The following is a 57,671-nucleotide window of genomic DNA, read 5'->3' as shown; positions in this document are numbered from 1 at the left end:
GTGGTTTGCCGTTAGAATATAACTGTAAAAATAAATAATTGGTTCATCTTCAGGGCAGGGTGTAATTCCCGACCGGCGGTAATAACCCGCGACCTATGTTTAGGCATAGTGATTTGGTGCGATTCCAAAGTCGACAGTAAAGTCTGGTATAAAGAAGATCGAGCTTATTTGCTGAACGTTGCAAGTAAGACCGCCCGGATGACAAAGTGTGTTATTGGACGGTCTTTTTTTGTGAAAAAGTGGCAATGAGGTTCATTGAAGATGACCCATAGGAGGGTACGTTTTATGCAACATACAACGTTACACCGACTAGTGGGCATAGCCTTACTCGGTGCTTGTGCGTATATTTTAATGTTACTGGAGTTTCCAATCTTACCGGTAGCGCCATGGATGAAGATTGATTTTTCGGATATTCCGATTCTAATTGGTCTATTTCTTTTTGGGATGGGTGGGGCCTTTGTGATCACCCTGATCAAGTTGGTGCTCCATTCGGCCATGCTCGGATTCGCGGTTTATGATTTGATTGGCTCACTGGCCAGCTTCTTGGGTTCAGCGGTACTGATCATTGTCTTTGCATTGATCCTACGTTACTACCATGGTAATCCTAAGTGGCGGATGCCACTTGCGATTGGTCTAGCGACTTTGGGACTAGTAGTGGTGGAGTCGTTAGCTAACGTAACATTTGTACTGCCATTCTATTTGCAAGTTATGGGTATGAAGCTGAGCATGTCAATGAACACATTGGTATTAGTTGCGGTAATTCCGTTTAACCTGATCAAAGGATTACTGGTTGGCGGTGTCTTCTGGCTAGTTTACCAACGACTAGCAAAATGGCTGGGTGATCACAACCAGTTAATGAGTCGAATTTAAACGATTATCATGAGGAGCTTCACTAATTGCGTAATTGCTTAGTGAAGCCCTTTTTATTTGGCATCGCATGTGCTATGCTACAAAAATTAAAGGGGTGACAACGTGCTAGCAGACTATGTGTTATTACTATTCAGTACCACACCGCGCCGGGCAAAAGGAGTCTTCAACGTGTTACGCGGTCGGCGGACAGTTTCAACCCTGTTTGCAGGCTTAACGGCTAACTGTCTGGAATTGTTAGATAGTTGGCATGGTGTCGATTTAGAAACCTTGATGGCTGTAGTAGCGACGCTTGAAGCTGATCAATTGCTAGTTAGTACAACGGAAGGTAGCTGGCAATTAACGCTGGCTGGCCAGAAACGGCAGCAACAGTTGCAAACGACACTATATCAACCCCAAGCCTTTCAAGCCTTTCAGACGATTGATGTCCGGCGTTTTGAGCGAGTGAGTCAGCTGGCGTTACAAGTTATTTCTGAAGGTGCTCACGCAGAGAAACGGTATTATCCGGTAACTTCTGATCCGGGTGTTCAAGCGACGGTTAAACAGTGGTTGCGGTCATCTCGTCAACCGATGACTGTACTTGGAAAACGGTTGTATGAGACGCTGAACGACTTTTTGACCACCCTCGACTCAGACCTAGCGACTATTTTTGTCATGGGTTTGACGGGCTATCAACTACCAGGTCGGACGGATCAACAGTTAGCGGAGCAATTTGACCGGCAACCATTGGAAATATGGATGATCCGAAAAGACCTGATGTGTCAGTGGGTATTGTGGATACAACAGCATCAAACGGAGCCACTGTGGCCGTTACTGGCACCCTTGATTCAAGCTACTGCAATCAGTCAAAGTGCTTGGCAGACGTACCAGACGTTTTTACAGCAACCGGATGTCCAAGTGATTGCACGGCAACGGAAGCTCAAGCTCAGTACTGTTCGTGAACACTTATTAGAAACCGCAATTTTAATGCCAGATTTTCCGTTTGAACGGTTATTATCATCAGCAGTAGTAACCCAGTTAACGACGATCTTTCAAGAGCAGTCGGATGTTGCTAGCTGGCAATTTCAACAGGCTCAAGATCAGTTGCCAGAACTGGATTTCTTCTGGTTTCGATTGTTTCAAATTATGCGATGTCGACAGGAGGTGTCAGCATGACGGATGCCGAGTTGTATCACTTATTGAAGGTTAAATATGGTTTTGATGAGTTTCGGCCGGGACAGTTAGCGGTTATTAGTCAACTGTTAGCCGGTGAAGACGTGCTGGCGGTCTTGCCAACTGGAACGGGGAAGTCCTTGATCTATCAATTGGTTGGGACGGTGATGCCTGGTTTAGTTGTGGTTGTATCACCGTTGATTTCACTGATGCAAGATCAAGTGGCGCGGTTGAATTATCAGGGTGAAAAACAGGTAGCAGCGCTGACCTCGCAGTTAGATTACGGGACTAAACAACGCTTGTTGACGAATCTGTCAGCACTTAAATTTCTATTCGTTTCACCGGAGATGCTTAATCAAGAGACCGTGCAAGCAGCATTGCAACAAGTGCCATTGGCGTTGTTAGTCATCGATGAGGCTCACTGTATTTCAACTTGGGGCCCTGATTTTCGTCCGGACTACCGGGCACTTGGAGAGATGCGTCAGCAGTTGGGGGCACCGCGAACACTGATGCTGACGGCAACCGCTACTGAACAAGTGCGCCAAGATATTTTGACACAGTTACGAGTTCCTAATGCTCAGCAGATCTGCTATTCAGTAGATCGTCCGAATATCTACTTAGGGGTTCAATCATTGACTGATGAGGCGGCTAAACGTGAGGCGCTGCAGCGATTAGTGACGACGGTATCAGGCCCGGCAATCGTTTACTTTACTTCTAAACGGCAGACGGATCTGATTGCAGAGTGGTTACAATCGACAACGGATTTACGTGTAGCTGCTTATCATGCGGGACTATCAGCTGAGGATCGGTTTAAAATTCAGCAGCAGTTTATGGCGGGACAATTGGATGTTATCTGTGCGACATCAGCATTTGGGATGGGGATCAATAAGGCTGACATTCGAGTCGTTATTCACTATCATTTACCAACCACGTTAGCTGACTACGTTCAGGAAATCGGTCGGGCCGGTCGGGACAGTCAACCGGCACTGGCTGTGATCTTATACGTTCCGGGTGATGAAAATTTGGTTCGGAGTCTGAATGATTTGACGGCAGCAACGCCTAATGAAATTGCTCGTGATCAGCAACGCTTTGAACACCAGCTGCCACCGACAACGGCAGTTAGTGAAGTTTTGCAGTTTTATTGGCAACGTGGCGTACCTGTTGAAACAGTAACTGATTTATTTGGACAACGACAACGAACTAAAGAACGGGAACTAAACGTCCTTATGAACTACGTGAATACACCGACATGTCGTCGGGCGGTTATGTTAGCTTATTTTGATGAGAAGGCACCATCTCATACGGACACTTGTTGCCAGTTGCCAGGAGATGCGTTGCCCTTGTCAGCATTGGGACTAGCAGTGCCGATAGATGTACCAGCTGAACCTTCTGTAACTTGGACCCAGTTGTTAGCTCAATTGTTTTTACCAAATTTTTAAAGAAATCAATTCAGGGTTATGTTACAATATTGGATGAAAGTTTTTTGAGGAGGAACCCCCTATGAGTCAAAAAAATGATAATGAAAAGCCCCAAAAGAATAAACCTTGGGACAAAACTTTTGAAGACGATCGGGATGACTCGGGCAATTTATCGCGGACTCAGAAACGTAAACAGGATAGTAGTAATTCAACGTTAACCACGGTTCTTGTGGTTTTAATTTTGTTGCTCGCTTTAGCACCAATTGGTTATTTTTTGGTGAAAAAGAATTCGCTCAATAATCCGCAACAGACTGAACAAGTTGCTAGTTCCAGCTCGAAAAAATCTAGTAGCGTTGCTGATAGTAAATCTTCATCGGCAGCTGCTAGTAAAAAACGAGCTACTGCGGCGTCTAAAAAAGCGGCCGCTAAGAGTAGTAGCTTAGCATTAGCTAGTTCTAAAGCAGCCAGTTCAAAGGCTGCTGCTAGTTCTGAAACGAGTGCGAGTACTGAGAGCAGCAGTGCTAGCAGTAGTAGTAGCTCCTCAGAATCATCGTCTTCATCTGATACTAAGTACGTCACGGTAGAGGCTGGCCAAGGGGTCTACCGAGTCGCTACGAATGCAGGAATCTCTGTGGATAAGCTCATGCAACTTAATGGTTTATCTTCGACTGAAACGATTTCAGCAGGACAACGGTTACGTGTCCGTTAAAACACGATTTTGGTAGATTGTGAGGTATGATTAATGGCTGAGCAAGCGTTATTACAAGTAGCCATCGACGGGCCGGCTTCAGCTGGTAAGAGTACCGTAGCCAAACTCGTTGCGAAACGGTTTGGCTATATTTATGTGGATACTGGTGCAATGTACCGAGCAGTCACATACTGGGCCATGCAACAAAAGATTGATTTAGCTGATGAAGTTGCTGTGATGGCAGCTATGAAATCACTAAAGATCAGTTTCAAACCAGGTGAGCCGGACCAGTTGGTCTTTGCTAATCAGGAAGATATTACAGCTGCCATTCGGCAACCAGACGTGACTAATAATGTCTCGACGATTGCCGCTTTGCCACGAGTGCGAGAGATCTTAACCGATCAACAACGCGAAATGGCAACGGCTGGTGGGATTGTCATGGATGGCCGTGATATTGGAACAACCGTGTTACCGGACGCTGAAGTGAAGATTTTCTTAGTGGCTTCAGCAGCTGAGCGGGCTCAACGGCGTTATGCCGAAAACATTAAGAAGGGGATCGACACCCCCCTTGCGCAGTTGCAAGCTGAGATCGAATTACGCGATCATAAAGATTCAACGCGCAAAGTGTCACCATTGACCCAAGCAGCGGATGCAATCCTTGTTGATACGACACCTATGTCGATCGATGAAGTGGTCTCAACAATCGCTGAAATAATAAAAAAACAAAGTTCAACAATCTAATTGCATTAACTTAGTGCTTTTAGCTAGCTTTTCATTGCGTTTTCAGCTATGATATACGTTAGAGTTATTGTTGACAGGAGGAAATTTGCATGAGTGAAAACGAAAACAGTCAAGAGAAAAATGAACTTTTAGACGCTTTAAATAGCGTTGAAGAAGTAAACATCGGTGATGTTGTTAAGGGTGAAGTCTTAGCAATTGATGATGACAAACAAGTAATTGTTGGGATCCAAGGTGCCGGTGTTGAAGGGGTTGTTCCTTTCAAAGAATTATCAACATCACGGGTCGATGACGTCAATGAAGCCGCTAAAGTCGGTGATGTATTGGACTTGGTTGTCATTTCTCGGATTGGTAGCGACAAGGAAAACGGCAGTTACTTACTGTCACATCGTCGATTAGAAGCTCGCAAAGTTTGGGACGACGTTGAAAAAGAATACGAAGCAGGTCACACGATCAAAGCTCCAGTAACACAAGTTGTTAAGGGTGGTTTAGTCGTTGACGCTGGCGTTCGTGGCTTTATCCCAGCCTCAATGATTGATGATCATTACGTTGAAGACTTGAACGCTTACAAGGGTCAAGAACTTGAACTTAAAATTATCGAAATCGAACCTAGCGAAAACCGTCTGATCTTATCACACCGTGCTGTTGTTGAAAAGCAACGCGAAGCTCAACGTGAAGAAGCTATGAAGACGCTTGAAGCCGGTGCTGTGGTTGAAGGTAAAGTTGCTCGTTTGACTAACTTTGGTGCCTTCGTTGACCTTGGCGGTATTGATGGTTTGGTTCACGTTTCTGAAATTTCATACGACCGTGTTGAAAAACCAGCTGATGTTTTGAAGGTTGGCGAAGAAGTTACGGTTAAGATCTTATCTGTTGATTTAGATCGCGAACGTGTTTCATTATCAATCAAAGCTACCTTACCAGAACCTTGGGATGGTATTGAAGAAAAAGCGCCACAAGGTGCCGTTCTTGATGGTAAAGTAAAACGTTTGACTAGCTTTGGTGCCTTTGTGGAAGTATTCCCTGGCGTTGAAGGTTTAGTTCACATTTCACAAATTTCACACCAACACATCGCAACACCAAATGATGTCTTAAAAGTTGGTCAAGAAATTAAGGTTAAGGTTTTAGATGTTCGTCCTGATGAAAAGCGTTTAGCTTTATCAATCAAAGCTTTGGAAGAAAAGCCAGAAGCTGCTGAAGACGACAACAATGAAAGCCAACCAGAACGTCGCGCTGCTGCTCCCGTCGTCGTAACAATAACCGGGGCGACAACCGGACTGCTAGCGAACGTTCAACGGCAAACGCCCCAGAAGAATCAACTGGATTTACTTTAGCTGATTTGATCGGTGACGAATTGAAGAACGCTGAAAGCAACAATGATGAAAACTAATCATTGATTGATTAAAAATACCCTTCAAGCTTGCCTTGAAGGATATTTTTTTAGGATTTTTAAGCTTAGTTAGGTTGGGCCATGGTCCAACTTAGCAACACACGGCTAACGACCGTTTATGTCGTTACGTCTGTGGTAAAGGAGGAATTAGCATGGCAAAACCAGTTGTCGCCATTGTTGGGCGACCAAACGTTGGTAAATCAACTATCTTTAATCGAATTGCTGGTGAACGAATCTCAATTGTTGAAGATACGCCAGGGGTAACCCGTGACCGTATCTACGCGAATAGTGAGTGGCTCGGACAGGAATTTAGCTTGATTGATACTGGGGGGATCGAGATTGATGACGCCCCATTCATTAAGCAGATTACGCAGCAGGCCGAAGTGGCTATTGATGAAGCTGACGTAATCATTTACCTTGTAAGTATGAAGGAAGGCGTTACTGACGCCGATGAACACGTTGCTCAGATTCTTTATCGGTCAGATAAACCGGTTGTTCTTGCTGTTAATAAGGTCGATAACCCTGAACTACGGAGTGAAGTCTATGACTTTTACTCACTCGGTTTTGGCGATCCATTCCCAATTTCAGGTGCGCATGGTTTAGGCTTAGGTGATCTATTAGACGCCGTTGTCAAACACTTCCCTGAAAATACTGGTGATGATGAACCTGGAACGATTCGTTTCAGTTTGATTGGTCGTCCTAACGTTGGTAAGTCATCAATCGTTAACGCTTTATTAGGTGAAGACCGGGTTATCGTTTCGGATGTTGCCGGAACGACTCGTGATGCTATTGATACGAAGTTTACTGATGAAAACGGTGACCGCTTCGTCATGGTTGATACGGCCGGAATTCGTAAAAAGGGTAAAGTGTACGAAAATACGGAACGTTACAGTGTTATGCGGGCGCTTAAGGCGATCGATAACAGTGACGTGGCCCTATTCGTCATTAATGGTGAAGAAGGTATCCGTGAGCAAGATAAGCGGGTTGCTGGCTATGCTCATGAAGCTGGTAAAGGGATTATCATTGTCGTTAACAAGTGGGACTTAGTTAAGAAAGATAACCACACGATGCAAGAGTTTGAAGCTTATATTCGTGATCAATTCGTTTATCTGAGCTATGCACCAATTATCTTTGTTTCAGCAAAAACGAATCAACGATTATCACAATTACCAGAACTCATCAAGACGGTTAACGTCAACCATATGCGTCGAATCCAATCATCCGTCTTAAATGATGTGATTATGGATGCAATTGCGATGAACCCAACGCCTAGTGATAACGGTAAGCGGCTTCGTGTCTACTACGCAACGCAAGTGGCTATTCAGCCACCAACGTTTGTAGTCTTCGTTAATGACCCTGATATGATGCATTTTTCATATGAACGCTTCTTGGAAAATCAAATCCGAAATGCCTTTGATTTCACCGGGACACCGATCCATATGATCGAACGACGTCGTAAGTAGGCTAAAGCGCGTAAAACCGGCATTCTAGCATATTGTTTAACTGATGTAAACGATTATCATCTATTTGCTGGATTTTAGTCAAAAACCCTAAAAAAGCTTGCTATTAAAGCATTCCTATGCTATCTTTGATGAAGAAATGATGCAATATCGTTTCTCTCATTTTTGGACCACTCAAGAATGATCATCTAGATTGATCACGCTAAAACGGGGTCATCTTAACTCTTTAACAGGGAGGTGAAACACACATGGCAAACAAAGCTGAATTAGTTAACAACGTTGCTGCTGCAACTAACTTAACTAAAAAAGACGCAACTGCTGCAGTAGATGCAGTTTTTGCATCAATCCAAGACACTCTTGCAAAGGGTGAAAAGGTTCAACTAATCGGATTTGGTAACTTCGAAGTACGTGAACGTGCTGCTCGTAAGGGCCGTAACCCACAAACTGGTGACGAAATCCAAATTCCAGCAAGCAAAGTACCTGCATTTAAGCCAGGTAAAGCTTTAAAGGATGCAGTTAAATAATTGCAACTAAAGTGCAAGCTTTAGGCCAGTATAACAACCGTTATACTGGCTTTTTTGTTGTCATCTGCGGTATGATAGTATGTCAGGTTATGAATTAGTAATTCACGTTCAGCTACGTTACTAGCATGTTTTAGCTCAGCGTGAAGGTTACTAGGATAACTATCTAATAAATATAATGAACTGCTGATAGTGATTCACAGGAATGCTGCCAGCGGTATTAAAGGATGGGTGTAATGAGTTATTCAGAAAAGATGCTTACGGCACTATCGAATGGGCAAATTGAAACGGCCAATAAGCACTTTGCGTGGGCGTTACGTAAAGATGATGACGACACGTTATACAGCCTTGCGGAAGAACTCTACGGTTTGGGCTTCTTAAAGCAGGCTGAACGCACTTATAAAAAATTATTGGCCAAGTATCCTGAAGAAGATGATCTTCGGACGAGCTTGGCTGATATTGCGATTGATGAAGACGATACGGATTTGGCGCTGAATTATTTAGAGCAAGTCAAGCCGGATTCATCAGCCTACGTTCAAGCGTTGTTAGTTGAAGCTGACTTGTACCAAACACAAGAATTATTCGAAGTTAGCGAACAGAAATTAAAGGAAGCCTACCAATTAGATCCTGATGAACCAATTGTGGAATTTGCGTTGGCTGAATTTTACTTCTTGATTCGGAACTATCATCAAGCGGTCAGTTTCTACCTAGACTTAATTAAACAGGGCCAGGTGGAGATCTCTAAGGTTAATCTCGTTGAACGTCTAGGGGTATCTTACGCGGAAGCTGGGCGTTTTGAACAGGCAGTCGGCTATCTTGAGCAGATTAAACCGATTGATTTAACACCAGACAGTCAGTTTGAATTGGGCTTTACCTATTTACAACTGGGTGAACAACAAAAAGCGATTGATATGTTCAATCAGTTACGTGAACAGGACTCACAGTACGCGTCACTGTATCCATACTTGGCCGAAGCTCAGGAACAGTTGCAACAGCCTGATCAGGCGTTGTTGACGTTACAGGAAGGGCTATCAGTCGATCAGTATAATGAACAGTTGTACTTGAGGACAGCTCGGCTGGCCTTAAAGGCGGACGATCCTGAACTAGCTGAGAAGTATCTGCGTGAAGGTCTCAGCATCGACCCTGATAATTTGACGACGGTGTTGGAATTATCCAACTTGTTAGTACAGCAAGAACGTTACCAAGATAATATCGACTTGCTGGATCAATACTTGCAGAGTAACGAATTTGATCCCCAATTCTATTGGAATTTGGCCGTTTCTAACGACCGGTTGGATCATTTCCAAGCGGCTAAGGATAATTACGAAGCCGCTTATCCGTTCTTTGAACATAACAAGGATTTCTTGAAGCCAGCGATTTACTTCTTCCGTGAAGCGGGTATGATCGAAAGCACGGTAGCAGCGTTGCGGAACTACCTAGCAATCGAACCTGATGACGGTGAGATGGTCGCGATGATGGAAGATTACGAGGAGCAGGGCTACTAGTTGAAAACACTTCCAAGTTTGGTAGAATGGAGTTAATCAAACTAGGTGAGGAGCTTTTTAACGTGAAAGTAGCAATTATTGCCACCGACTTGGACGGGACCTTCTTACGGGATGACCATCAATTTGATCATGACCGTTTCCAAGCACAATTGAACCAGATGAATCAGCAGGGCCAGCACTTTGTGGTTGCCAGTGGGAATCAGTTACAGCACTGTATTGACGTTTTTGACGGCATTACCGGTGAGCTGACTTACGTGGCAGAAAATGGCGGCTTAGTCATTGATAATCACGGTAATGTTTTGGCCGAGAGTTTGATTCCACGAGAGTTGTACCAAGAACTCCTACAGTTTGTTGCGGATGAACCAGCGTTAGTGGGGGCTCAGATTTCGATGTCTGGTAAACGGGCAGCTTATATTCGGCCACAGGATGACAGTGCCATTATGCGCTACTTTCTGAGCCAATTGCAGGTAGTACCGTCACTGATGGCAGTCGATGACCACATCTACAAAGTGACTTTTAGTTGGCAAGATACGGATGCTGATGCGCACGCGGAATTGATCAATCAATATTTTGATGGGCGTTTACGGGCGACGGTCAGTGGTGGCAACGGTCTGGACGTGATTCCGCCACACGTTAATAAGGCGGTCGGGTTGGCTTATTTACAAGATCATTGGCAGGTATCAGCCAGTCAAACGGCGGCGTTTGGCGATAACGGTAACGACTTAGAAATGTTGCGTGAAGCTGATCACAGTTATGCCATGCGCAACAGCATTTTACCGGTCAAGCAGACGGCGGCTAACATCACGGCGCATGACAATAATCATGACGGGGTGCTCAGTACGATTGATACGTTGATCTAGTGAGGTTAATGAATCATATTTAAAGCTATTTGATTAAGGAATCGATTCTTTTGAATTGGTTCCTTTTTGTGTTGGCAATCAAGGCTAGTTCGACTGTATTAGAACTTCAGCGTAAATAGTTTTATATATTACTTGAGTCTAAATGGATGTCGCTTCAAGTAAATGCGAACTGATAGTGTGAAGCTGCTACGGATTTTCATGTCTTAAATGCGTTCGATTTGTGAAAGTTATTTGAATTTGTGTAAAAGCACTTGTTCGTCCGGTGAATGAGTTCATAATAAAGTCGGTTACTTAAAACGAATGGCGTCAGTTTAGAAGACGGATCAATTAGTATATTTGTACTAGTAGGAGTCTAAGTAATAGTTAAAGGAGCTGTGATAATGCAGGGTATTGGGTTGAATGAAATAAGCGTTTTAATAGATCTTAGTGTTTTACTTTATTTACTTATTGCAGGACTCGTTGGGACCTTTGTCATTAGACAATATCATACGAATACCCCGGTTTGGCAATACAAAAAGTATCGAAAGATTAGAGCACAATTTTTAATGGAACCAATTCATAAGAAATATAAATTAACAGTTATGTCCAGACTTGGACGACTTTCAGTATTCATTTTAGTAGTAATGAATTCGGGGCAAGTGCTGATATATGAAGAGACGCCATATTTGGCAACTACTATCGTTGGTGTTGCTTCTCTTGTAATGTGGTTCTGCAGTAATTCATTGAGACGCTATCGACGTACGTATTGGAAAGAAACGGCTTCAAATGAATTTGAACTAGTATCTGCTAGACGATTTCTAATTAGTCAGTTCCTAATTGGTAGCCTCTTAGCTGCGGTAACTATTCAAGTAATTATCTTTAGCGTTTATTTAGGGACAAGTTGATACGAATACTGCATTAATTTATGTCGTGATACCGATTTTTAGGTAGCTGTTCGTTTTGTACAACGATTGCATAGTGCTTTTGTTCTGTTTAGTAACAAAATTTTAGCGGTTAAGTAATTATCAAGCATTGAAAAAACCACCTGAGTTGGATTAATACCAACTCAGGTGGTTTTTTCAATTTATCTAGATGGCTGACATTAGCACCTGGCTGTAATTTTAAGCTAACTTTTCGTTCAAAGTGGGAATGATACCGTGGTCCAACGCTGATTTAAGCAATAGTAATGTTTCAGGCATGCTTAGATCAGCTGGATGCAAGACCCAATTTTTTAAAACGGTAATGACAATGGTGATCAAGGTGTCACGCAGTAGTTTGACTTGGCTTGTTCGTGGCGGTTCATAGATTTGGTTGAACCGGACACTTAATTGACGGGTCATCTTGGTTTCAAAAGTTGGCAGGCTATGTGGACTAAATAATCCTCGTAGAACGGGCGCGTGGCTTTGAAAAAAGTCAGCGATGATCAATAAAGCTTCTTGTGAGTGATCAGCCAGCTGGTTACTTTCAACATGTAGATCGAGTCGTAACGTGTCGATCTCGTCTAAGACCTGCTGTTCAGTCTGTGCTAATAGGTCGTACTTATCTTCAAAGTAGCGGTAAAAAGTACTGCGATCAACGTGAATCGGATCGACGACCTGTTTGACCGTAATCGTATTAAAATCTTGAGTCTGTAAAAGATGTAGCAGACTGTCACTAATCTGTTGGCGTGTGTAGGTCGTTTTTTGTGTGTATGCCAAAATAGCATTGCCTTCTTTCTGACTTGTAATCATAAGCATACATCAAAATAGCACAATTTGTTGAAAATAAGACGTATTGTGCTATTTTGTGCTTCAAGTTAATGGTCTGAATGATTAGAATTGAAAATCGTTCATTGTAAATCATTGGAGGGAATTAGTTTTGAAAAACACACAACATTTAGATATTCACGGTCAGCCTTATCATCGTGGGCTATTATTGACGCTAACGTTGTTTGCGACCTTTGCTGCTGCACTGATGCAGACGTCGTTAGGAACAGCGTTACCACGTTTGATGACGGTCTTTGACATCAACCTGAGTACGGCGCAACAAGCGACGACGTGGTTCTTATTAGCGAATGCGATCATGGTGCCGGTCTCGGCGTCCCTGATCAAACGGTTTTCCGTCCGCAGTTTATCGATGGTCGCTTATGGTTGCTTGATGGTTGGGATTGCGATCTCGGCATTTACGCCCGCTCAAAATTCAATGTGGTTCATGTTCGTTATCGGACGGGTAGTGGCTGCCTTAGCCGTGGGAATCATGTTCCCATTACTGCAGATTATTATTATCAATATCTACGGCAAAAATGAACGCAGTATGGCGATGGGGCTGATGGGCTTAGTTGTCGGGATGGCCCCGGCCTTAGGACCAACTTTGACTGGTTGGATCTTGAATAAGAACCACGTCATCTTAGGCTTTACCTTAACTAATTCATGGCGCAGTATTTTCTACTTACCATTGATCGTGATCGCCATTGCGTTCGTATTGTGTCCGTTCATTATCAAGGACGTCGTTAAACGCGAAAAAGTGACGTTTGATTGGTGGTCCCTGGTGCTTTCAAGTATTGGTTTTGGCCTGTTCCTCATGGGCTTCACGAACGTCTCGGCAAATGGTTGGGGTGACTTGTCAAGTGTGGTCGCGCCGATCGTTGGTGGTGTGATTCTGATTACAATCTTAGTCTACCGGCAGTTACACTTAGAAACACCATTCTTAGATGTCCGGGTCTTCAAGTCACGCCGATTTACGTTGACAACGATCACAATGGTCTTAGCAACGATGGCGATGATGGGCGTCGAAATGATGTTACCGACTTATTTGCAAAATGTTCACCGGTTAACGGCACTCAATTCCGGGTTAGCGTTGTTACCGGGAGCGCTGTTGATGGGCTTGTTCTCGCCAATTGCGGGTAAATTGTATGACGTTGCTGGTATCAAACGGTTAACGATCGCTGGCTTTAGTATTCTGGCTGTCGGGACGCTACCGTTTGCTTATATCGATATGTCGACGTCAACGATGATGATTACCGTCATGTATGCGATTCGGATGGTCGGAATTGCGCTAGTCTTAATGCCATTGACGACGGAAGCGATGGCTGCTTTGCCACTAGCCAAGACGACGGATGGGACTGCCGTGAATAATACGGCACGGCAGATTGCGTCTTCGGTTGGGACAGCTGTACTAACTTCAATTACACAAAATGTGATCAATAATCATGAGCCAAGTCACACGTTAAAACTAGCTGATCCGTTGAAATATGCGGATAAGTACTTGCAGGCTTCCATGGATGGGTTTCAAGTTGCCTTTATCGTTGGTCTGGGTTTCGCCGTTGCCGGAATCATTCTAGCGTTTTGGTTAACGAAAAAATCAACCGTTAAGAAAGGGGCTTAAAATCATGTTAATTTGGATTGTTGTTATTTTAGCTGCGGCCACAGTTGCTAGTATTACGCTGATTTCGGCACGTTTTTGGCGCTGGTCGATCAGTGGTGTTTTATTGGTGGCGTTAGTGGCCAGTTCGGGGATGCTGATTGCTTCAACCAAGTACCATTGGGGCATGCACCAAGTGACAACGGTGGAACACCAGCAGATCTATTCTGCCGGTAGTACGAAGTCACCAGCCGGGCTTTTGATTGCGAAACAGTTAGGAACTAAGTCAGGACGTTACGTGATGGTTTATAAAACTAGCGCTGACGCTACTAAGGCGACGCCACATTTTGTGCCAGACACTAGCGACGTGGTCAATGCGGTTAAAGTACACGCTACTTATCGTCAAGCTGATGTGACGCAAGCGACTGTTAAGATCACGACAACGCACTGGGGTTGGCGTTCAGCTGCGGGTGAATACTGGCTGAAAGTCGGTAAGGCACAGAATCAGTTGATCAGTAAGCATGTCGTAGTGACGGTACCCAAAAAGACTTGGTTAGTCTTGACGGCTGCTCAAGCTAAACAGTTGAGTCAAGTCAAAACGAGTACAGCGCAAGCGCAGCAATTAAAGACAGCCTTGCAGCAACAGCTGGTCGCATACGTGAAGCAGCATCCGCAAGCGTCTAAAGTTGAACAACAACGTTACTTGAAACAAGCGACGGCCGAGCTAACAGTTAAACAGCTACGGGCTGCTTTAAAATAAAAGCTAAGGTTAATTACTTGTCGTAAGTATCAGAGATATAACTTAAAATTAGCAGCTGCTTCAGAATTTTAAATATTCTGAAGCAGCTGCTAATTTTTGTAATAGTTTTAGTGTTGAAATATACGCTATAAGTTATTTGGTGCGGTTTTACTCGGCGACAGGTTGCAATTTCAAAACTGGAATCAGTGTTGATGCCACGGCAATATTTGCAAGCTGATTGTCTGGTTGCTAATTATTTGGCAGTCTTTTTAATGGTTGAAATGACTTAAAGCTGGTAGTTTAGTCTTAAAGCAATTAGGAGGTTAACCATGACACTAAACTACAATGATATTGAAACTGCTGTAAAAGCTGAAGGTGATGCCAGTGGCTTTGCAGCCTTAATGCGCCGTTTTAATGAACTTGGTGTACTTCGATACGATTATTTAGTCGCAGCTGGTCAGTACCGCTACTTTGACGATGACAGCCACGTGGATCTTCAACTGAATGGTGTCCCACAGACGGTAGCCGCTAACGGTGATGCGACTAAAATTAAGGCCGCTGTTCGGGGTGCCCAAGCTGGTGATTTTGACTTTGAGCGTTTCTGTGAGTTGGCAGGAGCTGCGGGTGTCCCACGGTGGACCAGCGATTTAGTCGCTAAGCAAGTCACGTATTATAACAATCAGGATCAGCCGTTGCTAGTTGAGCCGATTCCGGGATTATAAAGCGAATTTAGTCTGAGTTTTGTAGCTAGTTTTTAGGTGACTGAGTTATTTGGCAGGAGTTTCCCTGCATAAGTGGGCCATTGTCTGCTAAAATATAAGTTAGATTAATCTTGAGGAGGAATTTATTGTGGTAAAAGTAATCGTAGCCGGCTATCAGGGCCGCATGGGTAGTACCGCTGTACAAATGGTCATTGATACACCAGATTTTGAATTAGTGGGTGTATATGATGCCCGCAGTACCGACAAAAATTTAGGTGAGAATGAGCATTTTAAGGGTCAAGATGTTCCCGCATTCCACGATTTAACTCAAATTAAAACGGATGCAACGGTGTGGATCGATTTTACGATTCCAACCGCAGTTTACGAAAATGCTAAATTTGCCATCAGCCATGGCATTTCACCTGTTATCGGGACGACTGGGATGACTGATGAACAAGTTGCTGAATTACAAGCATTGGCTAAAGACAAGCAAGTGGGTGGTTTAATCGCTCCTAACTTTGGGATCAGTGCCGTCTTATTGATGCAATTTGCCCAACAAGCTGCTAAGTATATGCCAGACGTTGAAATTATTGAAATGCACCACGATGATAAGATCGACTCACCAAGTGGGACAGCTATCAGTACCGCTAAGAAGATTGCGGAAGTTCGCGAACCTAAGCAACAGGGTAATCCTGACGCAACTGAAACTTTACCAGGTGCCCGGGGTGCTGAATACGAAGGCATGCGGATTCACGCCGTTCGCTTACCTGGTTTGGTTGCTCACGAAGAAGTTATGTTCGGTGGTCCTGGTGAAGGTTTGACGATTCGTCAGGATTCCTTTGATCGAATCTCGTTCATGTCAGGGGTCAAGGTTGCCGTTGAAAAGGTTAACCAGTATCACGAACTCTTCGTCGGTTTGGAGAACTTACTATGATCTTGAGCGAATTGCCGGCTGAGTTTCAGGCGGCAAAACCGGTCATTGATACGATTACGGCGGCCGGCTTTGAGGCGTACTTTGTAGGCGGTTGTGTTCGCGACACGATTTTGGGTAAACCTTTGCATGACGTAGATATTGCAACCAGTGCCTTTCCAGCAGAAGTTAAGAGTCTATTCAAGCGAACGGTCGATACTGGTATCGAACACGGTACGGTGATGATTTTGGATCATGGTAACGGCTATGAAACGACAACTTTTCGGACTGAGTCTGGTTACCAGGATTTTCGCCGACCAGACCAAGTGACGTTTGTGCGCTCACTAAAAGAAGACTTGCAACGGCGTGATTTTACAATCAATGCGCTGGCAATGACGGCGACCGGTGAAGTGATCGACTTGTTCGATGGGTTAGCGGATCTTGATGCGGGTATCTTGCGCGCGGTTGGGGTAGCCGAAGAACGGTTCCACGAAGATGCGTTACGGATGATGCGGGCCGTGCGTTTTGCCAGTCAGCTTGATTTTTCAATTGAATCACAGACGGAACAAGCTGTTGCTGATAATGCCACGTTGTTGACGAAGATCGCGGTTGAACGGACCCGTGTTGAATGGGAAAAGCTCTTGATGGGGCAACACCCTGAACGTGGATTACAGAGCTTGTTAACAACGGGTTTATATCAGTACATGCCAAAGATGGCGGATCAACGGGCGATGTTAGATCAACTGATTGCCTTACCCGCATGGCATTTGCCAACGATTGAAAGTACTTGGACACTGCTAGCATGGCTGATGGATGCAACGGATGAAGCCGCTATTCGCAAGTTGCTAAAGACGTGGAAGACCAGTAATGAACTGATTAACCACGTGCTAGCGGCTATTGAGGCGCTCAGTGCGTTACAAGAACGTGGACAGCTAACTGCTTACGAGAACTTTTCAGCGGGCTTAGCGGCGCTCACAACGGCTAATCAGGTTGCAACGATTCTAGGCTTTGGCCAGGATCAAGCAGTGTTAGAGCAATCCTATGAGGCATTGCCAATTCACGATAAGCACGAATTGGCAATCAACGGTGGCGATTTGGTGCAACAAAAATTGGTGACACCAGGACCAGCGATGGGCACGATTTTAGCCGCGTGTTTACGAGCCGTTGTGGATGGTCAAGTGAATAATCAAACGGACGCTTTGCTTGACTTTGCACGCATGGCAGCGGATACAAAAAACCATTGATATTTTCTATGAATCTGTTACGATTAAGGTGAAACTAATTCAATGAGGTGATATAAATGGAACGTGCATTAGAAGCATTGAAATTTCATTTCCGGAATGGTGATACTTGGACGGTTCACCACCCAGACATTTCTGATTTATGGATTGGCCGGGTAACAACGAGTTATGGCCGGATCAAGGGTGGCAAGATGACGATTATTCATCCATGTCAATCATTCAAGGCAGAGTTTAAGCCAGATGCTGACGCCATTGATCCTGAAACGACGTTGTTGTCATCCGTTTCAAGCGGTATGTTTGAACGGGTCACCCACTATCAAGACATTGAAAAGATTGATATTCTCTTCGGTGATGAACGGGGCAGTGAACAGATTTACTTGCCTTTCAAACCACGTGATGCTGACGGTATCGACAACGTTTATCAGACTAGTGCGATGACCAGTGATGGTAAATTACACTTAGTTGTTGATTACAAACGAACCGTTTTTGATGTTTATGGTGATCATAAAAACTAAATTTAAGTTAAAGTGAACTCCCGAAAAATAACTTTCGGGAGTTTTTTCTGTCGTTATTGATCGAAATGGTTGAAATAGTTCAGTAATGGGTCCCTTGTCCTATATATGATATGTGCGGATTTATCCGCCTACCGGGGTGGTTGGACAACGCTGGAACGCCATGGGCACGATTTTGAGCTCACTAGCACAACCCGCTAGCAATCTCAAAATACTCGGCCTTACACTAACCTGCAAAAACCACTCAGCTAAGTGTAATTTCATGGATGAACGCTGTCAGACTACCCCTCACGGCTAATCAGGCCTCAAATATTAATAATGTTTTACCTAGATTTAAATTGCTTGATTATTATTTCAAAAAATTAGCTGACAATTGTTTCGCGATCGCCAGTCAGTTTTTTGGGGGGATATATTCTGTTTAACGAAAAAATTGTATACTATTCTGAATTTTGGAATCATGATCAGTCAGTTTAAAAATTAGGTGCGCACATAACTGTCTTTGACTAATATCTAGCCGTGAGGGGTATTCTAACATTGGCAGGACATCCTGGTAGGCAAAATAGGTAGCGTGGTTACCTAGATGAGTTCAATTAGCACAAGGTGTAACTAAATAAATCCGATTAAGAAAATTTTAACCGTGATAACGCATCTTAATGGACGTTTGTCAGTTGTTTTTTACTTGATTTCTAGCTAAGATAGAACTAATGATGTAAAAAAAGGGTGGATCGTAAACATGCAAACTTTAAGAGCAGAAAATCTGACCCGAACTTATGGTGAGAAAACCTTATTTCACGATATTTCGTTTATCGTCAATGAACATGATCGTATTGGGGTCATTGGGGTTAACGGGTCCGGGAAAACTAATTTACTGGACGTGTTAGCAGGCGTGACCGCACCAGAAGACGGTCAACTAGTGACACCAAAGAATTATACAATTGGTTATTTAAAACAACGGCCAGAATTAGATCAAGACTTGACGGTGATCGATGCCGTCTTAGCTGGGAGTCAGCAAGTCTTTCGTACGATTCGACACTATGAACAGACGTTAGCAGCTTACGCGGATCGTCCAGAAGATTCAGCAACTCAACAAGCCTACGTTGATGCGGAAGCACGGATGAACCAAGAAGATGCGTGGACGGTTGAAAGTGACGTTAAGACGATCTTAACGCAGTTGCACATTACTGATTTGACCCAGACGGTTAAAAATATGTCTGGGGGCCAACAGAAGCGGGTCGGATTGGCGCAAGTTTTGATTCAGTCACCCGATTTATTGCTGTTGGACGAACCGACCAACCACTTGGATTTCGATTCTATCGAATGGTTGGAGAATTATTTGACCAGTTATAAGGGTGCTTTAATCGTTGTAACTCATGATCGGTACTTCTTAGACCAAGTGGCTAACCAGATGTTTGAACTCTCATTTGGTGAATTGCATAAATATACGGGTAACTACCAAGCATTCGTGCAAGCTAAGGCTGAACGGGTGGCCCGTGATATTTCAGCAGAACACAAGCAACAGCAGTTATATAAAAAAGAATTGGCTTGGATGCGTGCTGGGGCGCCTGCTCGTAGCACGAAGCAACAGGGCCGAATCAACCGCTTCAACGATTTGAAGGATAATCTGAATACGTTGCAAGTTGACGGTGACGTCGATATTTCACTGGGACAACAACGTTTAGGTAAAAAAGTTATTGAATTGAAAGATGCTAGCTTACAATTTGAGCAGCAGACGATTTTAGACGACTTTTCAATGTTGATCCAAGCTAATGATCGGATCGGGATTACCGGGGTCAACGGTGCCGGTAAATCGAGTCTATTGAATGTGATTGCCGGCAAATTGCCCCTAGACAGCGGGACGGTCACAATCGGTGAGACCGTTAAATTAGGTTATTACACGCAACAGACGGAACCGATCCCAGGTGATCAACGGATCGTTAACTACTTACAGACGGTTGGTGAAACGGTTCTCAATAAGCAGGGCGAACACGTTTCCGTAACTGAGTTGCTGGAAGAATTCTTGTTCCCACGTTCAATGCACGGAACCCTTATCCGTAAATTATCGGGTGGCGAACAACGACGACTCTACTTACTGAAGCTACTGATGCAACAGCCAAATGTCTTGTTATTGGATGAACCAACCAACGATTTGGATATCGGGACGTTGACCGTTTTGGAAAACTACTTGGATAATTTTGCAGGGACCGTCATTACCGTTTCCCATGACCGTTACTTCCTAGACAAGGTCGGAACCAAACTATTGATCTTTGATGGTCAAGGTCACATTGAACGGTATTCAGGACGCTTCTCAAGTTATTTGAAGGATCAAAAGACGGCCATTAAGGCGGATGCGACTGAGACTAAAGCAACCAAAGAAAAAGCCGTTGCTGAAGACGCAGCCGAACCAGCTGCTAAACAAGCTAAGGAAAAGGTCAAACTGACCTACGCTGAACAGCTCGAATATGACAAAATCGAAGGTCTAATTGAAGAGCTCGATCAGCATAAGGGCGAACTTGAAGAAGCGATGGCCGCTAACGCCAGTGACTATGGTAAGTTAGCTGACTTACAAAAAGAATTAACTGAGACTGAAACTCAGATTGATGAGAAGATGGATCGTTGGGATTATTTGAGTCAATACGCACAAGCCTGAAAGGATGACGAAATGTTAGAAGATAGCTATTTACAATTAGTTCGCACGATTTTAGATCACGGGACTTACAAAGATGATCGTACGGGTACGGGTACTTACAGTGTTTTTGGTTATCAGATGCGTTTTGACCTCTCAAAGGGATTTCCATTACTGACAACTAAAAAAGTGCCATTTGGCTTAATCAAGAGCGAGTTGCTCTGGTTCTTGCATGGCGATACCAATATTCAGTACCTATTGAAGCACCGTAATCACATTTGGGACGAATGGGCTTTTAAGAATTGGGTAACGAGTGCCGAATACACGGGGCCAGATATGACGAACTTTGAACACCGCCGTTTGGATGATGCGGACTTTGCACCCGTCTATCAGGAACAGATGAAGTCGTTTGATGACCAGATTTTAAATGATGACGCATTTGCCGCTAAGTTTGGTAATCTCGGTGATGTTTACGGGGCACAGTGGCGTCATTGGCAGACCCGTAATGGCGAAACGATTGATCAGATGCAAACGTGATCGAGATGATCAAAAAAAATCCGGATTCACGCCGCCTGATCGTTTCTGCGTGGAACCCAGAGGATGTTCCTAGTATGGCGTTACCACCTTGTCACACGCTGTTCCAGTTCTACGTGGCGGATGGTAAACTTTCTTGTCAGTTATACCAGCGTTCGGGAGATGTCTTCCTAGGCGTGCCGTTTAACATTGCGAGTTATGCCTTGCTGACACATTTGATTGCAAAGGAAACTGGCTTACAAGTTGGCGAATTTGTGCATACGTTGGGTGATGCTCATATCTATAAAAATCATCTCGAGCAAGTTAAACTGCAATTAGAACGACAACCCAAAGAGGCACCACAATTGGAACTCAGCGGTGCGCATGACAGTATCTTCGACTACCAGATGAGTGACATTAAACTGGTCGGTTACGATCCCGCACCGGCAATTAAAGCGCCGGTCGCTATTTAGGAGGCCGCTGATGATTGCATTGATTTGGGCCGAAGATGTTAATGGGTTAATTGGCAATCAGGGACAGTTACCGTGGCACCTACCAGCCGATATGCACCGCTTTAAGACACTGACGACTGGACACGACGTGGTAATGGGGCGCAAGACCTTTGCAGGTTTCAAACGGCCATTACCGCGGCGAACGAATTGGGTCTTGTCACGACAGGACTTATCGTTACCTGAGGAAGTTAAACAATTGCATGATTTAAAAGCACTGCAGGCGTTAAACGCGCAACATCCGGATGACTTGATTTTTGTCATTGGTGGCGCGGTGGTTTTTGAAGCCGTGTTACCATTTGCGGATCTTTTATACCGGACGCGGATTGCACATACCTTTACTGGCGATACATGGATGCCTAATATTGATTACGACCAGTGGCAACTGGTTGCGCATCAAGATGGCGTGGTTGACGAAAAAAATAGTTATCCATTCGCGTTTGACGATTTTAAACGCCGTTAATTCGGCTGTAACCGTGAAACTGAGTGAGATTTCTGCTATACTGAAAGCATTAATTTATTGTAACGGTTACTTAAACGTTACAAGCATAAGAAAGCGTGGCAAAGTATGACGAAAATCAAGATTGTGACCGATTCTTCGGCAAATTTAACGGAGGATGAGGTCAAACAATACGATATTACCGTGATTCCGTTGACTGTCATGATTGATGGCACGATTTATGTAGAAGATGAAACCATCACTCGTGATGAGTTTATCGAGAAGATGGCAACGGCTAAGTCGTTACCAAAAACGAGCCAACCGGCACTAGGAACTTTTATTGAAACCTTCGACAAGCTCGGGGCGGATGGTTCTAGTGTGGTTTGTATCAACATGTTAGAAGCAATTTCAGGAACGGTTCACACTGCTGAACAAGCCGCTTCGATTACGAAGACTGATGTAACGGTGATTGATGCCCGTACAACTGATCGGGCAATGGCTTTTCAAGTTGTTATGGCTGCTAAGCTAGCTCAGAGCGGTGCGGACAAGCAAGCCGTGATTGATCAAGTGCACGCAACTCAAGCACATACCAAACTGTTCATGGGTGTGATGACTTTAAATAACTTGGTTGCTGGTGGTCGGATCAGTCGTTTGACTGGTGCTATCAGTACCTTGTTGAACGTCAAGATTGCGTTGGAAGTTGACGATGGTAGTCTTGATGTCAAGATGAAGGGCCGTGGGGTTAAAGCCATTAACAAGTTCTTCGACAAGGTCTTGGAAGACATTATCGCCACACCTAATGTGGTTGAAGTTGCCATTTCACACGTTGGGGCTACCGAACGGGTCGAAGAGTATAAAGCGCGTTTACAAGCAGCGTTACCAAGCTTGAAGGTTAGTGTCCAACCAACCGTTCCAATTATTGCAACGCACGGTGGACCCGGCGCCTTTGCAGTGGAATACCACACGCAGACGCCCGCTTAGACCAACGAACAATAGTTAAATAATAGCTAGTGATTGAATGATTTTAGGGAGCCAAATGATTGGGGTTTTTCAATCATTTGGCTTTCATGGTTAATACGCTAACGATTGTAGCTCGGTATTTTAACAGGAAAGATGGTGCCAATGTCTAAAGTAAAAGAGGCCATCAAAGTGATTTTAGTGGTGGCTGTGGTGGCCGGCGCGGCTTACTTCGGGGTTAAGTATTTACTACACCCGCAGAGCACTACGACGACACAGACAACCACAACGAAAACGGCCAAAAAGACCAGTAGTAAAAAGACCCAACACAAGACGAAGATCAGTTTAGTCGCAGTCGGGGATTCTCTGACTGAAGGTATCGGTGATAAGAGTGAAGGTGGCTATGTTGGTCAGATCAAGCAGACTTTGACTAGCAAGCAAAACCTGAAAGTTTCAACGACTAATGCGGGTAAATCCGGTGATCGTAGTGATCAAATTCTAGCTCGAATTGAGAAGTCTAAGGACTTACAAAATGAGATTAAGAATGCGGATGTCTTGACCGTCACGGTTGGTGGTAATGATTTACTCCAAACGCTGGAAGGGTCGTTAACCTCTAGCAACACGGCTAAGAATAATGCGACGGTTGCGAAAGCTCAAACGACCTATGCTACTAAATTAACTAAACTGTTCGATAAATTACGCAGTTTGAATCCATCCGCACCGATGTTCGTATTCAGTATCTATAATCCAATCTACGTTAATTTTCCAAATGTGACGGCGATTACTGATTATGTCAGTCAGTGGAATGACCAGACACAGACGACGGTTGGTCAGTATAAAGACGCGTACTTTATGGATATTAACTGGACGATGTCACATGGTCAGTATAAGACGGCTAGTCAGATCAAGAAGCTTAAACAAGCTGCGAGTGATACGACCTTGACTAGTTTGACGAATTCTAAGGCGATTACCAATGCATTGGCAACTGAGAACAAGACCAATGATCTGATTTCGACTGAAGATAATTTCCACCCGAATAAAACGGGTTACCATATCTTTACAAGCAAATTATACAAAGCCATGATGGCACATATCACATGGTTAATTAAGAAATAAGGAAGTGTTCTGATGCGTGAAGCAAAGCGAACTAAGCAACCAACCACGCCTAAGAAACCCCGCTTAACTGGTGCAATTAATATTTGGAAATGGGTCGCAATCGTATTGATTGCACTTATTGTGGGTACCGGGGTCTATATGGGAACCCAAGTCTTGCGGTCACCTAGTGAATCGACCACGATCACGAAGACCAGTAATACGTCAGCGGCCAGTGTGCCGATTACAATGGACCGTAACCAGTTGAATGCGCTAGCGAACTATTATTTGAATGACTTACAAAAGGGTCAGGATCTTAAATACCGGTTCGTCGTTCGCAAAACGGGTGCTTACCTCCTAGGAACGACCCAAGTATTAGGGCAGAATGTTTCCTTCGTAATCACGATGCAACCAAGCGTGATTGACGACGGTAATATTTCATTGAAGGCCACTAACTTATCTGTCGGAACGATGTCCTTACCAATCAGTTTTGTTATTAACTATATTAATAATAATTACAAAACGCCTAAATGGGTTAAGCTGGATGCGAATAAGAAGACCATCAGCCTCTATTTGAACAAGATCGTAGGTAAGAATGATGTTCGTTACAGTGTTGATAAGGTAGACTTGAAGAATGATCTGTTGAAGTTTGAAATGCACATTCCAAAGGTCAGCGATTAGGGGTGAATTCATGCACAAAACGTTTTACGAGTATCTGATGACGCAGCGTAATCCAAATAGTACCGATGCCGTTGCTGAATTTGCCAATAACGCGTTTTTAGATCAATCATTTCCTAAACAGGATAAGGATTTTCATGATCTATCGCAGTATTTGGAATTAAACGCCGGTTACTTACCAACCATGACGATCTTTGACGATGCATGGCAAGCTTATCTAGCTAGTGAAGCTTAAATTATAAGTAGGAAAGAGGAAGTTCGGCATGCCAGAGGAACCCAAACAGGTTAAGCCTGATGTGAAGAAAACGCCACGACCTAAGCGTCAAGTTGGGTTATGGACTTATATTATTTCGATTGTCGTCGCCCTGGGAATCGGGGTTGGTGGCACGTACTGGTTCATCGGCCGTGCGGTTAACGCCCAGATCAGTCAGATGAAGCAGACCAGTAGTGCGATGAGTAAGATCGAGTCGGTCTACGAAACAATCAGTCAAAATTACTACGAACCAGTTAATGCGAATAAATTAGCGAATGGTGCCATCAACGGGATGGTCAATTCGTTAGGTGATAAGTTCTCTGAGTATATGGATAAGAGTGAGACCGAAAGCTTGAACGATACGATCGACAGTTCATTCTCTGGTATCGGTGCTCAAGTTCAAAAATCGGGTAACTATATTCAAATCATCTCGCCAATTGCTGGGACACCAGCAAAAAAAGCCGGCCTTAAGCCTAAAGACGTGATTAAGTCAGTCAATGGTAAGTCGGTTGCCGGTAAGACTTTGACGCAAGCCGTTAACATGATGCGCGGTAAAGTTGGCACGACCGTTAAACTGGAAATCGAACGCAGTGGTGAGACGTTTACGGTCAGCTTGAAGCGGGCCAAGATTCCAGTAACGACCGTTGATTACAAGATGGTTGGCGGCAGTAAGAAGATCGGTTATATTACCGTTTCAACTTTCTCAACCAATACAGCTAAAGAATTCAAGACAGCTTTGAAAGCCTTGGACAAGAAGGGTGCTAAGAAGCTTGTCATTGACATGCGGGGTAATCCTGGTGGTCTGATGACAGCGGCACTTAAAATGGCTTCAATCTTCTTGAAGGACGGTAAGACGATCATGCAGGTACAAGCTCGTGATGGTTCGACTGAAAAGTACACCGCTTCAAGTAAGTATGATGGTGGTTTCAAGGAAACTAAGCCAACAACGGTCTTGATCGATGGCGGGAGTGCTTCAGCGGCAGAAATCTTCTCAGCGGCCTTGAAACAATCAGCTGGTGTTAAACTGGTTGGGTCTAAATCGTATGGTAAAGGGACTGTCCAGACGGTCACTTCGTTCAAGGATAAGACTGAAATGAAGATCACGGTTGCTAAATGGTTAACGCCAGATGGCACTTGGATCAACAAGAAGGGCTTAACTCCTGATGTTAAAGCTGACGAACCAAGTTACGCTAGTTTGACACTGATTAGCAAGCTCAGCGATCTTCAAGCTGACAAAGTTAATGATAATGTCAAGACGTTCCAGAAGTACTTGCAAGCCTTGGGGTATTTCAAGGGAACGGTCAACGGCTACTTTGGTGATTCAACCACTTCAGCCGTTAAAGCCTATCAACAACACGCTAAGTTGACGGCCACGGGTAAGGTTGATAAGCAGACCTTAGCTAAGATCGAAACCGAATTAGCAAATAAGATCAGTGACAACGATCGGGCCTATGACGCGGCGATGAAATTGATCGAACAAACGAACTAAGATTGAATAAAAGGCATCTAACCGACTTGGTTGGATGCCTTTTATCTCATGATTATTAGGAGATAATTTAATTATCAATCGAAAATTATAATTGAATTTTATACTTATTCAATTATAATTTTTTATAAGATAAGATTAACTAGGTATTGGAGGGGGAAATTTGTTTGTGCCATCAAAAGTTTCTGCGTATTTATTAAAACAAGATATGGAAATTGATGTTGCTGATTATAAGTCTTTTTTGAAATCAGACTTTTTAGGAGAAACACCGCCTATGGGAGAAATAAAGGAGAGAAAATTAAATTCAAATTTATTGAAAGGAATAAAATCAGGATATAAGCCGGTGAGTGGTTTTATCATTGAATATTCTCAAAATCAGACTACACCTAATTGGACGAATAATCTGAATGCATTTTCTGAAGATGCATTAGTACCTAATGCTGGGGGCACACAGTCATTCTTTGTTATCTACACATTTAAAGTTAAAGCTGATAAAAAATTAAAAAAAGTAACTTTAGGATTATCGTTTGGAAGAGGAACTACACCAATCCAAATGAGTCTTTTCGAACCTGACTTTGGAGAAAAAATATATAGAGCAGTGGGTTTGAAAAATTTTATTTCTGCCTCTAATTCAACAGTGCTTAGAAATTCACCAGTTAATATTTCATCTAAATCTGCTGGATCGAGGGCCATTCCTATCGATTTAGTAAACAACAATTCATTACAGAGTATTCTAAAAAAAATTGAAACATTATATAAACATGGAGCAACAGAAATAAAAATAGGAGGTTTTAAAGAGCTGGCTTTTTATAGTGGTTTTAAAAGTATTGGTACTCAATTAAGTGCATTAGCTAATTTTGTAAAGATTTATTTGGATCCTAATCAGAAGGATCAACTGGGAATAGATGGTCTGAAATCGTTAGCAAATGACCGTTACACAGTTGCTGACAATCCCGTCATTACTGAATTTGTGAAATTATGTAAGGCGAGGATGGAAAAAAAGTACGTTGACTTAAATGATATTGATGTAATTGATAATTTTGATTATGAGGACAGGGATGAGTATACATTTGTAGTTAAGGGTTTGAAAAATTTTAAATTTTCCAATATTAATGAAATTGTTGGGTCAGAGATAATTTCTGCTTTTGTTGATTATCAAATCAAATATAATTCAACTTTAGACAGGAATAAATTATTTAATAAACTTAAGTCTATAAAGATTGATTTAGGGCCACATGTGCATTCATTGTATCAATTACTTCTATATTCAAATAGTTCAATAAATAATCGAATATTTCTTTTTGAAGGTAAATGGTATGAAGTGCCAGTTACAGCGATTCAAAAAATAGATCGATATATTAATTTAGTGAAGGTGGGTATAAATGAGACTGATTTTCTTGATTTTAGTCAAGAAGATAAGATTGATCCTCAAAAAGCAGAAAACACCTATAATAAAAGAATGTTGAAGCATAATCTTAAAATGAAGAAGAATCTAATATTATTAGATGATCCGAGTAAAAGATTTTCATTGAGAGAAAAGTATGCGGGAACCTTGGGGATTGCTACTGGCAATATTGAACCTTGTGATTTAATGACATGTTATGGGGATGACCATTTTGAAGTAGTACATGTTAAACGTGGAAAAAATGGTGGAAATTTAAGTCATTGTTTGGGTCAATTACTGACTTCTATGAGTTTGTTGCAAAATAGTGATTCTGGGCTTTATGAATTTATTAATACAAATTTTGAAGAAGAGTCTAAGCATAAAGTCAAAGGATTAGCTGTTCCTGCAGAGTTAAAGCAAGGGGCACTTGAAAATAAAAAATTTGAGTTTGTATGTGTGTTAATTAATCAAGGGATTCTAACCTCAGTTCATCAGCTTTCAATATTAAGTCAAATACAAATTGCTCAAACTATGGAACAAGTTTTTCGAGCTGGATTTCAAATGAGAATTGTTTTTGTTAAAGATGTTAGCTAATGTATTAGAGTTGAACTAACTGGCGTTTTCATCCGTTTGCCGGTATGATGGAAGGTAACTGACTAATGGACGTGCCCGTAACTGGGCGAAAGGAAGATTATTAATGGCAAATATTCAATGGTACCCAGGACACATGGCGAAAGCCATTCATCAGATTGAAGATAACTTACACTTAGTTGATATCGTTTTTGAATTGGTAGATGCTCGGATTCCAGTCGCTTCACGCAACCCAGCGATTGAAAAAGTTATCAAGCAAAAGCCCCATCTATTATTGATGACAAAAAAAGATTTAGCTGATCCACAAGCGACGGCTGACTGGGTTAAGTACTATCAGGAACAGGGGCAGACTGCGATTGCGATTGATTCACGTAGCGTGACAATTGGTAAGCAGATCACCCAAGCTGCAACCGAGATGTTGGCGGATAAATTAGCCAAAATCGAAGCCCGCGGCATTACTAACCGACCAATTCGAGCAGTCTGTGTCGGAATCCCTAACGTGGGTAAATCAACGTTACTCAATCACATAATCAATAAGAAGATTGCTAAAGTCGGAGATCGCCCTGGTGTAACCAAGGGACAACAGTGGCTGAAAGCTTCTAATAAATTGGAGTTACTCGATACGCCCGGGATTTTATGGCCAAAGTTTGAGGATCAACTCGTTGGGACTAAGCTAGCAGTGACTGGTGCTATCAAGGAAAATATTTATCCAAACGACGACGTGGCATTGTTCGCACTCGACTTCTACAAGGAACACTATGCTAATCAATTAATTAAACGGTACCGCGTTACGGAAGAACAATTAGAACTACCTAGTCCTGAATTATTGCTGGTCATGACGAAGAATGCCGGCATGCGTGATGATTGGGAACGTTTCTGCGTGGCCTTCTTGTTAGATATTCGTAAGGGTCGTCTGGGTCGCTTCACCCTTGATTTATCGGGAGACCAACAGGATGCCTGAGCGGACGATTGCCGAATTCAAGCAGTTGTTGGCTGATCAGCCTACTGAAGAAATCTTAATGGCTGCGCAGAATGATCCGCGTAAAGGTGTTCAGCAAGCTTACCAGCGGTATTTAAAACAGGCGGAGAAGCACGCGGCACTTGTCACACGTCTTGAACAGCATATGCGTCTGGAACGTGATTTCTGGGCTCAGGGTGGTCAATACGTGGCCGGCATCGATGAAGTTGGCCGTGGCCCGCTGGCTGGACCAGTTGTCACGGCAGCCGTGGTCATTCGACCAGACTTTGATCTGCTAGAAGTTAACGACTCCAAGCAACTGACGGCTAAGAAACGACTGGAACTGATACCTAAAATTTTGGAAGAAGCTGTGGCTGTTGGTATCGGGATTGCGGATGCCCAACAGATCGATCGGTTGAATATCTATGAAGCAACGCGGGTGGCAATGGCCCAAGCGGTGACTAACTTGGACGTGCAACCAACGCTACTGTTAGTTGATGCAATGCAAGTTCCCGTTCCCATTGAGCAGACTCGTTTGATCAAGGGTGATGCAAAGAGTGCCAGTATTTCAGCGGCTAGTATCGTGGCGAAGTCGTTCGGGACAACTTAATGGTCATGTATGATCAAGTCTATCCAGGTTACGACTTTGCAGGTAATATGGGCTACGGCACGGCGAAACACTTAGCTGGCTTACAAACACTCGGTGCAACGGCCATTCATCGCCAATCTTTTTCACCAGTTAGAAATGCTGGGTTAGCTTAACGACGTAACTACTTAATAAAGCATGTGATCACTAGTTGTTCTGGTGGTATGCCCTTATTAAGGAGTGAGTCGATGCAATTACGAAGTTTATTGGTGCGGCTACAATTAGCTCGCGGAATTGGTTACGGTGAACGGGTCAAAATCTTTCAATACTGTCGAAAGCGACACGTGGTTGTGACGGATCCACGGCAACTGACCGTGATTGCTAAAATGCCGGTTAATCGGCGGCGACGGTTTGTGGCTGATTGGTGTAGTGATGACTTTCAACGGCGGTTACAACGTCATGCTAACGTCGATATTCTGACGATTCTGGATGCGGACTACCCGGTGGCGTTACTAGAGAGTTATCACCCACCACTAGTGCTGTTTCTGCGAGGTCATCGGGAACTACTGGCAACACGGCAGTTAGCGATGGTTGGTGCGCGTCAGGCCAGTCCATACGCCGCGCGGGTCATTGATCAACTGGTAGCCCCTTTAGCGCAACATGGGATTACGATTGTGAGTGGGTTAGCTAAGGGAGCGGATGGCTGTGCACATCAGACTGCCTTGAAATACCAATTGCCGACGATTGCAATTATTGGCACGGGCCTAGATATCAGTTATCCGCGCACACACGCTGAACTGCAACAGCAAGTTAGTCAGGTCGGTTTACTTATCAGCGAGTACCCGCTGGGCGTTGGACCTGAACGGTATCATTTTGTCGAACGTAACCGCATTATTGCGGGACTATGCCAAACGTTAGTGGTCGTCGAAGCTCGGGAGCATTCCGGGAGCTTGATTACCGCTAATTTGGCGTTGCAAAATAACCGTAACGTGCTCGCAGTACCCGGCCCAATAGATGCGCCGCTATCGGTCGGTTGTAACCAATTGATCGTGGCTGGGGCGAAACCAGTACTAAATTCGCAACATATAATAGAAGAGTTTTTACCTGAAATTTGACAAGCGTAAATTTTTGAAATATGATTACAGGGATTTATTAAACTAAACTTGATTGTAATTATAATAAAAACCTGTAAGGAGCTGATCGCGTGGCTACTAGTACAACTAAAGCCAAACCGGCGACAAAGCGGAAACCCGCAACAAAAACCAAGACCGCAACAAAGCGTAAACCTAAAACTCCCGCTAAGAAATTAGTAATCGTGGAATCACCTTCGAAGGCGAAAACGATTGAAAAATATTTAGGACGTTCATATAAGGTTGTGGCCAGTCTGGGCCATATCCGGGACTTGCCTAAAAGTAAGATGGGGGTCGACGTCGACAACGAGTACGAACCTCACTACATCTCAATTCGTGGTAAGGGTGACGTCATCAAGAACCTGCGTAAGGAAGCTAAAAAGGCCAAAGCCGTCTACCTCGCATCTGATCCGGATCGTGAAGGGGAAGCAATTGCGTGGCACTTATCTTACTTATTAGGTCTTGATCCTAAAGACAAGAACCGGGTCGTCTTCAATGAAATTACGAAAGATACCGTTAAAAATGCCTTTAAGGAACCCCGTTCAATCGATATGGACTTGGTTGACGCCCAACAAGCGCGTCGGATCTTAGACCGCTTAGTGGGTTATTCGATTAGTCCGCTACTGTGGAAGAAGGTCAAGAAGGGCCTGTCCGCTGGGCGGGTGCAGTCGATTGCACTTGATTTGATTATCCAACGTGAAAAAGCCATCAAGGCGTTTGAGCCTCAAGAATATTGGACGATCGACAGTGAATTCCAAAAAGGTCGTTCTAAGTTCATGGCTAGTTTCTATGGGACGCATAACAAGAAGCAGCCGTTGGACGACAACGACGCGGTTCAAAAGATTTTAAAACAGTTGGACCGTAACGGCAACTTTGACGTGGTCAAGGTTGTTAAGAAGGCACGTAAACGGTTCCCATCACCACCATTTACGACGTCAACCATGCAACAGGATGCTAACCGGAAGTTGAACTTCCGGACGCGTAAAACGATGATGGCAGCACAACAATTATATGAAGGAATCAACGTTGGTAAGGACGGTAATGTGGGACTAATCACCTATATGCGTACTGACTCAACCCGGATCTCTTCGATTGCTAAGCACGAAGCTTCTCAATTCTTGCATAAAGAATACGGGGAAGAGTATGCAGCCATCAAACCGGTTAAGGGTAAATTACCAGAAGGTGCTCAGGATGCCCATGAGGCAATTCGACCATCTTCTGTCTTCCGAACCCCTGCCAGTATCAAGGATTATCTGACTAAAGACCAATTCCGTTTATACCAATTAATCTGGTCACGGTTTGTTGCCAGCCAGATGACACCGGAAGTTTTAGATACGATGGCAGTTACCATCGATCAAAATGACGTCCAGTTCCGGGCAAACGGGTCTAAGACCAAGTTTGCTGGGTTCACGAAAATCTATGATAAGACTGAGAAAAATAATGTCTTGCCAGATCTCAGTGAAGGTGATGTCGTGACGTTATCGAAGACTGATCCCCAACAACATTTCACTCAGCCACCAGCTCGCTATTCTGAAGCGAACTTGATCAAGGCGCTGGAAGAAAATGGGGTTGGTCGTCCGTCAACGTACGCACCAACGCTAGATACGATTCAACGACGGTACTACGTGAAAATAGAAGCCCGGCGTTTCGTTCCTACTGAATTAGGAGAAATCGTTAACGATATTATTCAGGAATACTTCCCGGATGTCGTTAATGCTGGTTTTACCGCCACGCTTGAAGAGCAGTTGGATGCGACTGAAGAAGGTAAAGAGAACTGGGTTGAAGTTGTCGATAGTTTCTATAAGCCGTTCTCTAAAGAAGTTGCGACGGCTGAAGAGAGTATGGAGAAAATCCAGATTAAAGATGAACTGGCCGGCTTCAACTGTGACTTGTGTGGGGCCCCAATGGTTGTTAAGATGGGTCGCTACGGTAAGTTCTTCGCTTGTTCTCGTTTCCCAGATTGTCGTAATACTAAGGCGATTGTTAAAGAGATCGGGATCATCTGCCCACAATGTAAGAAGGGCCAAGTGATTGAGCGTAAGTCCAAGAAGAACCGGATTTTCTACGGTTGTTCCCGTTTCCCAGAATGTGACTTTGTCTCATGGGATAAGCCAGTTGGTCGTGATTGTCCTAAAGACGGTCACTACTTGGTTGAAAAGAAGGTCAAGGGTGGTAAACAGGTCCTTTGCCCTAACGGCGACTATAAGGAAGACGTCCAAAAGTAAAAATGGTTTAATAAAAGAAGCAATCATCGCGGATGGTTGCTTCTTTTATTTGCGAACAATTATAATGAATTGGAGCGGATTGTTCTTGATTATAAGGGGATAATAATTATTTCCCCGGGGAATTAGAATAAACATCTAAATAAAGTTCGCGTTTGATCTGATTAGCGCTTTTTAATATCAATCGGGCTAGCAAGTTTGTTTGTATTCTATCAGTTTCTCGGTTATGATTACTTCAATACTATCAACGGTATGGATTTAAGAAAAGAGGAAATCAGGATGGCATCAACACCAACTGTAAATGTAATCGGCGCGGGACTTGCGGGTTCCGAAGCCGCTTGGCAAATCGCCAACATGGGCGTCAACGTTCGCCTATACGAAATGCGACCAAGCAAAATGACCCCAGCGCACCACACCGCACAATTTGCGGAATTAGTTTGTACGAACTCATTACGGGCTAATCAACTAGCTAATGCGGCCGGTTTATTAAAGGCCGAAATGCGTCAAATGGATTCGATCGTCATGCAATCAGCCGAACATCACTCTGTTCCAGCCGGTGGCGCCTTAGCCGTCGACCGTGACACGTTCTCAGCTGAGATCACCGAATCGATTACGAACTTACCAAACGTCGAAATTATTAATGAAGAAATGACCACCTTACCAGAAGGGATTACGGTCGTGGCAACCGGTCCTTTAACGGCAGCCTCACTTGCTAAGTCAATCCAAGACTTCAACGAAGAAGATGACTTACACTTCTTTGATGCCGCTGCACCGATCTTGACTAAGGATTCGATCGATATGGACAAGGTCTACTTGAAGTCCCGCTATGATCGTGGCGAAGCCGCTTATTTAAATTGTCCAATGACTGAAGAAGAATTTGATGCTTTTTATGAAGCCTTGATCAACGCTGAAATGGCTGAAGCCCATGACTTTGAAAATTCGGATGTCTTTGAAGGCTGTATGCCGATCGAAGTCATGGCCCAACGCGGTCGTCAGACGATGTTGTTTGGCCCATTGAAGCCGGTTGGTCTTGAAGATCCTAAGACCGGTAAACAACCATTCGCCGTCGTTCAATTACGTCAAGACGATGCCACCGGTGAACTTTACAATATCGTTGGCTTCCAGACGCATCTTAAATGGGGGGAACAGAAGCGGGTCTTCTCAATGATTCCAGGACTTGAAAACGTCGAATTCGTTCGTTACGGTGTCATGCATCGTAATACGTTTATGAAGTCACCCAAGTTACTAGAACCAACTTACCAGACTAAACAGCGTTCCGACTTATTCTTCGCCGGTCAAATGACGGGGGTTGAAGGCTACATCGAAAGTGCTGGGAGCGGAATCGTTGCTGGGACTAATGCGGCACGGTTAGCTTTAGGATTAGAACCCGTCGTTTTCCCAGTTGATACGATGCTGGGGGCGATGGCTAATTACATTACCCACACGAGTGCAACGCATTTCCAACCAATGAACGCGAACTTCGGAATCATGCCTAAGCTTGGTCAACGCGTCCGCGATAAGCGCGAACGTAATACGGCAATCTCAGAACGGGCATTAGCCGACTTAACGACTTTCAAAACAGAAGCTTTGACGATTACTGACTAATCAACAGGGTGCATAATTGTGTTTTCCTCCAGACTTTGCTAAAGTGGCATTGGATGGAGGTTTTTTTATATGGAAACAGACTATTTACCGCTTTTTCTGAAGTACATTCGGGTTGAACGTCAATACTCGGATGAGACGGCTGCGGCTTACCGGGAAGATATTCAGGCTTTTAATGATTTCTTAACGGCAAACGGCGGTGCGAAAGCGTATACTGAAGTTGACCGTTTGGATGTCAACGTATATTTAAGCCATCTGTATGACCGCCATTTAACCCGTAACTCGATTGCGCGGAAGGTTTCTAGTTTACGGTCGTTCTATAACTTTTTAGTTAAGAATGATTTAGCTAAAGTGAATCCCTTCGTGTACGTGCAACTCAAGAAGCACGCCCCCCGCTTGCCCCGATTCTTCTATCAGAAGGAATTGGACGTCCTCTTCCAAACGGTTTATGCGGATGACAGCGTGATGGGTGTTCGTAACGCGGCTTTATTAGAAGTACTGTATGGTACCGGGATTCGTTTGAGTGAATGTGTCGACCTCAGATTAAGCGACGTCGATTTTGAACTCAAGATGATGCTGATACGTGGGAAGGGTGACAAGGAGCGTTACGTGCCGTTTGGACGGTACGCGGCGACAGCCCTGCAACACTATTACGAAATCTGTCGGACGCCGGTGATGGCCAAATATGAGCAGACTCATACGATGGTCTTCATCAACCGTCACGGTGGCGCAATTACCGGTGGGGGCATCGAATACGTCTTGAATCAGATTGTCAAAAAAAGCAGTCTGACTGCGGATATCCATCCCCATATGCTACGGCATACGTTTGCGACCCAGATGTTGAATAATGGGGCCGACTTACGGACGGTGCAGGAACTATTAGGTCATACGAGTTTATCCACGACGCAGATCTATGCGCACGTGACTAAAGAACACTTACAACAAGACTATCGAAACTTCTTTCCGCGAGCAACGCGGGAAAGCATAAAGGAGACTGAACATGACAGTAAAATTTGAAGCAACAACAATCTGTGCCGTACGCCAAAATGGGCACAATGCAATGGCTGGTGATGGTCAAGTAACCATGGGTGAAAAGGTCATTATGAAGGGTACCGCTCATAAGGTCCGCCGCATCTATGATAATCAGGTCGTTGTTGGTTTTGCCGGCAGTGTCGCTGATGCCTTCAACTTGGAAGACCGTTTTGAAAAGAAACTCAATGAATTTTCAGGTAATCTCCAACGTGCAGCCGTTGAATTAGCACAGGAATGGCGTAGTGATCAGGCCTTACAAAAGTTAGAAGCCCTCTTGATCGTCATGAATAAAGATGAAATGTTACTTGTTTCTGGGAGTGGCGAAGTCATCACCCCAGATAACGACGTGCTAGCTATTGGTTCTGGTGGTAACTTCGCGTTATCCGCAGCCCGGGCAATGCAACTGCACGCCCCAGACATGGGTGCCAAAGAAGTTGCTGAAGCAGCGATTAATATTGCTGGTGACATCGATATCTTTACGAACCACAACGTTATTTCAGAAACATTCTAATCGGAGGGATACTCATGGAACAAATCAATAAAACGCCTAAACAGATCGTTGCCGCACTAGATAATTATGTGATTGGTCAAAACCAAGCGAAAAAAGCCGTTGCGATTGCTTTACGGAATCGTTACCGTCGGATGGAACTATCTGCTGACATGCAGGAAGAAATCACCCCTAAAAATATGTTGATGATCGGACCTACCGGGGTCGGTAAGACCGAAATTGCTCGCCGGTTAGCTAAGATCGTTCAAGCACCATTTGTTAAGGTCGAAGCCACTAAGTTTACCGAAGTTGGTTACGTCGGTCGTGACGTTGAATCAATGGTCCGTGACTTAGTCGACGTGGCTATTGAGATGGAAAAGCAAGAAGCCTACTCAGGTGTCCGCGCTAAAGCAGTGCAAGCTGCCGACAAGCGTTTAGTAAAATTGTTGGTACCAGCTGCCAAAAAGAAACAGAATAATCGTAACGGTAACGACTTCCAGAACATGATGAGTATGTTCAACCAGATGCAAAACGGACAGACACCGAATATGGAAGATCCAAATAAGGAAGATGTGACGGATGAAGTTCGCAACCAACGTTTAACCGTTGCTGACCAATTACGAAGCGGCTTATTGGAAAACTCCGAAGTTACAATCGACATGGATGATCCACAACAGAATGCAGCCGGCAACAATAACATGTTAGGCCAAATGGGAATCGACCTGGGTGACAGTCTCGGTGCCTTAATGCCTAAGAAGCGGATTCAACGGACAATGCCCGTATCAGAAGCACGTGAAGTTCTGGTGCGTGAAGAATCCGAAAAGCTCGTTAACAATGCGGATATCTATCATGATGCGATTGTACGTGCCGAAAATACCGGGATCATCTTTATTGATGAAATTGATAAGATCACTAAGGGCGGCCAACAGAGTTCTGGTGAAGTTTCACGTGAAGGTGTTCAGCGTGATATTTTACCAATCGTTGAAGGCTCACAGATCTCAACGAAGTATGGTTCTATCAATACGGACCACATTCTCTTCGTGGCCTCAGGTGCCTTTGCCGAAAGTAAGCCCAGTGATTTGATTGCAGAATTACAGGGTCGTTTCCCAATTCGGGTTGAATTAGATGACCTCAGCAAAGATGATTTTGTTAAGATTTTAACGGAACCTAAGAACGCGTTGATCAAGCAGTATATTGCTTTGATTGGTACGGACAATATCAAGGTAACCTTTACTATCGAAGCGATTGAAGCCATTGCTGGAATTGCCTTTAAGGTCAACCATGAAACGCAAAATATCGGTGCGCGCCGTTTACACACCGTTTTAGAGAAGTTATTAGAAGAATTACTCTACGAAGGTCCAGATATGGAAATGGGCGAAGTAACGATTACCGAAAGTTACGTCAATGAACGTATCGGCAACATTGCTAAGGATAAAGATTTAAGTCGTTATATTCTATAATTAAGGGAGTTGCAAGAATGACAGTTGAGTTAAAGAATGATTATTTAACGGTTCAGATCAATGAGGCGGGGGCCGAATTGAGTAGTGTGAAGTCAGCGGATGGTATCGAGTACATGTGGCAAGCTGATCCCAAGTTCTGGGGTCGCCACGCACCTGTCTTATTCCCAATCGTTGGTCGTCTAAAGGATGATCAGTATACCGTTGCGGGTCAAACTTATCATATGGGCCAACACGGCTTTGCTCGTGATAATGAGTTTACGGTCGTTGAACAGACCGCAACGCAGGCAACGTTGGAATTAACGGATAGTGCTGCTACCCGCGAAATGTACCCATACGCATTCCAATTACGTTTGATCTACACGTTAACCGATCATGAACTGACCGTCGGCTACCAAGTGCACAACCCTGCTAATCAGGAATTGTTGTTTGGAATTGGTGGGCACCCAGCTTTCAATGTACCGTTAGCTGATCCAGCGGCTACCTTAGAGAATTATTCAATCACAGTAGCCCCACGGAAGGTCTATCCACACATTCCATTACAGGCGCCTTTAAATGACGCTGAGAACACGACGGATTTTGATTTAACGAAGCCATTAGCGTTGACGCGGGACCTATTTAAAGATGACGCAATCATCTTGGACTTGGATCACCAGGAGACCACGGTAATGTTGAGTTCTGACCTTGACGATCACGGGGTTGCGATGACCATCGAGAACGCCCCATATGTCGGCATGTGGTCACCATACCCAGCAGAAGGCCCATTCGTTTGTTTAGAGCCATGGTGGGGGATTGCGGATAATGTTGCTTCAGATGGTCAATTAAGCCATAAGATGGGCATTAATCGCCTAGCAGCTAACCAAACGTTTGATGCTCAGTACGCAGTGAAATTTTTCTAAATAAGTTTTAGTTGAAAGGGCCGTTTACTTTAAAACGACTCTTTTTTTGTGGGATGAATGAACTGGAGGACACCTCAAAGGTTATTCGTTGCGGTAGCTTTTAATTAGTACAATATGTAACTTGTTACTTTAACTAAATTACAAAACAAATCAACCCCAGCAATAAGCTTAGTCCAATCCATCAAAAAAGACCACCCATTATGAGTAGTCCCACTTGATTAGTTGTCTTTGTTACGTTGTTGCCGTCGCCAACCGAGACCAAAATGAACTAAGGATTCAGTTCCGTTCTTAATCCGTGCGATATTAGTCCGATGGCGATAGAAGATGAAGACCGTTAATACTAGTGCTACGAGTGACAGTAACCAATCCTGGTAGTAGAAGATCGCAATCAACGTTACAATTGGAAAGGCCGTCATACTAGCAACACTGACCATGCTCGTCACGTATACGAGGGTGAACATGATTGCACTGGCAATTAAGAAGAATTGCCAGTTATAGGCTAGTAGAATACCGGCACTGGTTGCAACGGCTTTACCACCTTTGAAACCAATGTAGATTGAGAAGGTGTGGCCTAAAATTGCAGCTAGTCCGATGAGTAGCGTATAACGATTATTCATATGGAATAGCAGCGATGGCTGTAGCGCCGCAATGGTTCCTTTTAAGATATCCATTGCCATAACGATCGTACCGGCAGTTGGGCCAAGCACACGATAGGTGTTGGTTGTGCCAATATTGCCGCTACCTGCTTGGCGGATATCGGTATGAAAGAATAGCTTGCCGATAATGACTCCCGAAGGAATCGCGCCGATTAAGTAGGCGACGACTAACATGATTAGTATTTTCACAATGAGTTCCTCCCGCAATAGAATCACTTCAATATTTTAGCATTATTTTGTTAATCATGGGAATAAATTAATCGAAAAATTAGGACATCGACCAGTAATTGCGAAAAATACGTGACTTTTTTCTAATTATTATATGTCCGGAAGCTTGATGCTATCACTATTAAAGCGCTAACTACAAGATTAGCCGCGACTTTTACGGTCTCGTCGGGCTAGGACTAAGATTAATTTTTGAACTGGCGCTTAGAATCAACATGAGGTAAGCTAGTAAGTGGCTTATTTTTTATGGATGGATAGGTTGATCAGTTGTTGCGAACGTATGTTTGCTAAACTGGTTATTTTAGCGTATGCTAACTACTGATTAACCTGACGAGCCCAAAATAGCAAGACTCTAAACTAGGTTACCGTTAGTGATAGGCGCTGTGTACCGAGCTAATATCGGTTGCCGTCAGCCGTTGCTAATACGAACTTAACTTAATTAAAATTCAAAAGGAGTTGTAAGAATGGCAAAAAAAGGTCAAGAATATGATGACTCTTCAATCCAAGTACTTGAAGGATTAGAAGCCGTTCGAAAGCGTCCTGGGATGTATATCGGCTCAACGGACGGCCGCGGACTCCATCATTTAGTCTACGAAATTGTTGATAATGCTGTCGATGAGGCGTTATCTGGTTACGGTAACGAGATTAATGTCACGATTCATGCAGATAATAGTATTACCGTTGTCGATCATGGGCGTGGGATGCCAGTTGGGATGCACGCTTCTGGAATTCCAACTGCTGAAGTAATTTTAACAGTGCTTCATGCGGGTGGTAAATTCGGTCAGGGTGGCTACAAGACGTCTGGTGGGTTACATGGGGTCGGTGCTAGTGTGGTTAACGCACTTTCGACTGAGCTTACAGTAACCATCATTCGTGATGGCTACCGCTATGTAGAACATTTTAAAGACGGTGGTCATCCGGTTGGGACCCTTGAAAAGAAGGGCAAGACTAATAAGCCCAACGGTACGACGATTACGTTTAAACCAGACGCTAGCATCTTCACCACCACGGTTTATAATTTCCAAACGCTCGCTGAACGATTACGGGAATCAGCCTTTTTACTTAAAGGAGTTAAGATCACTTTAACCGATGAACGTGAGAATCAGGAACAAGCGCTGGAATTTTATTTTGAAGATGGTATTAAAGCATTCGTCAATTACTTAAACGAAGATAAGGATACGCTAGGTGACGTCATGTTCTTCGATGGCACCAAGGACGGTGTTGAAGTCGAGGTCGCTGCTCAATACAATGACGGCTACTCTGAAAACCTGTTATCCTTTGTTAATAACGTGCGTACGCCAGATGGTGGGACACACGAAGCTGGTTTTCGTAGCGCGTGGACCAAAGCTTTTAACGAATACGCGCGTAAAGTGGGCTTGTTGAAGGAAAAGGACAAGAACTTAGAAGGTTCCGATGTTCGTGAAGGACTTTCTGCAGTAGTTTCACTTCGGATTCCCGAGAACTTATTACAGTTTGAAGGACAAACGAAGGAAAAGCTGGGGACACCAGAAGCGCGCATGATCGTTGACAACGTGGTTAGTGAGCAACTCCAATTCTTCTTAATGGAAAACGGGGAATTTGCACAGATGCTGATCCGGAAGTCAACGACGGCCCGCCAAGCTCGAGAAGCAGCACGTAAAGCTCGAGATGAGAGCCGTAATGGCAAGCGTCGCCATAAGCAGGAACGCCTGTTATCTGGAAAATTAACGCCGGCGCAGTCTAAAAATGCCAAGCGTAACGAACTCTTTCTAGTTGAAGGTGATTCGGCCGGTGGTTCTGCTAAACAGGGCCGTGATCGTAAGTTTCAGGCTATCTTACCGTTACGAGGTAAGGTCTTGAATACGGAAAAGGCTAAATTAGCTGACATCGTTAAAAATGAAGAAATCAACACCATGATCTATACGATCGGTGCTGGTGTCGGTCCAGAGTTTGATATTGAATCCAGCAACTACGACAAGGTTATTATTATGACCGATGCCGATACCGATGGTGCTCATATTCAAGTGCTACTCTTAACTTTCTTCTATAAATACATGCGGCCGATGATTGATGCGGGTAAGATCTACATTGCATTACCGCCGCTGTACCGGTTACAGAAAAAACAAGGTAAACAATTACGGACGGAATATGCTTGGACTGACGATGAATTAGCCTTGCGTACGAAGACTTTTGGTAAGGGCTATGCCTTGCAACGTTATAAGGGACTTGGTGAAATGAATGCTGAGCAGTTGTGGGAAACCACGATGGATCCCGAAGTACGGACACTGGTACGTGTTAGAATTGACGACGCAGCGCTTGCTGAAAAACGGGTTACAACGCTAATGGGTGATAAAGTTGAACCCCGTCGTAAATGGATAGAAAGTAATGTACATTTTAATCTTGATGAAGATGGGTCTTTATTGGACAATCAAGCTGTTTCATCCGCGCATGAACAGGCTGATGAAGAATTGGCCCAGCAATTAGAGCACTAAAGGGGGTCGTGAAATGGCAACTGAAGAACAATCAAACATTCAAGAACTAACCCTTGAAGAAGTCATGGGCGACCGTTTTGGCCGTTATTCCAAGTATATTATCCAAGAACGGGCCTTGCCAGATATTCGTGATGGCTTAAAACCCGTTCAACGTCGGATCTTGTACGCGATGAATCAAGATGGGAATACTTTTGACAAGGCTTTTCGTAAGTCAGCCAAGTCAGTTGGTAATATCATGGGTAATTTTCACCCCCATGGTGACTCTTCAATCTATGAGGCGATGGTTCGTCTTAGTCAAGATTGGAAGTTACGCGAACCATTAATTGAGATGCACGGTAATAACGGGTCAATGGATGGCGATCCGGCAGCCGCAATGCGGTATACCGAAGCGCGTTTAAGTAAGATTTCTGGCGAAATGTTACAGGACATCGATAAGAAAACCGTTGATATGGTTTTAAACTTTGATGATACTGAATATGAACCAACGGTCTTGCCCGCTCGTTTTCCCAACTTACTGGTTAATGGTGCAACCGGGATCTCAGCTGGATATGCCACGGAAATTCCACCTCACAACTTAAGTGAGGTTATTGACGCGGTGTTATTCCTTATGAATCATCCTAAGGCAACGCTGGATGATTTAATGGACTTTGTAAAGGGACCTGATTTCCCAACTGGTGGGATTATCCAGGGGCTTGCTGGGATTAAGCAGGCTTACGAAACGGGTCGGGGTCGAATCGTTGTGCGTTCACGTACGCAGATCGTACCGATCAAGGGTAATAAGACCCAGATCGAAGTTTCTGAGATTCCGTATGAAGTTAATAAGGCACAATTAGTTAAAAAGATCGATGAAATTCGGATTATGAAGAAGATCGAAGGGATTGCCGAAGTCCGTGATGAAAGTGATCGTAAGGGTCTGTCAATCGTCATTGAATTGAAGCGGGATGTGAATGCGGACGGTATCTTGACGTACTTGTTTAAGAATACTGACCTACAGATCACGTATAACTTCAACATGGTTGCCATTTATCATCAACGTCCAGAACACGTTGGTCTCAAGTTGATCCTATCGGCATACCTGGAACATCAACGTGACGTGATTACTCGGCGGACACAGTTTAACCTGAAGAAGGCCACTGATCGGCAACATATCGTTCAAGGACTGATCAAAGCGATGTCGATCTTGGATCAAGTTATCCAGACGATTCGAGGTAGTAAGGATAAACGGGATGCTAAGCAAAACTTGGTAGACAAGTTTGATTTCAGCGAGATTCAAGCGGAAGCAATCGTCACGATGCAACTGTACCGCTTGACGAATACCGATGTGACGCAGCTTGAAAAAGAAGCGGCTGAATTAGCTGACGATATTGCGAGCTATCAACTGATTCTTGCCCAGCCTAAAAAATTAGATGAAGTCTTGCGTCGTGAACTCAAGAAGATTCAAAAATACTATCCAACACATCGTTTAACTGAAATTCAGACTGAAATTCAAGAACTAAAGGTTAAGACCGAAGTTGTGATTCCACAAGAAGACGTGGTCGTCATGATCAGTCACGATGGGTATATCAAGCGGACTAGTCTACGTTCTTACACTGCTTCTGAACCGGACGATAATGGTCTTAAAGATGAAGACTATCCAATCTACCTGGAGAAGAACAGTACGCTAGATCACTTGATGATGTTTACCAACATGGGACATCTGATCTACCGGCCTGTTTATGAAATTGCGGACGCTAAGTGGAAAGACACTGGTGAGCACATTTCGCAAACGATTGGTTTAGCTGATAATGAACGAATTACTTGGGTCTTTAGTTTTGAAAACTTAAAGGCAACTGGGAAATTCTTGATTGCGACGAACGACGGTTACATTAAGCAAACAGCTTTCGAGGAATACGTTCCTGGTCGAACTTATAAGACCAGAGCAAGTCAGTTTATGAAGCTTAAATCGGACGATTCCATGGTCGTTTCAGTGAAATACTTGCCACAGGCTCCAACTGGGACATTAGTATTGATTACACAGCACGGTTACGGCTTACGCTATGATCTCAGTGAAGTCCCAACAACTGGTGCAAAAGCCGTTGGGGTTAAGTCAATGGATCTTCGTGATGACGCAATCGTGCGAGCGACTATCGCCAATGAAACTGACCTGATTGCGTTAATTACGCAACGTGGATCGTTCAAGAAGATGAAGGTGGCTGATATTCCAGTCACCAGTCGAGCTCGACGTGGGGTCCAAGTTCTTCGCGAATTGAAGAACAATCCGCACCGGGTCGCTGACTACGTCTTATTAGATGCAGGTAGTACTGGAACTGCGCTGGATGTCTTGACTACTCGCGATAAGCATCACTCGATTTTGAGCGATGATCATCCAGTGAGTGCGCGTTACTCGAATGGTTCTTTCGTCGTTGATACGGACGTTGAAGGGGAACCTTTAACCATGGAATTACATCCAATTCCTTTAACGGTTTAATTCACTAATGCGAATACTTGCGTGGTAACTGGCATTAGCTTATGATGAAGTGGTAACTAAAGATAATTAACGAATTAGTTAAGATTTATTTACCGATAACAACCGCTTGCTTTCACTTTTAATCTTGTATAAGATTATAGGTATTATAAGATAGTGATAAGAAGAAAGGATCAGGTAGAATTCATGAAGACAACTCAAGAGAGTATTTTTTCATCTAAAACGTTAACGTATTTCTTGCAATTAGCTGAAACTATGAACTATACGCAAGCAGCGCAAATTTTAGGGATCACTCAGCCCGCCTTGACCCAACAAATCAAAAAGCTAGAACGCACGGTTGGTGCACCATTATTCTATTCAGTCGGTAAAAAGCTACGCTTATCCGACGCTGGTTACACCATGCTAAATGCCACGCATAACATTTACGATGTGCTTAACAAAGCAACTGACGAAATTCAACAAACCACTAGTGCAACCCAGGGTTCCATCAATATTGGGGTATTAGCTTCGATTGAAGACCATGTCTTTGAAGATTTTGCCATCAAATACTATGAGGCTCATCCTAACGTGATCATTTCATTCCATATGTTGACACGGAAAGAAATCTGGGAACGACTAGAAAACAACCGGATTGATTTGGCAGTGATGTATTTACCAGATGAAAGTATTAAAAACTGGAAGCCATATCAATCAAAGAAAATTATTCAGGATGAATTACTATTCATTTCTAGTGATGAAAAGCTAGCCAAAAAGAAACGAATTAAATTCAAGGATACGACTACGGTTCCGTGGGTAACGTATCCAGAGAATTACTATTTGGATCAAGTGGTTAAAGAGTCCTATAAGAACCAGCTAGCTGATCTACCAACAGCCGTTGCACGTTTTACAAAACCACAACAAATCTATCGGTTTGTAGCGGCAACTACTAAGACCAATACGGCCTTACCAAGTTCATTCATGATGGCGAACCCAACTGATGACAATTTACACACGTTGTCATTTGAACCAGCGATTAAGTTTGACTTGAACTTCGTATTCCGTAAGGATAAGGATCAAATTCCACGGGTCAAGAATTTCTTGGATGAGTTTGATAGCTACTTACGGGCCGAAGATTATCTCTCACGTTTACAAAAGATTAATCAAAAATAAGTTTTAAAGGAGCGCAATACTAATGAGCAAGGAATTAATTTTTGGCCACCAGAGTCCAGATACAGATGCAATTGTCGCAGCTAAGGCCTTTTCATATTTTGAAAACCAGATGGGTGCTGACACTGAAGCCGTTGCTTTAGGCGAACCTAACGAAGAAACTCAATTCGTTTTAGATCATTTTGACGAACCAGCTCTTCGCGTCATCACTGAAGCAGGTTCTGAAGTTGACAGTGTAATGTTAGTTGATCATAACGAACCACAACAGAGTGTTAGCGATATCGCTGACTTGACGGTTAGCCACGTTGTTGATCATCACCGGATTGCTGGCTTCAATACGGCACAACCATTATTCTACCGTGCTGAACCACTTGGTTGCTGTAGTACCGTTATCTACAAGCTTTTCATGGAAAACGATATTGAAATTCCTGCTAAGTTAGCTGGTTTGATGTTATCAGCAATCATTTCTGATACGTTATTATTGAAGTCACCAACGACCACACCAACTGATGTTGCCGTTGTTAAAGACTTAGCTAAGATTGCTGACATTGACTACGAAACTTATGGTTTAGCTATGCTTAAAGCTGGGACTAATCTTGACAGCAAGTCTGAAAAAGAATTAATCGATGCCGATGCTAAGTCATTTGAAATGGCTGGCAAGACTGTGCGCGTTGCCCAAGTTAACACAGTTGACTTAGACGATGTTTTCAAGCGCCAAGCTGCTATGGAAGCTGCTGCTAAAGATGAAAACGCTAGTGAAGGCTATGACTTATTCTTGATCCTAGCTACTAACATCTTAGATAGCAACTCTGAATTATTGGTTATTGGCCAACCTACTGAACCAGTTGAAAAAGCCTTTGGTAAGACGATTGCTAACAATCGTTTGAGCTTGCCAGGTGTTGTTTCACGTAAGAAACAAGTTGTCCCACAATTGACGGACGCTTTTAACGCTTAATTAGTATTGAATAAATGATTAGAAGCCGCCATTCTTAGCGAGTGGAGGCTTCTTTTTTGCATTTAAATTAAAATAGGGTAATATAAGTAATGTAATTAAGTTGTGTACAACTTAATAATTAGAGAGAGGGATGGTTAGTGTGGATAAAGCAAAGCAAGATCTGCAGCAACGATTGACGCCTGAACAATATGCAGTCACACAAAAGGCCGCCACTGAGCGTCCATTTAGTGGCCAATATGATGATTTTTATCAAGAGGGTATCTATGTAGACATTGTCAGTGGTGAAGCCTTATTTAGCTCGTTAGATAAGTATGACGCGGGGTGTGGTTGGCCATCTTTTACTAAGCCGATTGCGGCACAACATGTTACTGAACATCATGATATTTCTTTTGGGATGCGACGTACGGAAGTTACTAGTACTCAAGCTAGCTCACATTTAGGCCACGTCTTCCCAGATGGTCCAAGCGATCAGGGTGGCTTACGCTATTGCATTAACTCTGCGGCATTAAAGTTCATCCCAGTCACGGAGTTACAAACTGCTGGTTATGGTGAGTACCTAGCGTTATTTAATAAATAGAGGGGGAATTGTAATGGCAGCAACTGCAATCTTTGCTGGCGGGTGTTTCTGGTGTATGGTGAAACCATTCGATGAACAACCAGGCATTATTAAGGTCGTTTCAGGATATACGGGCGGCACGATCGTCGATCCAACCTATGAGCAGGTCGCAAGTCACACGACAGGTCATACTGAAGCGGTAGAAATTACGTTTGATCCAGCTATTATTAGTTATGCGCAATTAGTTGAGATCTACTGGCGGCAAACTGATCCTACCGATGCCTCCGGGCAATTTCAAGATCGTGGTGATAGTTATCGTCCTGTGATCTTTGTTAATAGTCCTGAACAACGTCAAATTGCTACGGATTCGCGGGCGGCTTTAGCTGCTAGTGAGCGTTTTAAAGAGCCGATCGTGACGCAGATTGAAGATGTTAAGCCATTCTATCCAGCCGAAGCAGAGCATCAGGACTTCTATCGTCGTAATCCTTTCCGTTACCAGATTGAAGAAATGGGTGGCCGGGAACGGTTTATCAAGCAGCATTGGAATAGTTAAGTTAATAAATGTCCTTAAAGACTAAAACATGCCATCTCAATGATGGCATGTTTTTCTTATGATTATGTTAGCTAGCCCGGTATGCAGCCAATGCTGAATAGAAAGAGTGCTTAACGGGGTCCTGGATATTCAAATAGGTAATGTAATCGGACAATTCATGAATATCGCTAGTTAAGGGGAAGTCAAAATCAGAATGTGCGTAACAGGCTGCTGGTGCAAACGGGCTGGTTTGTTCAATAAATGGTTCTAACCAACGATAGAAAGTCATCGAATCATCCTTTCGAGAATTGAATTTTAACGTTGGTCCTAGTTTACAGGGTGATAAGCCTTACGTACAGGGATTTTAAGGCTTCTTAACCAAGTAGCAAGTTCAGTGTAATGCTTGTGATAACTCTGTAATGGAATGTAAATAAACTGCAATAACGTAACGTTTTATTAATGGGCTGCTGCAAAAAATAAAAGGGGGAACCAATCTAAAAAATAGGATGGTTCCCCCTTTTATTTAACGGCTATTACGGGTTTGTAAGACTTGCAGTTCTTGACGGCGCAGTAAATTTTGATAATAAATTAGGCTAGTTTCATCCAATCGTAGACGTGTCATGATAGCTATAGAATCAGTTGTCCGGTGTTCGTCAAGATACCATAGGATAAAGTCTTGACGGATCGCAACGGGTTTTAACGGGATACCTAGACGTTGTCCGTCTCCTGCTAAATACTTGTGGAGTGCGGCTAATGTAATATGGGGATCAGCTCCCCGCTGCCGACTTTTAAGGAAAATGTCATTACAGCCACTCTGTGATTGTAATGGTAATAAGAACGTTTGAAGTTTAGTCCAAAAGGCCTTTTCTGACGCTGTAAGAGCCATTTGGTCGAGCTGCTTGTAGAACCCTGTGGATAGCATTTCAGCAGCTGTATAACCCTTATAAGTGAGTAATAAGAAAGCACGCGTGTATGGGTGTAAGTCATCGTTGGCTAACCACGTCGTTAGTTGTAGCGGCCACATGCTCGTTGCGGTTGCGGTTGTTACAGGCTGTCCCTTGATATTGAACGTTGGCAGCGTCGTAATGATCCGGTGTGAGAACAAGTAGCTGAAATAACCGTTTAGATTAGAAAGACATTTATTGAGCGTTGTTTGTTTGAATTGGCGTTGATCTCGTAGCATGTCTAAATAAGCCTGAACGTCACTTTCAGTTAAATCTGCTAAAAGCTGATCTTTAGCAAAGACTTCATTAAAATGTTGTTCATAGTTAAAGAAGTCTGCTAGGGTCAGTTCGTATTGTTCAATCGTAGCAGCTTGTTTACCAGCGGCTTGTAAGTCAGTGATAAAACTTTTAGCGTATGGAAATTGAGCAGGCATGTGCAATCATCCTTTCATCGATAAATTGTTACTTTAACTAAAACATAAAAACAACTGTAAGACAAGCGTTTTGACATGATGCTGAGAGACGTATTCTAAGCACTTGTTTAATAATAGGATGATCAAGTGATGGTTAAATGATTTTAAATACGGTTGTTGATGTGACTGAAAATATCGTTATTTGAGTTTAAGCCAAACAAGCCGAAATTTGATCAATTATGAGTAAAATAACAATAATTTAAGTTAAGTTGAATTTTACGGACTAAAATGGTTTTTGCAATTAGATTAGACTAAAAATGATTTTAGTCAGCTGATTAATTATGAAATTAACTTAACTAAAGGAAATCAGTTGGGCACGAAAAAAATATTGATCGACTGAAACTAATATAAAACGTAAGAGCTGAAGTAAAAAAGTTGTTAGAAACGTTGAATTAGGTCGTGGGGGAGTATTTTTCTCTCACATTCTACTTCGTATAATATATATTATGTAAACTAGAATATGTAAAAATTACCCCTCCCGAGAATATTATATCAAAACCAGTCTGTTCCTATTGAGATACGTTAATTGTTACTTTTGTGCTGAATTTAACTGTAAAACAATTAAAACTGGATATTTTATTGCTACCACTTATACTAATAACGGATTATTTTAACTAAATTAAAAGGACTAGAATCACGATATTAAATCGTAAGTCTAGTCCTAAAGCCATATCAATTCTTAATGCTGATTACTGTGTTCATGATCCAAATATCGAGGCTGCAACCAGATACTGCCTAAAATTAGAATCAAGTAGCTTGTTAATGCTGAAATAACAACGATGTCAGGTGTTATTTTGACCGGTTTAGTTTCAGCAGCTTTAGACTGATCAACTTGGTTAACTGACCATTGCAATGTTTTCTGAGGCTGGTTCGTAATCATTCCTGTAGTTAAAGAATAGTTTGACACAGCACTCGCATAACTGACTGGATTACGGGAGCGATTAACAATCGTTACATCTAGACTATTTGCCCGTGTAGCTGGATAATCAATATATTCAATAAGATCAGCACGCTTGGTTACTTGTTTTAAAATTTCACCATGTGCTTTAATTCTTATGGTGACTTTACTTTTTGAGTTTGAGTACAACACCAATTGATTTGTTTTTAATCCGGCTACCGGAATACTAAAGTGATATTGACTTTTCCCTTTAATCAGTAACGTTGTAACGTCGAAGTAGCCCCCGTTTCCCTGTGATAACACAGATTTTGATTGAATCGGGCTAGTGCTGCTAGTACTACTGCTACTGATATTGGTAGCCTTGTCAATGATGTTAGTAGTACTTGTCTGAATGATGCTGATCATACTGAAGGCCAGCCCTAATACCATGAGCCAACTCATCAGCAGTTGGCGCTGGAGGGAGAATTTAAGTGCAGGCAGATTTGTCCACCCTGCGCTTCCCAGCAGCATAAATACTGGGAGTAATGGAAGCGCATATCGTGGTTCTACTTCCCATATTAAAACGTGAAAAGCCATTAAACCTAGTAAAGTTAGGCTTAATAAGGTTGTAGCTAGGAGATGTTCTCTTTGTGTAAAGAGTTGCCAAATACTACCGACTAATAATGCCAAGTACCAGCATTGGGCTAATAGCAGTGCCCAGAATTGATAGCTACGTTGCTGATTAAGATACCAGCTTGGTGCACTGATCCATTGTGGAATTAGATGGTTAGCATCAAAATCACCATGGCTAAGAAAGACACCGAATTTGTCCATAAAGTGAACTAATAAACCGCTTGTTTTCATTGTTTTCAGGCGATCCTGAATCAAGTTATTAGCCAGCGTGGCCTTTGCTTCTTTAGTCTTAGCATCCCTAATTTGATAGAAATCTTTACCGGAATACTGTCCTTGTTGTTCGGGATTAAGACTCATTGCAATCCAACTAGTTACTGGTGTAGCCAGATTGGAATCCTTCACGTACTCAGCCTGTTTAGCCATACTGGTCATCAATGTTGAACTTAATCCTAAAACAATTAGTCCCCCTGCTAGCCAAGTCAAAGCTAATGGCCAACGAACACTTTTCATGAACAGTGCAAGTAACCATACTATGATTACGGCAATCCAAAGTACGATTAAGTTACTTTTCATTACGAAACCCATACCAAGCATTATCCAACTACATAGAGCAGCTAGCCAGCGTTGCCACCCATGTTTATTCTTAAATAGCCAGCCTAACGCTGCAACGTTCAAGACTAGCGGCATAACTAAAGCATCATTATAGGCAAATAGACCATAAGCATAGACGGGTAAACTGAATAGCCAAGTTAATGCAAACAATAATCCACTGGGATTCCAGTGCTTCCAATGTTTTAATAATACTAATCCAGAAAGTAGACCTGTATCAAGCCAGGCAAAACGAAACAAGTTAAGTATGACCCAAGGTGTTTTAATCCCCATTCCGAGTAATACTTTGAGTAGCATAGCTTCAAACAACGCTGAATTAACGTTGTTTGGATAAGCCTTGAAATAGTCTGCCCATACGTGATTATCTTGTGCTAATGAAATGGCTTGATTACGGACAAAATACACATCACCACGTGCTGCATCAATAAAATTTAAAGCGACCCATATTTGGATAATGATAATTAATGCCACGATCCCCCAGAGCAACCAATGATACGTCCGAACTTTCAAGTGACTAACAATGTTACGAATACCGTTAATTATGAGTAATAGGCCAAGTGTCAATGTGACGAGTACAACTGGTTGAACCCAGTCTTGCTTATTGATAAAATTTGCTGGCATGAATGCGGCAAGTAGTAATACCCAACTCAATAAACCAGCAGCGAGCCAATTAAAGCCAATTAATATTTTTTTTGTCATTTTGCCTCCGTTGCCGTATGTTCAGGATCACTTTGCTGCGTGCGGCTATAATTATCAGTTTCAATGATATAACGTGGTCGGTGCTTGACTTCATCGTAAATATTGCCGATGTATTCACCAATAATACTAATCCCAATTAACTGAACACCACCCAGAAACCATAAGCTAATCATTAAGGATGACCAACCGTTAATAACGTTACCAGTAAAGAAACGAATGAATGTATAAACCATCATAATTAAACTAATTCCGATAACTAGTAATCCTAGGGACATAATTGCTTTAATAGGTGCAACTGAAAATGATGTAATGCCATTAAAGGCAAATGATAGCATTTTTTTCAAAGGATACTTTGTTTCACCAGCCAGCCGTGGTTTGCGTTGATAATAAAGTTTATCGGTACTAAAACCTAACTGGGGAACGATTCCACGTAAGAACAGGTTTGTTTCCTGATATTCCATTAAAACAGCAATAGCACGTTTCCCTAACAATCGAAAATCAGCGTGGTCTGGGACTAATTGAACCCCCACCTTCCCCATCAAACTGTAGAAAGTCTCGGCTGTCCAACGTTTAAATTTAGAATCACTTGATCGATCATTACGAACACCTAGAACGATCTCATTTCCTGCTTGATAACTTGTAATCATTGTAGGAATTAAGTTTTCATCATCTTGTAAATCAGCATCAATGGTAATAACACAATCAGCGTATTTACCTGCAATTTCCATTCCAGCCATTAAGGCATTCTGATGACCAAAGTTACGGCTAAATTTTAATCCAGTCAATAATGAGTCTTGTTTTTCTAGTTGTTGAATTAATTTCCAAGTATTATCGCGGCTACCATCATTCACAAATAGAATCTTGCTGGTAGCGTGTACTTGTCCCTTATCAATCATTTCTTGTAAGATATTCCGTAAAACCTTAGCAGATGCTGGTAAGACAGCCTCTTCGTTATAACATGGTACGACAATTGCCAGTTTTGGTTGTTCCATTTTATTAAATTCCCCTTTAACAGCTAACACATGAATATTTTACATACCCCAATAAATATGCGATATACCAGTATTTGAGTACAGTGCTTTGTATATCAGGATCATTCCAAAATCCTCTTTTTCTGAAAGTTAATTAATTATTTGGTCTGTTTTCAGTAAAATCCAATCCATAAACTATTATACTGTAGAAATCATTTCTAGGAAACCGTATTAAGGTAACTTGAATTGCTAACTTAGCGCTACCATAATAGCAATTGAACATCCTAAAAATAATTGTGTAAACTTCTAAAACAAGTTAAATAGTCGCAACAAATCCCCCTAACACACTAGTTTTATGCTAGGATAATAGAATTGAATAAATTATAACAAAAAGGAAGTTTACGCATGAAAACAATCAAAACGCTTTGGGTGCGCTACCAAAGCATCCTTTCCTACTTGATTTTTGGTGGTTTAACAACGCTAGTCAACATTGTTGTCTTTTGGTTATTTAACTCAGAACTGTCTTGGCCTGTTTGGTCAGCTAATACGGTTGCATGGTTCCTATCAGTGCTCTTTGCCTATGTAACAAACAAGCTGTGGGTCTTTGATTCTAAGACACCAACTGCTGGCGCAATTATTCGTGAAGCGACCTCATTCTTTGGATTCCGGATCTTGAGCTATGTTATTGATGAAGCCATTATGCTTATCGGAACCTCAGTTTTACATGGCAACGGATTATTAGTGAAGATTATTGATCAAGTTGTCGTGGTTGTTCTAAACTGGTTTTTCAGTAAACTCTTCATTTTTAAGGATCGTACAACTAAGTAATTGAAGCTTAATCGCAAAATATATTTTAAGGGGTACCCTGTCGTGATTGTAATACGATGGTGTACCCCTCTTTTTTACAACAAATTTACCTAAACTTGATAGTTGGTAAGTATTTTAGCTAGTAGACTATTACTAACCTAACAGTAAGAAAGTTATTCAATGAAAAAAGTAACGTGGTTATTAAGTGGGATGCTCCTTGCTCAACCGATGTTTGTTTGGATCTTTCGGTATCATTTACTATCACCGGTTCCATCCACTATGGCTTTCAAATCACAGCTTGGAATGAGTTCTCGGCCCACAATTTAGAAGTGGCCCTTATAGAAAGCCTATTAGTTCCCATTATTCTGCTGCTCACGCAATCATTAAGATTTATTGATATGATTCCAATGTCCTATTCATGGCGTGTCTCACTCAAAGTTTGCTGGTTCTGGTGGCTTTTTGGTCTCAATTGGTTAGTACTGAGCGGTCTGTTTATTGATGCGGACTGGCTTAGTTGGGGCATGCTTTTGTGGACACTAGTCTGGATTGGTCAAATATTAATTAGCAGCTTAGCAAGTGCTCGGCAACACTAGCGTTAAGTGGTAGCTGCAAGTAATCATTAATAGTAAAAAGGGCAGTAACAGCGCTAACTTAATAGCGGTGTTACTACCCTTTTATTGAAATAACAATTAAGTGTTACTGGTTTTTCTTACCCCAATCAGGGATAACCTTACCGTCTTCACTCAATTCAAGTCCGTCATCAGTGACAAGATTATCAGCATTTGGATCTTCAAATTCATTTTCAAGGGCATCAACGAAACGTGCGGTTGACTGGCCATCAAGATCATCGAAGAAGAAGTTCACAAAGCCATCTAACTTAGCCTGACTAACTTGTGGATGTTGCAATTGTTTAATGAGGTCATTGGTATTCTCGGCCAAACTTCCTGGAATAAAGTCAAAGTAATCAAAGTAAAAACTACGTGACTCCATATAGTCAGCTAAATCTGGTGCAAAGAAGATCATCGGCCGGTTGAGCAATGCGTATTCAAAACAAACTGATGAGTAGTCCGTAATCAATTGATCGGAAACTAACAATAAATCGTTGATTTCTCGATAATCTGAAACATCATAATAGAAGTCAGAATATTCATACGGCAACGTTGGCTTGTTTTGAACGAATGGATGAATCTTCAATAGGAAGACATAATCGTCATGCAAGGCTTCGTAGATTTCCTTGAAGTTGAGCATTTCGAATGGATAGTATGCCGATTGTTGACCATTACCACGGAATGTCGGTGCAAATAAGATGACCTTTTTGTCTTTAATAAAAGGTAAGTCGTTTGCAAGTCGTTCCCGAATGGCCTGTTTCTTAGGTTCATCGAAGAAAACATCGGTACGTGGAATTCCGAGCGGGATAACTTTATCAGTAGCAATTCCGAACCCTTCCGCGTACTTATCTGCGATATTATGCGAGGAAACCAGAGCTTTAGTATAGTTTCGGTGGTTTAAGGATTGAATCTTAGGACCACCTGGCATACCTAAGCGACTGTAACCGAATGTTTTAAAGGCTCCGACTGCATGCCAAACCTGAATTAGGTCTGAATTTTCGCGAATGTGCAACGGATAAACTAACGGATAAAAATCATCTATAATGACGTAGCGACTGGTTGCGATCGCTTTTGCCAGTGTCCGAACTTCTTTCCAGGACTTCTTAGTCTTAATACTTGGTTTTAGATAGAATGAAATCTTAAAATCAGTATCGCGACGTTTTAATTCCTGATAAATGAATTCAAAGTTACCAGAAATCGTTACCCGACTGTCTGAAACGAATGAAATCTGTTTCTTGTGAACTGGTTGTAAACTATACCAGCGATACCAAAACTTCAATACCCGACGCTTTAAGGCCCGCATCATGGCGCTATCAAGACCAGTGTTGTCTGTAAATTCGTTTTCTAACGGATCGACATCACTTAACTTGTATGACGTCACGTTAAGCGCTTGAGAAGCTAGACTATAGCGGAAAATTAAGCTGTAAGTCTTATTGCTCTTAGCGGAATAGCTGGTCATCTTGGTCGTATAATTAAGGTTTTGATCGGCGCCAACGATTTGACCAATAGTTGTACGTCGAATCAACCAGCCTTTATCAAGATATTGTTTGACCTGCAATTGAATTTCATAGGTTCCTGGTAAGAGTGGTTTGCCTTCACTGATTGTCGAAAAATTAACCTCGCCTTTGTAGCCAGCAGCTGGGAACTTTTGATTGTTGAATTTTTTGTTAACCAGTGGAATTTCAATTTCAGGACCGATGTCACTAATTAGAATAAGACTCTTAACAATTCGTTCAGCATCCTTTTCTGGATACTTTTCAAACCAAGCGGCCCCTTCGATAACTAAGTAAGAACTGTTGAAATCTAACTTAGTGACTTGCCGTTTAATTAATGACTCAGCATCATGATCGATTCGTGGTGAATTTAAAAAATCAAGTGCACCGTTTGAACTATCGGTAATTAAATCTTGCTGATCAGCGTTAGTCGTGACACGGCGGCCATAAACAATCCGGCGTGCAACGCGTTTTAATCGTTGTAACATAACTGTATGCGCTCCCTGCTAATAACTAAAGTTGTTTTATTAAGAACTGAAATACTCGTTGCGAGTTATTTCCGTCCTGATGTGGAAAAGTCTTACGCTTCAATGACTGAACATAGGTTAAATCCAGCGTTGGTAGTTGTTGATTGATAAAAGTAACCACTTCTGAGGCACTTTGAAAATGAGGTGCACCCAGGTACTGATAATAATCAACGTAAAAACCGCACGTTTTAATATAATCTTGATAGTCAGGCGTATAGAGCAAGATTGGCCGTTCAAAGTAACTAAAATTCAATGATAACGACGAATAGTCCGTAATAAAGAGGTCAATTGTCGGCATCAACGTTTTAACTTTAGCCGCATCTTGAAAAATATGCACATTTTTCGGTAGCGTCAGCGTTGGTAACTTTAAATATGGGTGTAAAGAAATATAGAGTTCCCAATCAGCATCTAACTGCTGACTTGCCGTAACTAGTTCCTGAACATAGCCTAACACTTGAGCTTCACCGTGTACACCTGCGCGGTATGTTGGTGAATACAAGATCCGTTTGTTACCTGGATGCTGTAATGGCTCTTGGCGCATGAGCTGATCCATCATCGGTTCACCCGTGGCCAAGACGTGATCAGGTTGAATGTCAAATGCATCGACATAAGCGGGCTTATCAACTTCGGAGTTAATGAAGACCCAGTCATAATTAGTATGTGGTTTTAGGACACTCTGTTCTGCAGTTGGTAAGCTTAAACCAAACTTTTTTAACGAACCAATGGCGTGCCAAAGCTGAACAACTTGATTATCTGCATGCTTACTAATTGCATATAACGGGAAAAAGTAGTCGTCAATAATAAAGAGTTCAGAATGTGCAAGCAATCGCAGCGCTTTGATTGACGCCCAGAGAAAACCTAACTTACTTTTAAATGTCCGATCATAATGATAGCAAAAGACTTCAATATCAGTCTGACCATCGTCTACAAACTCCGTGTGTAACGCTTTTAAATTATCATTAAGAAGGTCACTGCGCATTGTTGCAAACGTGACGTGCCCTTTCTTTGGGCCACCGAGATGATAAAAAGCCTGATAAAAAAGATTAAAGCTAGCGCGTAAAAGCGTTAGCTTTAAAGTCTTTAAACGTCCCACTCCATCACCGCCTTGCC

The 57,671-nt window shown here is 42.8% G+C and carries 48 protein-coding genes, 2 pseudogenes and 1 riboswitch; of the genes and pseudogenes, 42 read left to right on the top strand and 8 right to left on the bottom strand.

The features are described from left to right. Nucleotides 1-41: 41 nt before the first annotated feature. Nucleotides 42-163: riboswitch (FMN riboswitch) on the top strand. Between the two features lie 122 nt (nt 164-285). From ACG95_RS06615 to ACG95_RS06565, 11 genes are all read left to right on the top strand, one after another. After that, the gene (locus tag ACG95_RS06615; protein WP_047999771.1) at nt 286-870 is read left to right on the top strand and encodes an ECF transporter S component; all 585 of its coding nucleotides are present in this window, start codon (nt 286-288) and stop codon (nt 868-870) included. A gap of 102 nt (nt 871-972) precedes the next feature. Beyond that, a complete protein-coding gene (locus ACG95_RS06610) occupies nt 973-2,022 on the top strand; it encodes a YpbB family protein (RefSeq protein WP_047999770.1) in 1,050 nt (349 codons plus the stop codon). After that, the gene (locus ACG95_RS06605; protein WP_047999769.1) at nt 2,019-3,458 is read left to right on the top strand and encodes a RecQ family ATP-dependent DNA helicase; all 1,440 of its coding nucleotides are present in this window, start codon (nt 2,019-2,021) and stop codon (nt 3,456-3,458) included. The genes ACG95_RS06610 and ACG95_RS06605 overlap by 4 nt, the downstream gene beginning before the upstream one ends. Before the next feature lie 61 nt (nt 3,459-3,519). Then, nucleotides 3,520-4,146: a LysM peptidoglycan-binding domain-containing protein gene (locus tag ACG95_RS06600; RefSeq protein ID WP_047999768.1), complete on the top strand. Its 627-nt coding sequence runs from the start codon at nt 3,520-3,522 to the stop codon at nt 4,144-4,146. Between the two features lie 33 nt (nt 4,147-4,179). After that, the gene (gene cmk / locus ACG95_RS06595) at nt 4,180-4,866 is read left to right on the top strand and encodes a (d)CMP kinase (protein ID WP_047999767.1); all 687 of its coding nucleotides are present in this window, start codon (nt 4,180-4,182) and stop codon (nt 4,864-4,866) included. A gap of 89 nt (nt 4,867-4,955) precedes the next feature. Further along, a complete protein-coding gene (gene rpsA, locus ACG95_RS06590; protein ID WP_173425511.1) occupies nt 4,956-6,194 on the top strand; it encodes a 30S ribosomal protein S1 in 1,239 nt (412 codons plus the stop codon). Nucleotides 6,195-6,402: 208 nt separating this feature from the next. Continuing rightward, nucleotides 6,403-7,713, top strand: a complete 1,311-nt coding sequence (gene der, locus ACG95_RS06585; protein WP_047999766.1) for a ribosome biogenesis GTPase Der — start codon at nt 6,403-6,405, stop codon at nt 7,711-7,713. Between the two features lie 245 nt (nt 7,714-7,958). Then, the gene (locus tag ACG95_RS06580) at nt 7,959-8,234 is read left to right on the top strand and encodes an HU family DNA-binding protein (protein WP_003640587.1); all 276 of its coding nucleotides are present in this window, start codon (nt 7,959-7,961) and stop codon (nt 8,232-8,234) included. A gap of 233 nt (nt 8,235-8,467) precedes the next feature. Beyond that, nucleotides 8,468-9,736, top strand: a complete 1,269-nt coding sequence (locus ACG95_RS06575; protein WP_047999765.1) for a tetratricopeptide repeat protein — start codon at nt 8,468-8,470, stop codon at nt 9,734-9,736. Between the two features lie 62 nt (nt 9,737-9,798). After that, complete coding sequence (locus ACG95_RS06570) at nt 9,799-10,596, top strand: Cof-type HAD-IIB family hydrolase (RefSeq protein ID WP_047999764.1); 798 nt, start codon at nt 9,799-9,801, stop codon at nt 10,594-10,596. 380 nt (nt 10,597-10,976) lie between these two features. Then, nucleotides 10,977-11,480 carry a hypothetical protein gene (locus ACG95_RS06565; protein ID WP_047999763.1) on the top strand — a complete coding sequence of 168 codons (504 nt, stop codon included), beginning with the start codon at nt 10,977-10,979 and terminating at the stop codon, nt 11,478-11,480. Nucleotides 11,481-11,696: 216 nt separating this feature from the next. On the opposite strand, the gene ACG95_RS13985 is transcribed toward ACG95_RS06565, so the two are convergent. After that, on the bottom strand, nt 11,697-12,272 hold the full coding sequence (locus ACG95_RS13985) for a TetR/AcrR family transcriptional regulator (protein ID WP_160300361.1): 576 nt from the start codon (nt 12,270-12,272) through the stop codon (nt 11,697-11,699). A gap of 160 nt (nt 12,273-12,432) precedes the next feature. On the opposite strand from ACG95_RS13985, the gene ACG95_RS06555 reads away from it, so the two are divergent. From ACG95_RS06555 to ACG95_RS06440, 24 genes and pseudogenes are all read left to right on the top strand, one after another. Beyond that, nucleotides 12,433-13,938, top strand: coding sequence for a DHA2 family efflux MFS transporter permease subunit (locus ACG95_RS06555; RefSeq protein WP_047999762.1), 1,506 nt, complete (start codon nt 12,433-12,435; stop codon nt 13,936-13,938). Nucleotides 13,939-13,942: 4 nt separating this feature from the next. Further along, nucleotides 13,943-14,674, top strand: coding sequence for a DUF4811 domain-containing protein (locus ACG95_RS06550; RefSeq protein WP_047999761.1), 732 nt, complete (start codon nt 13,943-13,945; stop codon nt 14,672-14,674). 308 nt (nt 14,675-14,982) lie between these two features. After that, nucleotides 14,983-15,375, top strand: a complete 393-nt coding sequence (locus ACG95_RS06545) for a DUF1398 family protein (RefSeq protein WP_047999760.1) — start codon at nt 14,983-14,985, stop codon at nt 15,373-15,375. Between the two features lie 127 nt (nt 15,376-15,502). Next, nucleotides 15,503-16,288, top strand: a complete 786-nt coding sequence (gene dapB, locus ACG95_RS06540; RefSeq protein ID WP_047999759.1) for a 4-hydroxy-tetrahydrodipicolinate reductase — start codon at nt 15,503-15,505, stop codon at nt 16,286-16,288. Further along, nucleotides 16,285-17,508, top strand: a complete 1,224-nt coding sequence (locus ACG95_RS06535) for a CCA tRNA nucleotidyltransferase (protein ID WP_047999758.1) — start codon at nt 16,285-16,287, stop codon at nt 17,506-17,508. The genes dapB and ACG95_RS06535 overlap by 4 nt, the downstream gene beginning before the upstream one ends. Nucleotides 17,509-17,564: 56 nt before the next feature. After that, nucleotides 17,565-18,020 carry a hypothetical protein gene (locus tag ACG95_RS06530; RefSeq protein WP_047999757.1) on the top strand — a complete coding sequence of 152 codons (456 nt, stop codon included), beginning with the start codon at nt 17,565-17,567 and terminating at the stop codon, nt 18,018-18,020. A gap of 730 nt (nt 18,021-18,750) precedes the next feature. Next, the gene (locus ACG95_RS06525; RefSeq protein WP_047999756.1) at nt 18,751-20,664 is read left to right on the top strand and encodes an ABC-F family ATP-binding cassette domain-containing protein; all 1,914 of its coding nucleotides are present in this window, start codon (nt 18,751-18,753) and stop codon (nt 20,662-20,664) included. 12 nt (nt 20,665-20,676) lie between these two features. Next, nucleotides 20,677-21,626 (top strand): annotated as a pseudogene (locus ACG95_RS06520) (thymidylate synthase). A gap of 10 nt (nt 21,627-21,636) precedes the next feature. Next, nucleotides 21,637-22,125 (top strand): dihydrofolate reductase, encoded by a 489-nt coding sequence (locus ACG95_RS06515; RefSeq protein WP_047999755.1) that lies wholly within the window; start codon nt 21,637-21,639, stop codon nt 22,123-22,125. Between the two features lie 105 nt (nt 22,126-22,230). Next, nucleotides 22,231-23,082: a DegV family protein gene (locus tag ACG95_RS06510; protein ID WP_047999754.1), complete on the top strand. Its 852-nt coding sequence runs from the start codon at nt 22,231-22,233 to the stop codon at nt 23,080-23,082. Between the two features lie 141 nt (nt 23,083-23,223). After that, complete coding sequence (locus ACG95_RS06505; RefSeq protein ID WP_047999753.1) at nt 23,224-24,174, top strand: SGNH/GDSL hydrolase family protein; 951 nt, start codon at nt 23,224-23,226, stop codon at nt 24,172-24,174. 12 nt (nt 24,175-24,186) lie between these two features. Then, nucleotides 24,187-24,831 carry a YpmS family protein gene (locus ACG95_RS06500; protein WP_047999752.1) on the top strand — a complete coding sequence of 215 codons (645 nt, stop codon included), beginning with the start codon at nt 24,187-24,189 and terminating at the stop codon, nt 24,829-24,831. A gap of 10 nt (nt 24,832-24,841) precedes the next feature. Next, complete coding sequence (locus ACG95_RS06495; protein WP_047999751.1) at nt 24,842-25,063, top strand: YozE family protein; 222 nt, start codon at nt 24,842-24,844, stop codon at nt 25,061-25,063. Nucleotides 25,064-25,091: 28 nt separating this feature from the next. Beyond that, a complete protein-coding gene (locus ACG95_RS06490) occupies nt 25,092-26,570 on the top strand; it encodes a S41 family peptidase (RefSeq protein WP_047999750.1) in 1,479 nt (492 codons plus the stop codon). Nucleotides 26,571-26,736: 166 nt separating this feature from the next. Beyond that, complete coding sequence (locus tag ACG95_RS06485) at nt 26,737-28,545, top strand: DUF6119 family protein (RefSeq protein WP_152668298.1); 1,809 nt, start codon at nt 26,737-26,739, stop codon at nt 28,543-28,545. A 103-nt stretch (nt 28,546-28,648) separates the two neighbouring features. Next, complete coding sequence (gene ylqF, locus ACG95_RS06480) at nt 28,649-29,503, top strand: ribosome biogenesis GTPase YlqF (protein WP_047999748.1); 855 nt, start codon at nt 28,649-28,651, stop codon at nt 29,501-29,503. Beyond that, a pseudogene (locus tag ACG95_RS06475) lies at nt 29,496-30,262 on the top strand (ribonuclease HII). The gene ylqF and the pseudogene ACG95_RS06475 overlap by 8 nt, the downstream one beginning before the upstream one ends. A 72-nt stretch (nt 30,263-30,334) precedes the next feature. Then, a complete protein-coding gene (dprA, locus tag ACG95_RS06470) occupies nt 30,335-31,201 on the top strand; it encodes a DNA-processing protein DprA (protein WP_047999747.1) in 867 nt (288 codons plus the stop codon). A gap of 89 nt (nt 31,202-31,290) precedes the next feature. Continuing rightward, nucleotides 31,291-33,441 carry a type I DNA topoisomerase gene (gene topA, locus ACG95_RS06465; RefSeq protein WP_047999746.1) on the top strand — a complete coding sequence of 717 codons (2,151 nt, stop codon included), beginning with the start codon at nt 31,291-31,293 and terminating at the stop codon, nt 33,439-33,441. 276 nt (nt 33,442-33,717) lie between these two features. After that, complete coding sequence (gene trmFO, locus ACG95_RS06460; protein WP_047999745.1) at nt 33,718-35,043, top strand: FADH(2)-oxidizing methylenetetrahydrofolate--tRNA-(uracil(54)-C(5))-methyltransferase TrmFO; 1,326 nt, start codon at nt 33,718-33,720, stop codon at nt 35,041-35,043. A 69-nt stretch (nt 35,044-35,112) separates the two neighbouring features. After that, complete coding sequence (xerC, locus tag ACG95_RS06455; protein WP_047999744.1) at nt 35,113-36,057, top strand: tyrosine recombinase XerC; 945 nt, start codon at nt 35,113-35,115, stop codon at nt 36,055-36,057. Then, complete coding sequence (gene hslV, locus ACG95_RS06450; protein ID WP_047999743.1) at nt 36,041-36,583, top strand: HslVU peptidase proteolytic subunit; 543 nt, start codon at nt 36,041-36,043, stop codon at nt 36,581-36,583. The genes xerC and hslV overlap by 17 nt, the downstream gene beginning before the upstream one ends. A 14-nt stretch (nt 36,584-36,597) precedes the next feature. Then, entirely contained in the window at nt 36,598-38,019 is a 1,422-nt protein-coding gene (gene hslU / locus ACG95_RS06445; RefSeq protein WP_047999742.1) for an ATP-dependent protease ATPase subunit HslU, read from the top strand. A gap of 17 nt (nt 38,020-38,036) precedes the next feature. After that, entirely contained in the window at nt 38,037-38,915 is an 879-nt protein-coding gene (locus ACG95_RS06440) for an aldose 1-epimerase family protein (RefSeq protein ID WP_047999741.1), read from the top strand. Between the two features lie 218 nt (nt 38,916-39,133). On the opposite strand, the gene plsY is transcribed toward ACG95_RS06440, so the two are convergent. Further along, on the bottom strand, nt 39,134-39,760 hold the full coding sequence (gene plsY / locus ACG95_RS06435) for a glycerol-3-phosphate 1-O-acyltransferase PlsY (protein WP_082137322.1): 627 nt from the start codon (nt 39,758-39,760) through the stop codon (nt 39,134-39,136). A gap of 500 nt (nt 39,761-40,260) precedes the next feature. Here plsY and parE point away from each other — a divergent pair, with 500 nt between their 5' ends. From parE to msrA, 6 genes are all read left to right on the top strand, one after another. After that, nucleotides 40,261-42,267 (top strand): DNA topoisomerase IV subunit B, encoded by a 2,007-nt coding sequence (gene parE, locus ACG95_RS06430; protein ID WP_047999740.1) that lies wholly within the window; start codon nt 40,261-40,263, stop codon nt 42,265-42,267. A 13-nt stretch (nt 42,268-42,280) separates the two neighbouring features. Then, the gene (parC, locus tag ACG95_RS06425; RefSeq protein ID WP_047999739.1) at nt 42,281-44,734 is read left to right on the top strand and encodes a DNA topoisomerase IV subunit A; all 2,454 of its coding nucleotides are present in this window, start codon (nt 42,281-42,283) and stop codon (nt 44,732-44,734) included. Between the two features lie 183 nt (nt 44,735-44,917). Next, entirely contained in the window at nt 44,918-45,880 is a 963-nt protein-coding gene (locus ACG95_RS06420) for a LysR family transcriptional regulator (protein WP_047999738.1), read from the top strand. 22 nt (nt 45,881-45,902) lie between these two features. Further along, a complete protein-coding gene (locus ACG95_RS06415; protein ID WP_047999737.1) occupies nt 45,903-46,832 on the top strand; it encodes a manganese-dependent inorganic pyrophosphatase in 930 nt (309 codons plus the stop codon). A 139-nt stretch (nt 46,833-46,971) separates the two neighbouring features. After that, on the top strand, nt 46,972-47,409 hold the full coding sequence (gene msrB / locus ACG95_RS06410) for a peptide-methionine (R)-S-oxide reductase MsrB (protein ID WP_152668297.1): 438 nt from the start codon (nt 46,972-46,974) through the stop codon (nt 47,407-47,409). A 13-nt stretch (nt 47,410-47,422) separates the two neighbouring features. Continuing rightward, entirely contained in the window at nt 47,423-47,941 is a 519-nt protein-coding gene (gene msrA, locus ACG95_RS06405; protein WP_047999735.1) for a peptide-methionine (S)-S-oxide reductase MsrA, read from the top strand. A 67-nt stretch (nt 47,942-48,008) separates the two neighbouring features. Here the strand turns inward: msrA and ACG95_RS06400 are convergent, their stop codons facing one another. The 4 genes from ACG95_RS06400 to ACG95_RS06385 all read right to left on the bottom strand — a co-directional run bounded on the left by ACG95_RS06400 (nt 48,009) and on the right by ACG95_RS06385 (nt 53,147). Beyond that, nucleotides 48,009-48,209, bottom strand: coding sequence for a YozE family protein (locus ACG95_RS06400; RefSeq protein WP_047999734.1), 201 nt, complete (start codon nt 48,207-48,209; stop codon nt 48,009-48,011). Between the two features lie 234 nt (nt 48,210-48,443). Then, nucleotides 48,444-49,298, bottom strand: coding sequence for a phage integrase N-terminal SAM-like domain-containing protein (locus ACG95_RS06395; RefSeq protein ID WP_053072711.1), 855 nt, complete (start codon nt 49,296-49,298; stop codon nt 48,444-48,446). A 718-nt stretch (nt 49,299-50,016) separates the two neighbouring features. Beyond that, on the bottom strand, nt 50,017-52,155 hold the full coding sequence (locus ACG95_RS06390; RefSeq protein WP_047999733.1) for a membrane protein: 2,139 nt from the start codon (nt 52,153-52,155) through the stop codon (nt 50,017-50,019). After that, nucleotides 52,152-53,147: a glycosyltransferase family 2 protein gene (locus ACG95_RS06385; RefSeq protein WP_047999732.1), complete on the bottom strand. Its 996-nt coding sequence runs from the start codon at nt 53,145-53,147 to the stop codon at nt 52,152-52,154. Before ACG95_RS06385 ends, ACG95_RS06390 begins: the two co-directional genes overlap by 4 nt. A gap of 384 nt (nt 53,148-53,531) precedes the next feature. Here ACG95_RS06385 and ACG95_RS06380 point away from each other — a divergent pair, with 384 nt between their 5' ends. Continuing rightward, nucleotides 53,532-53,954 (top strand): GtrA family protein, encoded by a 423-nt coding sequence (locus ACG95_RS06380; protein WP_047999731.1) that lies wholly within the window; start codon nt 53,532-53,534, stop codon nt 53,952-53,954. Between the two features lie 675 nt (nt 53,955-54,629). Here the strand turns inward: ACG95_RS06380 and ACG95_RS06370 are convergent. Together ACG95_RS06370 and ACG95_RS06365 are read right to left on the bottom strand one after the other, a co-directional pair. Beyond that, complete coding sequence (locus ACG95_RS06370) at nt 54,630-56,522, bottom strand: CDP-glycerol glycerophosphotransferase family protein (protein ID WP_047999730.1); 1,893 nt, start codon at nt 56,520-56,522, stop codon at nt 54,630-54,632. Nucleotides 56,523-56,547: 25 nt separating this feature from the next. Continuing rightward, nucleotides 56,548-57,654 (bottom strand): CDP-glycerol glycerophosphotransferase family protein, encoded by a 1,107-nt coding sequence (locus ACG95_RS06365; protein WP_047999795.1) that lies wholly within the window; start codon nt 57,652-57,654, stop codon nt 56,548-56,550. Between the last annotated feature and the right edge of the window lie 17 nt (nt 57,655-57,671).

Origin of the sequence: Lactiplantibacillus herbarum, assembly GCF_001039045.1 — a bacterium.
Taxonomy (GTDB): domain Bacteria; phylum Bacillota; class Bacilli; order Lactobacillales; family Lactobacillaceae; genus Lactiplantibacillus; species Lactiplantibacillus herbarum.
This window is presented reverse-complemented; position numbering and strand designations above follow the sequence as displayed.

Excerpts from the sequence above, each read along its gene's own strand:
- ACG95_RS06380 (WP_047999731.1), top strand. The coding sequence starts at position 53,532 with ATGAAAACAATCAAAACGCTTTGGGTGCGCTACCAAAGCATCCTTTCC.
- parE (WP_047999740.1), top strand. The coding sequence starts at position 40,261 with ATGGCAAAAAAAGGTCAAGAATATGATGACTCTTCAATCCAAGTACTT.
- ACG95_RS06530 (WP_047999757.1), top strand. The coding sequence starts at position 17,565 with ATGGAACGTGCATTAGAAGCATTGAAATTTCATTTCCGGAATGGTGAT.
- cmk (WP_047999767.1), top strand. The coding sequence starts at position 4,180 with ATGGCTGAGCAAGCGTTATTACAAGTAGCCATCGACGGGCCGGCTTCA.
- ACG95_RS06505 (WP_047999753.1), top strand. The coding sequence starts at position 23,224 with ATGTCTAAAGTAAAAGAGGCCATCAAAGTGATTTTAGTGGTGGCTGTG.
- trmFO (WP_047999745.1), top strand. The coding sequence starts at position 33,718 with ATGGCATCAACACCAACTGTAAATGTAATCGGCGCGGGACTTGCGGGT.
- ACG95_RS06580 (WP_003640587.1), top strand. The coding sequence starts at position 7,959 with ATGGCAAACAAAGCTGAATTAGTTAACAACGTTGCTGCTGCAACTAAC.
- ACG95_RS06500 (WP_047999752.1), top strand. The coding sequence starts at position 24,187 with ATGCGTGAAGCAAAGCGAACTAAGCAACCAACCACGCCTAAGAAACCC.
- ACG95_RS06440 (WP_047999741.1), top strand. The coding sequence starts at position 38,037 with ATGACAGTTGAGTTAAAGAATGATTATTTAACGGTTCAGATCAATGAG.
- ACG95_RS06575 (WP_047999765.1), top strand. The coding sequence starts at position 8,468 with ATGAGTTATTCAGAAAAGATGCTTACGGCACTATCGAATGGGCAAATT.
- ACG95_RS06605 (WP_047999769.1), top strand. The coding sequence starts at position 2,019 with ATGACGGATGCCGAGTTGTATCACTTATTGAAGGTTAAATATGGTTTT.
- ylqF (WP_047999748.1), top strand. The coding sequence starts at position 28,649 with ATGGCAAATATTCAATGGTACCCAGGACACATGGCGAAAGCCATTCAT.
- msrA (WP_047999735.1), top strand. The coding sequence starts at position 47,423 with ATGGCAGCAACTGCAATCTTTGCTGGCGGGTGTTTCTGGTGTATGGTG.
- ACG95_RS06600 (WP_047999768.1), top strand. The coding sequence starts at position 3,520 with ATGAGTCAAAAAAATGATAATGAAAAGCCCCAAAAGAATAAACCTTGG.
- der (WP_047999766.1), top strand. The coding sequence starts at position 6,403 with ATGGCAAAACCAGTTGTCGCCATTGTTGGGCGACCAAACGTTGGTAAA.
- ACG95_RS06400 (WP_047999734.1), bottom strand. The coding sequence starts at position 48,209 with ATGACTTTCTATCGTTGGTTAGAACCATTTATTGAACAAACCAGCCCG.
- ACG95_RS06395 (WP_053072711.1), bottom strand. The coding sequence starts at position 49,298 with ATGCCTGCTCAATTTCCATACGCTAAAAGTTTTATCACTGACTTACAA.
- ACG95_RS06415 (WP_047999737.1), top strand. The coding sequence starts at position 45,903 with ATGAGCAAGGAATTAATTTTTGGCCACCAGAGTCCAGATACAGATGCA.
- ACG95_RS06565 (WP_047999763.1), top strand. The coding sequence starts at position 10,977 with ATGCAGGGTATTGGGTTGAATGAAATAAGCGTTTTAATAGATCTTAGT.
- ACG95_RS06515 (WP_047999755.1), top strand. The coding sequence starts at position 21,637 with ATGATTGCATTGATTTGGGCCGAAGATGTTAATGGGTTAATTGGCAAT.
- parC (WP_047999739.1), top strand. The coding sequence starts at position 42,281 with ATGGCAACTGAAGAACAATCAAACATTCAAGAACTAACCCTTGAAGAA.
- ACG95_RS06385 (WP_047999732.1), bottom strand. The coding sequence starts at position 53,147 with ATGGAACAACCAAAACTGGCAATTGTCGTACCATGTTATAACGAAGAG.
- ACG95_RS06535 (WP_047999758.1), top strand. The coding sequence starts at position 16,285 with ATGATCTTGAGCGAATTGCCGGCTGAGTTTCAGGCGGCAAAACCGGTC.
- rpsA (WP_173425511.1), top strand. The coding sequence starts at position 4,956 with ATGAGTGAAAACGAAAACAGTCAAGAGAAAAATGAACTTTTAGACGCT.
- ACG95_RS06390 (WP_047999733.1), bottom strand. The coding sequence starts at position 52,155 with ATGACAAAAAAAATATTAATTGGCTTTAATTGGCTCGCTGCTGGTTTA.
- ACG95_RS06420 (WP_047999738.1), top strand. The coding sequence starts at position 44,918 with ATGAAGACAACTCAAGAGAGTATTTTTTCATCTAAAACGTTAACGTAT.
- ACG95_RS06525 (WP_047999756.1), top strand. The coding sequence starts at position 18,751 with ATGCAAACTTTAAGAGCAGAAAATCTGACCCGAACTTATGGTGAGAAA.
- ACG95_RS06490 (WP_047999750.1), top strand. The coding sequence starts at position 25,092 with ATGCCAGAGGAACCCAAACAGGTTAAGCCTGATGTGAAGAAAACGCCA.
- hslU (WP_047999742.1), top strand. The coding sequence starts at position 36,598 with ATGGAACAAATCAATAAAACGCCTAAACAGATCGTTGCCGCACTAGAT.
- dprA (WP_047999747.1), top strand. The coding sequence starts at position 30,335 with ATGCAATTACGAAGTTTATTGGTGCGGCTACAATTAGCTCGCGGAATT.
- ACG95_RS06495 (WP_047999751.1), top strand. The coding sequence starts at position 24,842 with ATGCACAAAACGTTTTACGAGTATCTGATGACGCAGCGTAATCCAAAT.
- ACG95_RS06615 (WP_047999771.1), top strand. The coding sequence starts at position 286 with ATGCAACATACAACGTTACACCGACTAGTGGGCATAGCCTTACTCGGT.
- ACG95_RS06545 (WP_047999760.1), top strand. The coding sequence starts at position 14,983 with ATGACACTAAACTACAATGATATTGAAACTGCTGTAAAAGCTGAAGGT.
- ACG95_RS06510 (WP_047999754.1), top strand. The coding sequence starts at position 22,231 with ATGACGAAAATCAAGATTGTGACCGATTCTTCGGCAAATTTAACGGAG.
- hslV (WP_047999743.1), top strand. The coding sequence starts at position 36,041 with ATGACAGTAAAATTTGAAGCAACAACAATCTGTGCCGTACGCCAAAAT.
- ACG95_RS06370 (WP_047999730.1), bottom strand. The coding sequence starts at position 56,522 with ATGTTACAACGATTAAAACGCGTTGCACGCCGGATTGTTTATGGCCGC.
- xerC (WP_047999744.1), top strand. The coding sequence starts at position 35,113 with ATGGAAACAGACTATTTACCGCTTTTTCTGAAGTACATTCGGGTTGAA.
- ACG95_RS06550 (WP_047999761.1), top strand. The coding sequence starts at position 13,943 with ATGTTAATTTGGATTGTTGTTATTTTAGCTGCGGCCACAGTTGCTAGT.